53 protein-coding genes (2 of these 53 cut by a window edge) are annotated in these 57,671 nt (G+C 43.6%); 21 read left to right on the forward strand and 32 right to left on the reverse strand.

Going from position 1 to position 57,671, the window contains the following annotated elements; all coding sequences use genetic code 11:
- The 4 genes from B158_RS0103505 to gpmI all read right to left on the reverse strand — a co-directional run.
- On the reverse strand, positions 1-1,505 hold the 5' portion of the coding sequence (locus B158_RS0103505) for a hypothetical protein (RefSeq protein ID WP_018623967.1). It extends 97 nt beyond the left edge of the window; only the first 1,505 of its 1,602 coding nucleotides appear in the window; its start codon is at positions 1,503-1,505; its stop codon lies beyond the left edge, outside the window.
- 197 nt (positions 1,506-1,702) lie between these two features.
- Positions 1,703-2,950 (reverse strand): S41 family peptidase, encoded by a 1,248-nt coding sequence (locus tag B158_RS0103510; protein WP_018623968.1) that lies wholly within the window; start codon positions 2,948-2,950, stop codon positions 1,703-1,705.
- A 28-nt stretch (positions 2,951-2,978) separates the two neighbouring features.
- Entirely contained in the window at positions 2,979-4,154 is a 1,176-nt protein-coding gene (locus tag B158_RS0103515; RefSeq protein WP_018623969.1) for a murein hydrolase activator EnvC family protein, read from the reverse strand.
- Positions 4,141-5,676 (reverse strand): 2,3-bisphosphoglycerate-independent phosphoglycerate mutase, encoded by a 1,536-nt coding sequence (gene gpmI, locus B158_RS0103520; protein WP_026309217.1) that lies wholly within the window; start codon positions 5,674-5,676, stop codon positions 4,141-4,143. The genes B158_RS0103515 and gpmI overlap by 14 nt, the downstream gene beginning before the upstream one ends.
- Before the next feature lie 172 nt (positions 5,677-5,848).
- Between gpmI and B158_RS0103525 the strand changes: the two genes are divergently transcribed.
- The 6 genes from B158_RS0103525 to gpsA all read left to right on the forward strand — a co-directional run bounded on the left by B158_RS0103525 (position 5,849) and on the right by gpsA (position 9,676).
- Positions 5,849-6,772, forward strand: coding sequence for an SPFH domain-containing protein (locus tag B158_RS0103525; protein ID WP_018623971.1), 924 nt, complete (start codon positions 5,849-5,851; stop codon positions 6,770-6,772).
- A gap of 2 nt (positions 6,773-6,774) precedes the next feature.
- Positions 6,775-7,254 carry an NfeD family protein gene (locus B158_RS0103530; RefSeq protein ID WP_018623972.1) on the forward strand — a complete coding sequence of 160 codons (480 nt, stop codon included), beginning with the start codon at positions 6,775-6,777 and terminating at the stop codon, positions 7,252-7,254.
- A gap of 159 nt (positions 7,255-7,413) precedes the next feature.
- Complete coding sequence (locus tag B158_RS0103535) at positions 7,414-7,839, forward strand: rhodanese-like domain-containing protein (protein ID WP_018623973.1); 426 nt, start codon at positions 7,414-7,416, stop codon at positions 7,837-7,839.
- A 32-nt stretch (positions 7,840-7,871) separates the two neighbouring features.
- Complete coding sequence (grxC, locus tag B158_RS0103540; RefSeq protein ID WP_018623974.1) at positions 7,872-8,132, forward strand: glutaredoxin 3; 261 nt, start codon at positions 7,872-7,874, stop codon at positions 8,130-8,132.
- A 27-nt stretch (positions 8,133-8,159) separates the two neighbouring features.
- Complete coding sequence (gene secB / locus B158_RS0103545) at positions 8,160-8,666, forward strand: protein-export chaperone SecB (RefSeq protein ID WP_018623975.1); 507 nt, start codon at positions 8,160-8,162, stop codon at positions 8,664-8,666.
- Positions 8,666-9,676: an NAD(P)H-dependent glycerol-3-phosphate dehydrogenase gene (gene gpsA, locus B158_RS0103550; RefSeq protein WP_018623976.1), complete on the forward strand. Its 1,011-nt coding sequence runs from the start codon at positions 8,666-8,668 to the stop codon at positions 9,674-9,676. The genes secB and gpsA overlap by 1 nt, the downstream gene beginning before the upstream one ends.
- A gap of 17 nt (positions 9,677-9,693) precedes the next feature.
- Here the strand turns inward: gpsA and trmL are convergent, their stop codons facing one another.
- From trmL to glnA, 5 genes are all read right to left on the reverse strand, one after another.
- Entirely contained in the window at positions 9,694-10,155 is a 462-nt protein-coding gene (gene trmL, locus B158_RS0103555; RefSeq protein WP_018623977.1) for a tRNA (uridine(34)/cytosine(34)/5-carboxymethylaminomethyluridine(34)-2'-O)-methyltransferase TrmL, read from the reverse strand.
- Positions 10,156-10,764, reverse strand: coding sequence for a response regulator (locus B158_RS0103560; RefSeq protein ID WP_018623978.1), 609 nt, complete (start codon positions 10,762-10,764; stop codon positions 10,156-10,158).
- Positions 10,761-11,822 (reverse strand): nitrogen regulation protein NR(II), encoded by a 1,062-nt coding sequence (gene glnL / locus B158_RS0103565; protein WP_018623979.1) that lies wholly within the window; start codon positions 11,820-11,822, stop codon positions 10,761-10,763. The genes B158_RS0103560 and glnL overlap by 4 nt, the downstream gene beginning before the upstream one ends.
- A 92-nt stretch (positions 11,823-11,914) precedes the next feature.
- Positions 11,915-12,466 (reverse strand): DUF4124 domain-containing protein, encoded by a 552-nt coding sequence (locus B158_RS0103570; RefSeq protein ID WP_018623980.1) that lies wholly within the window; start codon positions 12,464-12,466, stop codon positions 11,915-11,917.
- A 122-nt stretch (positions 12,467-12,588) separates the two neighbouring features.
- Positions 12,589-13,998, reverse strand: a complete 1,410-nt coding sequence (gene glnA / locus B158_RS0103575; RefSeq protein WP_018623981.1) for a glutamate--ammonia ligase — start codon at positions 13,996-13,998, stop codon at positions 12,589-12,591.
- Between the two features lie 435 nt (positions 13,999-14,433).
- On the opposite strand from glnA, the gene B158_RS0103585 reads away from it, so the two are divergent.
- From B158_RS0103585 to B158_RS0103595, 3 genes are all read left to right on the forward strand, one after another.
- Entirely contained in the window at positions 14,434-17,115 is a 2,682-nt protein-coding gene (locus B158_RS0103585) for a TonB-dependent receptor (RefSeq protein ID WP_018623983.1), read from the forward strand.
- A 66-nt stretch (positions 17,116-17,181) separates the two neighbouring features.
- Positions 17,182-18,174, forward strand: coding sequence for a class I SAM-dependent methyltransferase (locus B158_RS13210; protein ID WP_169334648.1), 993 nt, complete (start codon positions 17,182-17,184; stop codon positions 18,172-18,174).
- 10 nt (positions 18,175-18,184) lie between these two features.
- On the forward strand, positions 18,185-18,862 hold the full coding sequence (locus B158_RS0103595) for a putative 2OG-Fe(II) oxygenase (protein ID WP_018623985.1): 678 nt from the start codon (positions 18,185-18,187) through the stop codon (positions 18,860-18,862).
- Here B158_RS0103595 and B158_RS0103600 read toward each other — a convergent pair.
- Together B158_RS0103600 and B158_RS0103605 are read right to left on the reverse strand one after the other, a co-directional pair.
- A complete protein-coding gene (locus B158_RS0103600; RefSeq protein WP_018623986.1) occupies positions 18,859-19,092 on the reverse strand; it encodes a sulfurtransferase TusA family protein in 234 nt (77 codons plus the stop codon). The genes B158_RS0103595 and B158_RS0103600 overlap by 4 nt on opposite strands.
- Positions 19,089-20,177 (reverse strand): tRNA (5-methylaminomethyl-2-thiouridylate)-methyltransferase, encoded by a 1,089-nt coding sequence (locus B158_RS0103605; protein WP_018623987.1) that lies wholly within the window; start codon positions 20,175-20,177, stop codon positions 19,089-19,091. The genes B158_RS0103600 and B158_RS0103605 overlap by 4 nt, the downstream gene beginning before the upstream one ends.
- A 284-nt stretch (positions 20,178-20,461) precedes the next feature.
- Here B158_RS0103605 and B158_RS0103610 point away from each other — a divergent pair, with 284 nt between their 5' ends.
- The 5 genes from B158_RS0103610 to dtd all read left to right on the forward strand — a co-directional run bounded on the left by B158_RS0103610 (position 20,462) and on the right by dtd (position 27,697).
- A complete protein-coding gene (locus B158_RS0103610) occupies positions 20,462-22,531 on the forward strand; it encodes a sensor domain-containing diguanylate cyclase (RefSeq protein ID WP_018623988.1) in 2,070 nt (689 codons plus the stop codon).
- A gap of 23 nt (positions 22,532-22,554) precedes the next feature.
- Positions 22,555-24,693 carry a sensor domain-containing diguanylate cyclase gene (locus B158_RS0103615; RefSeq protein WP_018623989.1) on the forward strand — a complete coding sequence of 713 codons (2,139 nt, stop codon included), beginning with the start codon at positions 22,555-22,557 and terminating at the stop codon, positions 24,691-24,693.
- A 172-nt stretch (positions 24,694-24,865) separates the two neighbouring features.
- Positions 24,866-26,689 (forward strand): translational GTPase TypA, encoded by a 1,824-nt coding sequence (gene typA / locus B158_RS0103620; RefSeq protein ID WP_026309220.1) that lies wholly within the window; start codon positions 24,866-24,868, stop codon positions 26,687-26,689.
- 195 nt (positions 26,690-26,884) lie between these two features.
- Entirely contained in the window at positions 26,885-27,253 is a 369-nt protein-coding gene (locus B158_RS0103625; protein WP_018623991.1) for a hypothetical protein, read from the forward strand.
- Positions 27,254-27,259: 6 nt separating this feature from the next.
- Positions 27,260-27,697 carry a D-aminoacyl-tRNA deacylase gene (gene dtd, locus B158_RS0103630; RefSeq protein ID WP_018623992.1) on the forward strand — a complete coding sequence of 146 codons (438 nt, stop codon included), beginning with the start codon at positions 27,260-27,262 and terminating at the stop codon, positions 27,695-27,697.
- Here dtd and B158_RS0103635 read toward each other — a convergent pair.
- The 3 genes from B158_RS0103635 to B158_RS0103645 are packed head-to-tail and all read right to left on the reverse strand — an operon-like array spanning position 27,694 to position 30,977.
- Positions 27,694-28,254 (reverse strand): SRPBCC family protein, encoded by a 561-nt coding sequence (locus B158_RS0103635; protein ID WP_018623993.1) that lies wholly within the window; start codon positions 28,252-28,254, stop codon positions 27,694-27,696. The two genes, dtd and B158_RS0103635, sit on opposite strands and share 4 nt — an antisense overlap.
- Before the next feature lie 15 nt (positions 28,255-28,269).
- Positions 28,270-30,147 (reverse strand): MFS transporter, encoded by a 1,878-nt coding sequence (locus B158_RS0103640; protein WP_018623994.1) that lies wholly within the window; start codon positions 30,145-30,147, stop codon positions 28,270-28,272.
- 26 nt (positions 30,148-30,173) lie between these two features.
- The gene (locus tag B158_RS0103645; RefSeq protein ID WP_018623995.1) at positions 30,174-30,977 is read right to left on the reverse strand and encodes a TatD family hydrolase; all 804 of its coding nucleotides are present in this window, start codon (positions 30,975-30,977) and stop codon (positions 30,174-30,176) included.
- Positions 30,978-31,065: 88 nt separating this feature from the next.
- Here B158_RS0103645 and B158_RS0103650 point away from each other — a divergent pair, with 88 nt between their 5' ends.
- Complete coding sequence (locus B158_RS0103650) at positions 31,066-32,112, forward strand: AI-2E family transporter (RefSeq protein WP_018623996.1); 1,047 nt, start codon at positions 31,066-31,068, stop codon at positions 32,110-32,112.
- An 80-nt stretch (positions 32,113-32,192) separates the two neighbouring features.
- Here B158_RS0103650 and B158_RS0103655 read toward each other — a convergent pair whose 3' ends face one another.
- Genes B158_RS0103655 through B158_RS13215 form a run of 4 tightly spaced genes read right to left on the reverse strand, consistent with a single transcriptional unit; the run spans position 32,193 to position 38,520 of the window.
- A complete protein-coding gene (locus B158_RS0103655) occupies positions 32,193-33,596 on the reverse strand; it encodes an efflux transporter outer membrane subunit (RefSeq protein ID WP_228127057.1) in 1,404 nt (467 codons plus the stop codon).
- The gene (locus tag B158_RS0103660) at positions 33,586-36,744 is read right to left on the reverse strand and encodes a multidrug efflux RND transporter permease subunit (protein ID WP_018623998.1); all 3,159 of its coding nucleotides are present in this window, start codon (positions 36,742-36,744) and stop codon (positions 33,586-33,588) included. The genes B158_RS0103655 and B158_RS0103660 overlap by 11 nt, the downstream gene beginning before the upstream one ends.
- 3 nt (positions 36,745-36,747) lie before the next feature.
- Positions 36,748-37,908, reverse strand: coding sequence for an efflux RND transporter periplasmic adaptor subunit (locus tag B158_RS0103665; RefSeq protein WP_033413969.1), 1,161 nt, complete (start codon positions 37,906-37,908; stop codon positions 36,748-36,750).
- A 39-nt stretch (positions 37,909-37,947) separates the two neighbouring features.
- Positions 37,948-38,520: a TetR/AcrR family transcriptional regulator gene (locus B158_RS13215; protein ID WP_018624000.1), complete on the reverse strand. Its 573-nt coding sequence runs from the start codon at positions 38,518-38,520 to the stop codon at positions 37,948-37,950.
- Positions 38,521-38,761: 241 nt separating this feature from the next.
- On the opposite strand from B158_RS13215, the gene B158_RS0103675 reads away from it, so the two are divergent.
- Positions 38,762-40,132, forward strand: coding sequence for a M24 family metallopeptidase (locus B158_RS0103675; RefSeq protein ID WP_018624001.1), 1,371 nt, complete (start codon positions 38,762-38,764; stop codon positions 40,130-40,132).
- A 46-nt stretch (positions 40,133-40,178) separates the two neighbouring features.
- Here the strand turns inward: B158_RS0103675 and B158_RS0103680 are convergent, their stop codons facing one another.
- The 14 genes from B158_RS0103680 to priA all read right to left on the reverse strand — a co-directional run bounded on the left by B158_RS0103680 (position 40,179) and on the right by priA (position 53,486).
- Positions 40,179-40,640, reverse strand: a complete 462-nt coding sequence (locus B158_RS0103680; protein ID WP_018624002.1) for a DUF4442 domain-containing protein — start codon at positions 40,638-40,640, stop codon at positions 40,179-40,181.
- 10 nt (positions 40,641-40,650) lie between these two features.
- Positions 40,651-41,427 carry a twin-arginine translocase subunit TatC gene (tatC, locus tag B158_RS0103685; protein ID WP_018624003.1) on the reverse strand — a complete coding sequence of 259 codons (777 nt, stop codon included), beginning with the start codon at positions 41,425-41,427 and terminating at the stop codon, positions 40,651-40,653.
- Positions 41,427-41,801 (reverse strand): Sec-independent protein translocase protein TatB, encoded by a 375-nt coding sequence (tatB, locus tag B158_RS0103690; RefSeq protein WP_018624004.1) that lies wholly within the window; start codon positions 41,799-41,801, stop codon positions 41,427-41,429. Before tatB ends, tatC begins: the two co-directional genes overlap by 1 nt.
- Before the next feature lie 20 nt (positions 41,802-41,821).
- The gene (gene tatA / locus B158_RS0103695) at positions 41,822-42,064 is read right to left on the reverse strand and encodes a twin-arginine translocase TatA/TatE family subunit (protein WP_018624005.1); all 243 of its coding nucleotides are present in this window, start codon (positions 42,062-42,064) and stop codon (positions 41,822-41,824) included.
- 23 nt (positions 42,065-42,087) lie between these two features.
- The gene (locus B158_RS0103700) at positions 42,088-42,426 is read right to left on the reverse strand and encodes a histidine triad nucleotide-binding protein (RefSeq protein ID WP_018624006.1); all 339 of its coding nucleotides are present in this window, start codon (positions 42,424-42,426) and stop codon (positions 42,088-42,090) included.
- A 35-nt stretch (positions 42,427-42,461) separates the two neighbouring features.
- Complete coding sequence (ubiB, locus tag B158_RS0103705) at positions 42,462-44,108, reverse strand: ubiquinone biosynthesis regulatory protein kinase UbiB (RefSeq protein WP_018624007.1); 1,647 nt, start codon at positions 44,106-44,108, stop codon at positions 42,462-42,464.
- Positions 44,109-44,138: 30 nt separating this feature from the next.
- Positions 44,139-44,777 carry a ubiquinone biosynthesis accessory factor UbiJ gene (locus B158_RS0103710; RefSeq protein WP_018624008.1) on the reverse strand — a complete coding sequence of 213 codons (639 nt, stop codon included), beginning with the start codon at positions 44,775-44,777 and terminating at the stop codon, positions 44,139-44,141.
- A gap of 24 nt (positions 44,778-44,801) precedes the next feature.
- The gene (gene ubiE / locus B158_RS0103715; protein WP_018624009.1) at positions 44,802-45,569 is read right to left on the reverse strand and encodes a bifunctional demethylmenaquinone methyltransferase/2-methoxy-6-polyprenyl-1,4-benzoquinol methylase UbiE; all 768 of its coding nucleotides are present in this window, start codon (positions 45,567-45,569) and stop codon (positions 44,802-44,804) included.
- An 18-nt stretch (positions 45,570-45,587) separates the two neighbouring features.
- On the reverse strand, positions 45,588-45,992 hold the full coding sequence (locus B158_RS0103720; RefSeq protein ID WP_018624010.1) for a gamma-butyrobetaine hydroxylase-like domain-containing protein: 405 nt from the start codon (positions 45,990-45,992) through the stop codon (positions 45,588-45,590).
- A gap of 171 nt (positions 45,993-46,163) precedes the next feature.
- A complete protein-coding gene (locus tag B158_RS0103725; RefSeq protein WP_018624011.1) occupies positions 46,164-48,014 on the reverse strand; it encodes a S8 family serine peptidase in 1,851 nt (616 codons plus the stop codon).
- A gap of 434 nt (positions 48,015-48,448) precedes the next feature.
- The gene (gene hslU / locus B158_RS0103730) at positions 48,449-49,783 is read right to left on the reverse strand and encodes an ATP-dependent protease ATPase subunit HslU (RefSeq protein WP_018624012.1); all 1,335 of its coding nucleotides are present in this window, start codon (positions 49,781-49,783) and stop codon (positions 48,449-48,451) included.
- Between the two features lie 71 nt (positions 49,784-49,854).
- Positions 49,855-50,394 carry an ATP-dependent protease subunit HslV gene (hslV, locus tag B158_RS0103735; RefSeq protein ID WP_018624013.1) on the reverse strand — a complete coding sequence of 180 codons (540 nt, stop codon included), beginning with the start codon at positions 50,392-50,394 and terminating at the stop codon, positions 49,855-49,857.
- A 170-nt stretch (positions 50,395-50,564) separates the two neighbouring features.
- Positions 50,565-51,125 (reverse strand): SPOR domain-containing protein, encoded by a 561-nt coding sequence (locus B158_RS0103740; protein ID WP_018624014.1) that lies wholly within the window; start codon positions 51,123-51,125, stop codon positions 50,565-50,567.
- Between the two features lie 168 nt (positions 51,126-51,293).
- Positions 51,294-53,486, reverse strand: coding sequence for a primosomal protein N' (gene priA / locus B158_RS0103745; RefSeq protein WP_026309221.1), 2,193 nt, complete (start codon positions 53,484-53,486; stop codon positions 51,294-51,296).
- A 207-nt stretch (positions 53,487-53,693) separates the two neighbouring features.
- Between priA and B158_RS0103750 the strand changes: the two genes are divergently transcribed.
- The 5 genes from B158_RS0103750 to B158_RS0103770 all read left to right on the forward strand — a co-directional run.
- On the forward strand, positions 53,694-54,005 hold the full coding sequence (locus B158_RS0103750; RefSeq protein ID WP_018624016.1) for a hypothetical protein: 312 nt from the start codon (positions 53,694-53,696) through the stop codon (positions 54,003-54,005).
- Between the two features lie 318 nt (positions 54,006-54,323).
- Complete coding sequence (locus B158_RS0103755) at positions 54,324-54,854, forward strand: hypothetical protein (protein WP_018624017.1); 531 nt, start codon at positions 54,324-54,326, stop codon at positions 54,852-54,854.
- Between the two features lie 24 nt (positions 54,855-54,878).
- Positions 54,879-55,517 carry a hypothetical protein gene (locus tag B158_RS0103760; protein ID WP_018624018.1) on the forward strand — a complete coding sequence of 213 codons (639 nt, stop codon included), beginning with the start codon at positions 54,879-54,881 and terminating at the stop codon, positions 55,515-55,517.
- 24 nt (positions 55,518-55,541) lie between these two features.
- Positions 55,542-56,393: a fimbrial biogenesis chaperone gene (locus B158_RS0103765; protein WP_018624019.1), complete on the forward strand. Its 852-nt coding sequence runs from the start codon at positions 55,542-55,544 to the stop codon at positions 56,391-56,393.
- 8 nt (positions 56,394-56,401) lie between these two features.
- A protein-coding gene (locus B158_RS0103770; RefSeq protein ID WP_228127058.1) for a carboxypeptidase-like regulatory domain-containing protein crosses the window boundary here: on the forward strand, positions 56,402-57,671 show its 5' end (the start). Its footprint extends 1,409 nt past the window's final position; 1,270 of the gene's 2,679 nt are visible here — the first part of the coding sequence; it begins with the start codon at positions 56,402-56,404; the stop codon falls past the right edge of the window.

Raw genomic sequence — 57,671 nt, forward strand, 5'->3', positions numbered from 1 at the left:
AAGTTTGTCGTAATTTCTACTTCACCTGTCCCAAAGTCCTGATTGAGCGCAACCAAACTACCACGAGAATAAATGTAGGCATCGACATCGTTAGTATTTGCAACAGCTGGAGTGAGTCGCAATGTGTAACTGCCGCTACTTGCAACATTGAGCCTTAAGAATCGATGGTTACCGAGTTTATTTCGGTCATCACCATTAGTCGTATTTGTACAAGCTTGTACAGGAGCATTGTCAGGATTGATAGTGACATAGACGGGCAGGTTTGCATTATTGCCACCACTATTGGTTTCATTACTGCCCCAAATATCGGTGTTGGTAACTATCTGTTGGCCACTAACCAGACTATTAACTTGGGCCTCTTGAGCTGGGTTATTATCTTTTAAATAGGTTATGAAACTGAAAATACTGGTGAATGCTTCAGTATTTTTTTGTTCGTTAGTTAATACTTCATAAATCGGACCAAGTCCTAAAGTTGTCGTGTCGTCATTTAGTCCATCATAAATATCATAGAGGATTGCCTGAACGGAGCCTTCACTAAACCAACCCTTGTTGGATACGTTATTGTTTTCAACATTAATAGAAAAGCCTTGTGCCTGCTGAGAGCCATAGGAATCTCGATAGTAAGGGTCATCAGTGATTATGCCGGACCAGGCGTTCCCAAACCCTTCGCTAAATGCCACTCGCATATCCAAACGATCGCCTCCGGAATGAGAACCACCGATGCTATCTGAACGAGCCAGTTTATCTTCAAAATAGTGTCCCCATTCGTGAATGATAACGTGACCATCATATTCGTCAGTATCACTATTGGCTGCACCTAATAAGAAAATTTCACCGTTGCTGTAAAAAGACGTACCAATCTGACCTTGGCTACGATCTCCCGACTGCGCAACATTGTTTACGCTCCAATTTATTTTAAGCTCTGGTAGATTGATGGAGCTATCGACGACCTCAAGTTTCATGATCGTCTCATAAACTCGATCTAAAATATGAAATGGTGCTGCTGCACGTGTCGATGTATAGCTGCTGCCCCCCCATCCTGAGGCTGCATTGAGGTTACGGGTTTGATTGCTACTGCCCGTTGAAAAGACAGAGGAATCAAGTACGTAGATAGCTCCATTATTAGTGTTATCGACAATTGTTGTATCCCAGCCTGGGGAGCCAGTTTGTAACAATTCAGCTCGGACGCGAATTTTTACCTCAGTATTAGAGTTGAGTTCAAAACTATACTGGCCATTACTATCAGTTTTAGATGTAGCAATTACAGAGTTACCCTGCAATACCTGGATAGTAGCTCCACGTATTGGGTCTTGGCTGATTAGGTTGTAGTTTAATCCATTAGTACTGGTGTTATGAGGAACATTATCATAGGTTGCCGTTCCTGAAATTGTTACTTTTTCTGGAACAGGTCCAGAGGAGGGCGGTGTAGAGTCATCGCCACCGCTGCCGCATGACACTAGGAATGCCAAACCAGCGATGGTAAAAATGCCACGGATAAGCTTCATTGATCTTCTCCAAACTAGGTATAGCGATAATAGTAAATAATCTAATCTTTACCTAATATGAACAAATCAGCGTTTTAAGTAAATGGTTATTCTGTATCTCAGTGTTGCCTGTGGGCAGTTGAAATTGATACAAAACAGTGGAATATAGATAAATTATCCAGACAAAACAAATGGTTAGAACTTGAGTCTCATTCTTGCTATGGAGTATCTGACGACTTGGTAGCTAATAGGTGATTTAATGCAGCCATTACCTGATTATCTTTTTGATAATCATTTAGAACTTCTCCTGCGCGGGTTGCTAAGCGGCCATTTTCAGACGCATCAAGGGTTTCAAATTCAACAAGGGTGTCTGGAGTGATGCCTGCTCCCTGTATCGATTTGCCAGATGGAGTGTAGTAAAGGGCAGTGGTTAGCTTAACTGCATTGCCACCATGGATAGGAAGGATAGTCTGGACCATGGCCTTTCCGTAGGACTGGGTGCCGAAAATGAAACCACGGTGATGATCCTGTAAGGCTCCGGCAACAATTTCTGAGGCAGAGGCTGAACTTCCATTGACAAGGACGACCATTGGCTTGCCACCCAGGATATCTCCAGAAGTCGCTGTATAAGAGTCGTTACCTTCAGGTAGGCGCCCTTTTGTGGAAACGATGATGCCTTCATTTAAGAAAAGATCGCTAACTTCAATTGCACCATCCAGCAGGCCACCGGGGTTATTACGCAAATCAAGGATAAAACCTGCCAGTGGCGTTTTATTTTGTTTTTCCATCGCGCTTATGGCTTTGCTCAGGTCGTTGGCCGTCCGTATCTGGAATTCGTTAATATGAGCATAGCCAATTCCTTTTTCCAGTAATTCATATCTGACACTGGTGGTGTGGATGATTTGACGAGTAATGGTAATGGTTTCAGTTTTATTGTTAACTGCTTTAATGACCGTGAGAGTTACTTTGCTACCAGGCGGTCCACGCATTAAATCTGAGCCCTCAACATCTGAAAGTCCTTTTGCAGAGACATCACCAATAGCAGTGATCAAATCATTGACTTGCAGGCCGGCTGCTTTGGCTGGAGAGTCTGCCACCACGGCCATGACTTTTATTCCATCCTCCAGATGAAGTGCTTCAATGCCAATGCCAGCGTAATCTCCAGTAGCTGTTTCTTCTAGCTGGGCAAATTCATCAGCATTGAGGTAGCTGGAATAAGGATCAAGGTTATACAGCATCCCCCTGATTGCACCATCAAGAATTTCTTTATCAGTTAGCTCGTGAACGTAGGACTTTTTTATTTCAGCGTAGACGTCAGCTAATGCCGCCAGCTCATCAAGTGGTAGGGTCTCGATTGACGATTCAGGTTGAGGCTTTTGAAGCTCAGGGTTTTCATGAGGGTGTTCTGCCAGAGCGGCCTTTGGCAGCATCAGCATTATTATGCAACCTAAAACAATGCGCTTCATACAGTTCCCTCAATTCCTGTGGTGTAATTTATTTGATCCAGTTCACTGGATTTTGTGGTTTGCCTTTATAGCGAATTTCAAAATATAGTCCTGGCTCAGTGGTACCGCCACTTCTACCTACCGTAGCAACCGGCTCACCCGCTTCAACCCAATCCCCCGTTGATTTAAGCAGACTTTCGTTTTGCCCGTAGAGCGACAGATAACCCTGACCATGATCGATAATAACCATTAGTCCAAACCCGCGCAACCAATCGGCAAAGACCACCTGCCCATTATGTATAGCCTGCACGTTTTTTCCGGATTCCGCATTAATTACGATACCATTCCATTTTACTTTATTGGCAAACTTGTTACTGCCAAACCGGTGCTGAATGGTACCTTTAACTGGCCAGTTTAATTTGTTTTTATATTGAGCCAGGCCTTTGAGTGATTGCTTTGGAGCAAACTCTTCGAGGGTCTTTTGTAACGACGAAATAATTGCCTGCAATTCCTGTTCGTCTTTTCTTAATTGAGCCAACCGGGAGTTCTGATTCTGATATTCTTTCTTGAGATCTTGCAGAGCTTGAGTCTGTTGTGACTTTAACGATAACTGCTGGTCTACCTGTTGCTTTTGCTGTGCCTCAAGTTCGGTTAACTGCAAGGTTGTTGCATTGATTTTCTCTTCGACTTGTTGCAGCTCTTCAAGGGTTTTCTGTAAAGCGTCGATATCTCGTATACGTGCTTGATTAAGATAGCGGTAGTATTGCAGCATGCGGGAAATTTTTGCCGGGTCTTCCTGGTTGAGCAGTAACTTAATGTATTCTTCTTGCCCTGCAATATAAGCACTTCGCAGTTGGGATGATAATTGTTTTCTCTGCTTTTCCTTTAGAATGTTTTTTTCAGTTTTCTGCTTTTGAAGCTGGTTAAGTTCTTTTTTGTTATTGCTAATTTTTAACTGAGTTTCGCGCAGCTCTTTACTGACAGCAGATAACTTAACATCTATCGCCTGAATGGCTTTTTCGGTATCGGTTTGTTGGCTACGATTTTCCGCCAGCTGCTTCTGGAGCTGGTTAATGACCTGCTTCAATTCTTGGAGTTCCTGCTCTGCCTGTTGCTGATCTTGAGCAGAATGAGCGAAAGGGGAAAGCAAAAGAGCAAGCACCAACAGGGTAAACTGTGGTACTTGCTTGAGTGAAGATAAAAACAATAAATCAGTTAACTTCAAAGATTGGACGCCCCGTCATTTCTTCAGGTATCGGTAAACTCATTAAGCTTAACATGGTAGGAGCGAGATCTGACAAAACTCCGTCATTGATTTTGATGCTGGCTTTGCGACCAATATAAAGAAGTGGTACAGGCTCACTGGTGTGGGCGGTGTGCGCCTGGCCGGTAGAGGCATCAGCCATCTTTTCAGCGTTGCCATGGTCAGCAGTTATCAAGGCTTCACCACCGACTTTTTCAAGAGCTCTTACGATGCGGCCAATACACACATCAAGTGCTTCAATCGCTTTTACAGTGGCCTCAAAATTTCCAGTATGGCCCACCATATCCGGGTTAGCAAAGTTACAGATGATGACATCATAGGTTTGATTTTCTATAACATCCACAAGATGGTCGGTAACCATTGCTGCGTTCATTTCAGGTTGCAGATCGTATGTTGCGACCTGAGGAGATGGTATTAACTTACGGTCTTCGCCAGTAAAGGGGTGTTCGCGGCCACCATTAAAGAAAAAAGTAACGTGAGCATACTTTTCTGTTTCCGCGATGCGCAATTGTTTCTTGCCAAGTTTCATCAAATGTTCACCGAGCACATTGGTCATGCCGATTGGTGGATAGGCGACGCTGGCAGGAATGTCTGATGCGTATTCAGTGAGCATGACGAAGTCTGAAAGTTGTGGGCGAGCCTGGCGTGTGAAGCCATCAAAGTCATCGCTCACAAATGTCTTGCTTAACTGGCGTGCACGATCGGCACGGTAGTTCATAAAAATTACCGAGTCGCCATCACCTATAATGGCTGGTTCACCAATGGTGGTGGCTTTGACGAACTCATCATTTTCATCGCGCGCATAGGCAGCCTGCAAAGCGGAAACCGCATCATCTGCTTGATAAGCGGCTTTGCCTTCGGTCAGCATTTGATAGGCTTCTTCAATACGTTCCCAGCGGTTGTCGCGATCCATTGCGTAATAACGACCAATAATACTGGCAATGCGTCCAATGCCTTGTTGCTCGCAAACCTGCTGCATCAGCTTGAGGCTGGCTTCTGCACTTCTCGGCGGCATATCGCGTCCATCAAGGAAGGCATGAATATAAACTTTCTTAGCACCACGCTGATGACAAAGCTTAAGAGCGGCATGAAAATGCTCTTCGTGGCTATGCACGCCACCCGGTGAGAGCAATCCCATCAAGTGAACCGCCTTGTTTTGGGCTACAGCTTTATCTATGGCTGTAACTAACGCCTGATTTTCAAAGAAGTCACCGTCAACTATGGCCTTACTGATGCGGGTGTAATCCTGATAGACCACACGACCAGCTCCCAGGTTTAAATGGCCAACTTCTGAGTTACCCATTTGACCGTCTGGCAGGCCGACGTCAGTACCAGAACCGGAAATAAGCGTGTGGCTGTATTGCTGCCAGTATTTATCCCAGTTAGGGGTATGCGCAGCCATGATGGCATTATCGGTCGGATCTTCACTGTAACCCCAACCATCAAGGATGATTAAGGCCATTGGTTTAGGCGTGTTACTCATGGATTCTTGAATCAGCTTGCTAAAAGTTGGCGCTATTGTACCTTTTGCCTTGATTCTAAGCCAGCCAGAGGCTTGAAGATAAATTTAATTACATAAAAACAATTGATTTAATTGTGAAAAACTACCTATAGTTATTGACTGAATTATTCCAATAAACAAAGAGGATGAATTAATGGATGCAGGCCTAATAATTATAATCGTGTTAGTTGTTTTTGTAGTTTTTCTACTATTTTCAGGGATTAAAACCGTTAACCAGGGTTTTGAATATACAGTTGAGCGCTTTGGTAAGTTCCGTAAAGTACTGACCCCTGGACTCCATATTATTATACCCGTATTTGACCAGGTTGCGGCCAAGGTAAATATGAAAGAGCAGGTGCTGGATATCCCTGCACAGCAGGTTATTTCACAGGATAACGCTACGGTTACTATCGATGCAGTATGTTTTTTCCAGGTGATCGATCCGATTAAAGCGACCTATGAAGTGAACCAGTTGCATAGAGCGATGCAAAATCTGGTTCAGACCAATATCCGTACCGTATTGGGCAGTATGGATCTGGACTGGATGCTGTCTAAGCGAGATGAAATCAATGCGCGCATTTTGACCATTGTTGATGAAGCGACTAACCCTTGGGGGGTTAAGGTTACTCGTATAGAGATCAAGGACATCCTACCGCCACGCGACTTGGTTGATGCGATGGCGCAGCAGATGAAGGCTGAGCGTTTAAAGCGTGCCAAGATTCTTGAGGCAGAAGGTACAAAACAGTCTGAAATTCTAACGGCGGAAGGTATGAAGCAATCATCTATCTTAAAAGCAGAAGGTGAAAAAGAAGCCGCATTCCGTGAAGCGGAAGCGCGCGAGCGTCAGGCTGAAGCTGAGGCTAATGCGACGCAGATGGTATCGAAAGCGATAGCCGAAGGTAACGTGCAGGCGATTAATTACTTTGTGGCACAGAAATATGTCGATGCCTTAGCGCAAATTGCGACGGCAGATAACCAGAAGTTGTTGATGTTGCCACTCGAAGCATCGTCGGTAATTGGATCGGTTGCCGGTATTGCTGAAATTGCCAAAGAGTCATTTGGTCAGAGTAAGGGGTAATTATGGAGTTTTTTCTACAAATTGAATATTGGCACTGGCTAGTATTTGGACTGGTGCTTCTTATTCTGGAAATGTTTGCACCAGGAGCCATTTTGCTGTGGTTTGGTGTTGGCGCTTTGGTGGTTGGCGTATTACAGCTGATATTCCCGGGTCTGATGCCACCAGAAATGCAATGGTTGGTATTTTCTATATTGTCAGTAGCAAGCCTTGTTATATGGAAGTCCTATGCGAAGAAGCACAAACTAGACCAGGATGATGATAGTGGCTCACTCAATCAGCGCAGTAAGTCTTTGGTTGGGCGCGAATTCAACCTGAGTAATGCTATTGAAAATGGGGTCGGTAAGGTTAGAGTTGGGGACACCTATTGGCGCGTGGAAGGTCCAGAACTGCCCGAAGGCCACAAGGTAAAGGTGGTTGGTTTTGAGGGAGCTACCCTCAAAGTCGAGCCGGTTACCTCTGATGCTGCCAATACTCAGGCTTAGTCCTTAGTATTGTGATTATTATAAGGAGGCTACGGCCTCCTTATGGGCTTTTAAGGCGTGGATATTTTGTTCCTGAAAGTCAACACACTCTAGGCCTTGGCGCTGTTTTGTGTATAATGCGCTGTCTCTATTTTGTGAAATCCAAAGGCTTATCAGCAGATGCAACAACTACTTGAGTTTTACGGCAATCATCCTATTTTAGGTACTGCCTGGCTGGCATTTACCCTATTGATAATAATCAGTTTGATCAAGACCGCAACCAGCGGCTCTAAGTCATTGACTCCATTAGTGATGACCCAGATGGTCAATAAGCAAAATGCAGTGGTGGTTGACCTACGCGCGATAGCGGATTACAACAAAGGGCATATTCCAGGCTCAATCAATATTCCTTTCGGTAAGCTGAAGGATCGAATCAAGGACCTTGAAAAACATAAAGAGGTCCCCATCATAATGGTCTGTAACGCAGGTGTGCAGGCGGGTAATGCCGCGATGCAACTCAGAAAGCACGGTTTCACCGATGTCCATAAACTGAAAGGTGGAATCCAGTCCTGGACTACAGAAAACTTGCCTTTAGCGAAAGGCTAAGCTAAAACATCCGACAATATTTGAGAACTATAATGTCACAAGTAACCATTTACACTACGCGCTACTGCCCATTCTGCGTCAGAGCGAAAGCGTTATTAGATGAACTTCAGGTTGATTATAAAGAGATTCCTGTCGACGGTGACCAAGAGTTAAGAGCTCACATGGAATCATTAACCGGTGGCTATACAGTTCCTCAAATTATTATCAATGAACGAGCAATAGGTGGTTGTGATGACCTGTATGCATTACACCGCAAGGGTGAGTTATTGCCACTATTGCAAGACAATAATTAGTAAGAGTAAAAGTTAAGAGAGAAGATTATGGCAGAGCAAGATCAGAAAGTAGAAACTAATGAGCAACAGGTAGAGTCTCCTGAGGGTGTTCAAATAGGTGTTCAAACTATTTACGCTAAGGATGTTTCATTTGAAGCTCCTAATTCACCTGAAATTTTCTTAGAACAGTTTAAACCTAGCGTTGATGTTAACTTAAATAACAGAGCAAAAGAGTTAGGAAATGACAGTTATGAAACTGAGCTACAGGTTACTGTTACAGCCAAGATGGATGATAAAACCATTTATATTGCTGAAGTTAAATATGGTGGAGTATTTGCAATAAAAGGCGTAGACGATGCAACAAAAAATCGTTTGTTGAGAACCTTCTGTTGTGATCAATTACTTCCTTATGTTCGTGAGGCTATCTCAGAAATCATTGCTCGTGGCGGTTTCCCTCGTTTTGTATTACAGCCTATAAACTTTAACACTTTGTTCGATCAAGCTATGCAAAAAGCACAACAGCAGCAGGCTGAACAAGGCGAAGCGAACGCTTAATGTCTGCACCACTTTCCTTTGCGGTTCTAGGGGCTGGTTCTTATGGAACCGCATTGGCAGTTTTACTGGCCCGTAATGGTCATCGTGTTCAATTATGGGCTCGTAATGCTGAGCATGTTGCTGAAATGCAGCAGGCCAGAAACAATTCTAAATATCTTCCAGATGTAGCTTTCCCCGAGAACCTATCTGTTACTGATAATGTTGAATCCGCACTTGCGGATCATCCGATAATTCTAGTGGCAGTTCCAAGCCATGCATTTCGCGATACGCTACATCTTGTAAAACCCTATGTTGATAAAAGTAGTCGGTTAGTCTGGGCCAGTAAAGGGCTGGATCCCGAGAGTGGTGATTTGCTTGGCAATGTGCTTAAAAGCATTTTGGGCAGTGATATGCCTCATGCCATCTTATCCGGACCGACTTTTGCCAAAGAGATGGCTATCGGTATGCCAACCGCCATTACTTTAGCAGCCAATAATGATGAGTTTGCCGAGCAGCTAGCCTTAGCACTGCATAATGAACGTTTCCGAGTTTATACCAGCGATGATATTGTTGGTGTGCAGGTCGGTGGCGCTGTAAAAAACGTTGTGGCCATAGGTGCTGGGATTGCTGATGGCTTAGGCTATGGTGCCAATGCTCGAACCGCTTTGATTACCCGTGGACTGGTTGAAATGACTCGCTTAGGCGTTGCCGCAGGCGGTAAGCAGGAAACCTTCAATGGCATGGCCGGAATGGGTGATCTGGTATTGACCTGCACCGATAACCAGTCACGCAACCGCCGATTTGGTTTGGCTTTAGGTAAAGGCGCCAGTCGTGAGGAAGCGGAACATGCCATTGGACAGGTCGTCGAAGGTGTCCGTAATGCCAAAGAAGTTAAAATGCTCGCGGAGCGACTCAATGTTGAAATGCCCATTAGCGATGCCATCTATCGCATCATTTATGAAGGTGTTGATGCCCGTCAGGCAGCCCACGAACTGTTAACGCGCGATCTTAAATCAGAAGGCTTGAAGTAATCGTTAATCCATAAGGATTACAGAAAGCCTTCAAACTGCTCCTGTCGCAATACTTCGTAAGTTACTATAGCTACCGTATTAGAAAGGTTCAGACTGCGGCTGTCAGGGCGCATAGGGATTCTTAGCAGGTGTTCTCCCATATCCTCAAGGATATGATCGGGTAGTCCTCTGGTTTCTGGACCAAACATTAAGTAATCACCATCCTGAAACTCAACTTGATGAAAATAGTTTTTTGCTTTGGTGCTAAGCCCAAATAGCCGTTCCGGTTGTTCATTGTCTAGAAATGCCTGGTAGTTGTCATGAATTTTGACCTGTGCCCATTCATGGTAATCTAACCCTGCTCGACGCATTCGCTTGTCATCTATTTCAAACCCAAGTGGTTTGATTAAGTGAAGCTGAAAACCGGTATTGGCGCATAAGCGGATAATATTGCCGGTATTTGGTGGAATTTCAGGTTCAAATAAAACGATATGGTACATTTACTCGTCGTCCTGCTGTTGCCAGTTTTGTAGTTTACGGGTCAGTGTGTTGCGCCCCCAGCCAAGGAGCTTTGCGGCTTTTTGTTTGTGTCCCTGAGTTAGCCGCAAGGCATTGTCTACGATAAAGCGCTCAAAATCATCCTGAATTTGTTGCAGTATATCTGTCTGCCCCTGATGGTAGTGCTGTTCTATGGCCTTGTGGATCTGCTGCTGCCAGGCAGGCAGATGCGTATTGGGGAGTTGGCTATCGAGAGCCTTGCGACAGATGTCGATGACCTGATTAATGTTGAATGGTTTAGGTAAATAATCGAAAGCACCCAGTTCGTGGGTTTGGCTTCCAATATCCGTATCAGCATAGGCAGTGATCATAATTACCGGCAGATTTGGGTTTGATTGATTAAGTTTTTCGAGTAACTCAAGACCACTCATTCCCGCCATTTGAATGTCAGTGATTACAATATTGGGACTGTGAGTTCTGACTAGCTCCAAACCTTCAGCGCCGTTATCGCAGGAGATGACTTTAAACTCTGCGTTGTTTAGCGCGCGTGCTAGCACCCAGCGAATTGAACTATCATCATCTACCACCAGAATAGTTGGCTGCTCGGTCATTGCTGTTCAACCTCGCTATCATGATTGACTACGGGCAGGTAAATAGAAAAAGTTGTACCTGTAGCGTCGCTAATAAATTCTATAATGCCGCTTTGCTGCTGAATCAGACTTTGAGCAATTCCCAGTCCCAATCCACTACTCTGTTTCCCACTGATGAGGGGCACAAAGACATTGGGTTGTAGTGCAGGGTCAATTCCTGGACCATCATCTATGACATCAATTCGAAGGGTAAGCGGGTATTGTTTTATGCCAATACTGTGACGAGGTAACGCGCGGGTTTTTATAACAATGTTCGCCTGTTTTTGAACCGCACACGCTTCAATAGCATTCTGGACTACATTCAACAGTGCCTGATAAACAGACTCTGGCGCGATCGTAAGTTCTGGCAGACTGGGATCATAATCTTTTTTTAGTTGAATATTTTCCGGTAGATTAATGCTGCAGAAGTCGTAAACCTGTTCAGTGACTTCATGAATATTAGTTAGTACTTTGCTGGCTTTTTTGCCACCCAGTAACATTCGATCTACCAGTTTGGAAAGCCGCTCAATTTCGTGCTGAATAATATCGGTAAATTCTTTCTGTTCTTCTGGAAGCTCAAGCGCCAGAAGTTGAGCAGCACCGGCGATACCGCTGAGAGGATTTTTGACTTCATGGGCTAGTTGGGCCAACAATTTATTATTGATTTGGTTTTGTTGCAGTATCCCAAGCTCATGTTGATAGCGCTTTATGCTCTGTCTGTCCTGCCACTCGACCATCAGGTAAGGCTTATCAAGATGGATCCAGTGACCGGTAAAGTTGGCAATAATGTTGCGGCCATTGAGCAACTCCAGCCTTAAATCATCCTGAGCAAAACTGCCATTGTCCTTAAGTGTTTTTAATAGTTCGCGGAGAGGGAGGCTATCGCTGGCGATAAAAAAACTATAGCGTTGCCCGAGCAGAACCTTGGAGGTGGTCCGTAATGCGCTTTCTGCGGTTTGGTTCAAATAGGCAAAGCGACCATGAGTATCAAACAGCATGACTGCGGTAGAGAGCTGGTCGAGCAGTGCTTTGGTATTCATAGATGGCTGGGCTGGAAAAAAACGGATTATAACAGCTTAAAATGAATAACGCACCAAAACGGTGCGTTACTGAGCTTAGTTGAAGTCGAGTACTATCGGTTCAGGACTGAAGCCCGTAAGACATGAAAGGTCACTGCCTTGCTGGTCTGGACAATTTCCTGTGTTTCGTCATTGATAACCATAGCTACCAGCTCGTGAGTACCGCGTGCCACATTGACTAAATTAAAGTAGGGAATTTTCTGATCCTGGCCTACCTGAACGCCATCCATATGTAATCGAATACTGTGGTTGGGTTGAATCTGCGGTGTAATACCTATCACGATATTGACCGAACCATCGTTTGCCCTGACGCCTTGATCATTGGTCGGGCTGTCAATTGAAAATACTTCATACATTGGCCCTTGCTCTTCATCATCGTTTTGACTCTGCTGTTGCTTGCTGGGGCTGATGCGAGGTGTAGAAACAACATTCTGATTGGTTTTAACAGTAATCGCTTCGGCACCTTCTATGGGCTTATCGGTATAGGTTACTTTGCCATCTTTATCCACCTTTTTGTACAACACGGTGGCATCAGCACCAGTGAACCATAGTGCCGTGACAAAAAGGAGTGACAGTTTAAAAAGATATGAAACTTTAACTTGCATTAAAATCACCCTGTAATGAACTTACCTGATTAGACAAAGTATTAGGCAGCTTGTGCCATCTGTCAAAAATAAAAAAAGCCCAGCATGTGCCGGGCTTTTTTTCGCATCAGAAATTAATCTGATTACAAGCTGTAGTACATGTCGAACTCAACTGGGTGAGTTGTCATGTTTAGACGCTCAATATCAGCACGCTTGAGTTCAATGTAAGCATCAAGCATGTCATCAGAGAAAACACCGCCACGAGTTAGGAATTCACGGTCAGCATTTAGTGCATCTAAAGCCTGCTCTAAAGACTTGGCAACAGTTGGAATTGCTTTTGCTTCTTCCGCTGGCAAATCATACAAATCTTTATCCATTGCATCGCCAGGATGGATTTTGTTTTGGATTCCGTCAAGACCAGCCATCATCAATGCAGCAAATGCCAAGTATGGATTCGCCATTGGGTCTGGGAAACGCACTTCGATACGACGAGCTTTTGCGCTACTGACATGCGGAATACGAATTGAAGCAGAACGGTTTTTAGCGGAGTATGCAAGCATTACTGGAGCTTCAAAACCAGGCACTAGACGTTTATATGAATTTGTTGACGGGTTAGTCAAAGCATTCAATGCGCGTGCATGTTTGATGATGCCGCCGATGTAATACAAGGCTTCTGCAGAAAGACCTGCATATTTATCACCAGCGAAAAGATTTTTACCATCTTTTGCAAGAGACATGTGAACATGCATACCAGTACCATTATCGCCAACGATTGGTTTTGGCATGAATGTCGCGGTTTTGCCATAAGCATGAGCGACGTTATGAATAACATATTTTAAGATTTGAACTTCATCCGCTTTCTTCATAAGCGTGTTAAATTCAGTGGCAATCTCATTCTGACCACCGGTTGCAACTTCGTGGTGGTGAGCTTCAATACGCAAACCCATCTGCTCCATAACAAGACACATTTGTGAGCGAATATCTTGTGATGAATCAACAGGAGGAACTGGGAAGTAACCGCCTTTTACGCGAGGACGGTGAGCATAGTTACCGCCTTCGTATGATTTGTCAGAATTCCATGCTGCTTCAGGGTCATCGATCTTTACGAATGAACCGCTCATGTCGGTTTTAAAACGCACGTCTTCAAACATGAAAAACTCTGGTTCAGGACCAAAGAATGCTGTATCTGCTACGCCTGTAGACTTTAAATATTCTTCAGCACGACGAGCTACCGAACGAGGGTCTCTATCATAACCAGTCATCGTTGATGGCTCTAAAATATCGCAACGCAAGTTAAGAGTTGCATCTTCGAAGAAAGGATCCATAACAGCAGACTCTGCATCTGGCATAAGGACCATGTCTGATTCATTAATGCCTTTCCAACCAGCGATTGAAGAACCGTCAAACATCTTACCCTCTGTTAACATTTCTTCGTCAACAAGGCGCGCAGGAATGGTAACGTGTTGCTCTTTACCTTTAGTATCGGTAAAGCGAAGGTCAACAAATTTAACATCCATTTCTTCAATCATTTTAAGAACGTTTTCAACTGACATTAGTATTGCTCCAGTGAGTCAAAAGGAATTTGATGGTGGCTATTATAATCAGGTCATAAAATTAAGACTATTTAAAACAGGGGGAACCCTACATAACAATGCACCAAAATGGTGCGTGCGGACTTTCTGGAGGAAGCATTTTCTATTATCAAAGATAGACTCGAGAAAATTTATATTCTGCTGGTTAAAAAAAGTACAAAGCAAAATATTTTTTATGAGGCTATATCAAGCTACAGACTAAACTACGTATAGGAAAAATCACCTATAACCAATAGTCACTTAAATGCAAAACTTGTTGACCGACCATAGAAAATTATGATAACTATAACATTCTCCAAGGCTGTGTTTGGCCGTGGTACTTTATTGTGGCGCGATAAAATACAGTTTTGGGCAAAAAGAAAGAAAATTTACCAACTTATCTATAGGTAGGATTTTATGACTAACAAGACAATGATAGCTAAAGCAGTAAAGTACGCTTTATATAGCGGCTTTGCAGCTTCAATGGCTGTTGCAGCTCCAGCTAGTTTCGCTGCTGAAGAAGAAGCAGAAGAAGCTGAAACGGTTGTTGTAACAGGTTCACGTTTAAAAAGAACTGACGTTGAAGGTGCTTTGCCAGTAACAGTTATCTCTCGTGAAGATTTAGACATGAGTGGTGACGTATCTGTTGCAGACTTCTTACGTAACACAACTTTCAACTCTTTCGGTTCATTCCGTCCACAATCTGGTAGCTCAGCGCAATCTTTTGCTGAATTGAGCTTACGTGGTTTAGGTGGCGGTCGTTCTTTGATTTTGATCGATGGTCGTCGTGGCCCAGTTGCTCCTCAAGTAGGTTCAGCTCAAGATTTGAACAGCATCCCATTGGCAGCAGTAGAGAGAATTGAAATTCTTTCAGATGGTGCTTCTGCGATTTATGGTACAGACGCAATCGGTGGTGTTGTAAACATCATCACTCGTAAAGATTTCGATGGCGTAGAATTCCGTATTGGTGCATCTGAGCCAAGCCGTGAAGGTGGTTCTACTGATGAAGGTTCAATCATCTTTGGTGCTTCAGGTGACAGAGGCTCTGCATACCTAGGTGCTTCTTGGAATAGCCGCGAAATCGTATTCCAACGTGACCGTGAGTGGTCTTCAGGCGGTATTTCATCTTATGGTAACAACTACCAGTCACTTGCAACTACAACTGCATTCACTGGCTTAAGCGGTGTTCAAAACTGGACTCCAAATGGCGAAGGTTGTGACTCTGTAGGCATGTTTACTATCCCAGGCCAAAATCTTTGTTTCTATGACTTCACGGCATTGGCTGCAGATGAAGCTGAATTAGAAAATCATTCAATTTTCGGTCGCGCACAGTACCAAATTAACGATGACTGGAGTACTTTCTTCAACGCGACTAACTCACGTGTTAAGTCATTTGGTCGTTACGCTCCAACTCCTCTAATCGTGTTTGTACCAGCTTCATCACCAAACAACTATGTTGGTGAAGACGTTCTTTTACGTCACCGTAGTTTAGGTACAGGTACTCGTGATACTAATACTGATCAAAATATGTATGCAGTTGAGTGGGGCTTTGAAGGCTTCGTAACTGATGCAGTTGAGATGGAATTCGGTATCCGTCGTAATGACTACAAATATGACGAGTTTGGTCGTAACTATGTAGTAACTCCTTTGATGAACCAAGCGATTGCTGATGGTTCATATGATATCTTAGACCCAGCTGGTAACCCAGACAGCGTTCTTAACGGTTTGAAAGCTACTATTAACCGTGAGTCAAGCTCTATCATTGATGAAGTTTATGTAAACAGTCAATTTGACTTGTTTGACATGGACGGTGGCGCTGCTCGTATGCTAGTGGGTGGCGAGTATCGTAAAGAGAAATACGAAGATCAGTATGACTCATTGTCTGAAGGTGGTGTGATCGGTGGTTCTGCTGGTAACTCTGCTGGTGGTGGTCGTGACGTAACAGCTGTTTATTTCGAAACTTTGTTGCCTGTTCTAGACAACTTGGAAGTTAACGTAGCTGGCCGTTATGATGACTACAGTGACTTCGGTGATAACTTTGCACCTAAAGTATCTGTACGTTTCCAACCAACAGACGATGTAACAATGCGTGCATCTTGGGGTGAAGGTTTCCGTGCTCCATCATTGGATATCTTAACTGCTCAGCCTGCTTTCTCTGCTGACGGTACAACTGACCCAGAGACATGTTTGTTCTTGAGTGGTTCTATCAGCTGTCAAACTCAAACTGACGCATACGTTCTTGCAAACCCTAACTTGGGTGCAGAAAATTCAGATCAGTTTGGTTTCGGTGTTGTATGGCAGGCAACTGATGACTTGTCAATGTCTGTTGATTACTACAACATTCAGCTTGAAGACCAAATCTCTGCAATTGGTACAGGTGAAATCGTTGCTTGTTTGAGAGGCTTGGCTCCATGTCCTAATGGTGTATCTGAGCTTCCAGCGACAGCTACTCCAGGTGATGCTTCTCTTGGTTTAGGTGCTGCTTTCCAAACAGTACCATACGATGTTGACGGCAACGGAACAATCGAGCCAGGTGAAGAGATTAACCCAATTTTATTCGTACAGCGTGGTTTCATTAACCGTGGCGAAATCGAAACTTCAGGTCTTGATTTCAACGTGAAGCATCGTTACGACATGGGTGGCGCAGGCGTACTTAGCACTAACCTACAAGTTGGTTATGTTGAGAAGTATGAGTTAAATGGTGAAGACTTCGTAGGTTTGCCAGGTGTTCCAGATATGCGTGCTAACTTAAGCAACGTTTGGTCTATTGGTGACTTCGGTGTGGTTTGGAATATCAACCATATTGCTGAAACTAAATCTACCAACGGCACATTCTGTGAAGACTTCTCAGATCCATCATGTATACCAGATGTAAGTTATGATACAACTGTAAGACTTCAAAATCCTAGTTGGACTACACACGATCTACAAGTTAACTACAATACTCCTTGGGATGGTATGATTTCTCTAGGTGCTAATAACATCACTGACGAGGATCCAGTATTAGATCCTTATGAAGGTGGTGGTCGTGGTTATGACTTTGGCTTGTATGATGGCTATGGTCGTATCGTATACTTACGTTATACGCAAAGATTCTAAGATAGACTCTTATCTTAGGTATAAAAAAGGGCGTGTATGCGCCCTTTTTTTATAGTAGAGGTAAACGTGAAAAATAATAAAGAAACAGATAAACAAACACATTGGACGTCCTATTGGGAAAAAGGAATACTAAATTCATGCGGCTATGATACTGAGTTTGGCAATTACCAAGGTTCTATTCTCCAATTCTGGAATGGAAAAATTCAAAGTTTAGACAGCTTATCATTATTAGACTTATGTACAGGAAATGGAGGTTTAATTTCTCTATTGCTGGATAATAAGGATATAACAGATGCTGAAAAAATTGTTGGGGTAGATATAGCGGGAATAAATCCAAAGTGGATTGAATCATTTCCGAGTACTATCAGAGAAAAGGTTGAGTTTATACCTAATATTAATATTGCTAATTTACCAATTAAAGATAACACCTTTGATATAATTACAAGTCAGTTTGGACTTGAATACAGCGATCTATCCGAAAGTTTAAAAGAGGCCTCAAGAGTATTGAAGCCGGGAGGTAAAATCTACTCGGTAGTACATAACTCTGACTCTATAATAGTTAAAAATAGCCATGAAGAAATTACTCACATTAACTGGTTATTAAGCAACAAGGGCATAAGAGATAGTAGCGGTAAACTTCTGAAGTTTATGGCAATGCTAAAAAATCCACATAATGTGAAAAAAGTTAGCAATAATGAAACAGCAAATATAATAAGAGCTGAGTTTAATAGCCAAGTTGAAGAAGCAAAAGTTATAGCGTCAAAAAGTAAATGTCCAGACATAATATTTGAATGCTTAGATTGTATTATGCTTAGCTTTAACACTGCAAAAAGTAGTGGTATCAAAGAGGGAAAAGAGATACTTGAAAATTTATGGGAGGAGCTAAGGCATAATAGGAAGAGGTTAGAAAACTTACTGTTAGCAGCAAAAACAGAAAGTGAGCTAAATGAGCTTATTAAAATTTGTAATGATTCTAAACTAGAGAAAGAAGAGTTGATTACCTTACAAGAAAAAGGGCAAGTCCTTGCCTGGGGGTTAACACTAAAAAAACATAAGTGAGAATAGAAAAATGATTGATAAATTAAATATACAGCCAGTTTTCTCAGTACCAATTATTGAAGCTACATACTCAAATCATGAGCAACTTAATCCAAAATTGAGGCAAATATTTCTAAAGGCTGAAAAAGAAAAAGAAAAATTCGGTAATAAAGAAGAGTATGTACAGAAAAATGAAAACGTATTTGAAAGTAGGTTTGATTTATTTTCTTGGAATAATCCTGAAATTTCAAGTTTAAGAGATTTTTGCTGGGCAAGTCTCTACCAGGCTATTGGTAAACTAAATAACTATGATTTGAAGACGCTAGAAAAGCTTCATATGGCTAGCTCAAGCTGGTTTCATGTTACAAAAAAAGGTGGTTTTTTTGGTGTTCATAACCATGCTAATTCTGCTTGGTCCGGTGTTTATTGTGTTGATGAAGGGGATCAGGATGATGAGTCGATTGGGTCAGGATTATTAAGCTTTTTATCTCCCAACATGGCTACTACCTCATACGTTGATATGTCTTGCTCAAATCTATCCAGTCAGTACTCTAGGGGAAATTTGCAATTTAAACTTAAACCGGGACAGTTAATTATGTTTCCATCTTGGCTATTGCATGAAGTAAAGCCGTACTTTGGAACGCGAGAAAGAATAACAGTAGCATTCAACGCATGGTTTAAATATTCAGGTGAAATAAAAAACCGCTAAATAGCGGTTTTTTTTATGGTGAAAATAATTTGATTATCAATCTCTTCCGTGGATAAGACTTCCTGCTGGTTAATACGACACCAAGTGGGAATGTCACTTAATGTACCAGGGTCAGTACATATAACCTCAAGTGTGTCACCTTCGTTTAACTCTTTGAGTGCATTCTGGGTGCGAATTACGGGCATCGGGCACAGAAGGTTCGAGCAGTCTAAAGTGTGTTTGTTACTCATACATGCCATTCCTCTTTCACTTCATGCGCAGGCATTGGTGGAACGTCCATCACATAAGAGGTGCCATTATAGTTTTCGATTTGTACGGTAACTGCATCTGCGCTTTTACCACCTGAGTAACGGGCAACAATTTGTGCTGCAAGCTTTATGTCGTCTTTATCGAATGCCCCATCCAGTAAAGTTAAAGGACCGCCATGGCTGACTGTATGGATACTGGTGAACTGTTTCTTGTAACCTTTTAGGAAGTTGTTTTCACCTTCTTCGCGGCTCACAATCAATTTGAAGTTAGGTTTAGGCCGTATGTGGCGTCCAACTTTCAATAGCATAATGTCATCAAGTTCATAGCGCCTTTCACCACGAGCCTCCCATAAGTCAGCAAGTTTGGCTGAGTAATTTGCATCAGTTAAGAAACAGCAGCCACCGGCAGGTTGGGCAAAGTCATCAAAGCCAAACTTTTTAGCCAGCTCAAACTGAGGTTTACGGCTTCGGCCTGAGAAATCGTAAAGTTGATCACGGTCTACCCATCCCTCGCGCTCAGGCAAGGTTGGCATCAAGTTTTTGGCGCACAGTGGGCGTAACAGCCTATCTTCAGCACCTGACTCACGGGCAATAATAGGCATGGTTTCTTTTCGTTGTGACTTTGGACGCTGGCCAATTACTTCTCCAGTAATGATAAAGTCAAAGCCGTTTTCTTCGGCCCAAGCCCAAGCCTGTGCCTGATTCACCATAAAGATTTTGCAGTCCAGGCAAGGGTTCAGGTTAGCGCCATAGCCATGCTTGGGGTTTAGTACGATATCCTTATATTCTTCAGAAATATCAATGATATGGAGTTTAATTCCTAGCTGCTCTGCAACCCACAGAGCATTGTTACGCTTTTGCTTATCTTTATCTTTCTTGCGAATGGCATGAGTATGACCCTCAACGCAAAAACCAGTATAAAAATTGATGCCTTCCACATGGACTCCCTGTTCCTGGATCACTTTAGCTGCTAATAAAGAGTCTAGGCCGCCAGAAATCAAAGCAACGGCCTTGCGCTGTTTTTGTGGGGCATTGTTCGAAGTTTGAATAGAATTTGCTTGAGTCATAATCTGAAAATCAATAAGTTACACAATATGGGGTGGTCAAAAAATGGACAGCGATTATATATTAGCAAGCCGCTATAGGCAAAGGTTGGGAAGTGAAAAGTAAACAATAGATACAATCACTGCAGTTAAACAAGAGACAAAAAGGCTAGTAATTCAAAAAAAGTTTGGTAAATCAGATAATTAAGTTACTATGGGGGTGCTAGCAACAGGAGGTAATTCTGGACACTAGGACAAGAAAACAACAAATTCTGAAAGAGCTTGGCTATGCTTCTGCGTATGGCCTGATGGCTTTATTATTCAATAGCTTCCTGATAGCCCACCTTTACGGGAACCTAAGCCTGCATTTCGGGCAAATATTCATTATCTTCTGTCTGGTAACTCGTGGGCTATACCCAGCTGTATTCGCAGCACTTATTGGCTCCATTGGATTGTATGTTGAAACCCATAATCCCGCATTCTTCATCAATTCAATATTAGAAATTCTGGTACTTTATGCTTTGAGTAGAAGAGGTTGGGTGCTTCTAGTTGCAGATGTTGTCTATTGGCTCGTTATCGGCATCCCAATTACTTATGTGTTTGTCATTTACTTCTTCGGGATCAGCTCAAGTGACTTTATACAGGTCATCATGCTGAAGCAGTTATTAAATGGCGTTTTAGTTGTGTCAGCTGCTTCGCTATTGAGACCATTTTTGCCAACAAGATGGCATAGACTTGATATCCAGCAACAGCTACCTAAATTATCCTATCGGATATTTGAGTTATCGATGATAAGCATCCTGCTACCATCACTAATAATCACGTTAATACTATCAAATAATTCTGCCAAGATAGCAGAACAGCAGGCGAGTGAATTGTTAGGTGTTCAGGCTGATCATTACACTGAAATAACAAGAAACCATTTAACTCATCACCAAAGGATGGTTGATAATCTAGCCAATACCTTTAGCTGGCAACCATACAAGGATAAAGAGAAGCTAGAATTTTTGTTGGATGCGCAGAGCCAGTATCCGGACGTTTTTTCGATGCTTATAACAGATGAAAATGGGTACGTGATTCATGGTGCACCGCAGGAGTTTGAAGATACTTTGCAGGGACTTTCCAGGGCAGAAAAGATGGTTGACGACCGGTTATATTTTCAAGTCCCTTATTCGCGAAATACGCATTATATATCGGATGTATTTCAGGCCAGGGGGTATGGGAATGATCCCATTGTGGCAATCAGTTCACCCTATTTTGAAGGTGAGCAATTTTCGGGCATTGTACAGGCAACCTTAAACTTGGCGAATTTCGAAAAGTTTGGAGCTGGGACTAGCGGATTTAGTGTCTTCGTCATTGTAACTGACGCAAAAAATAAACTTGTGTATGCTTCCGAAATATTAAACCTGGAACCACTATCAGAGTTTTTACCAGAAAAAATAGAGCAAGTTTACACAGATGAGTTACCTCTACTTAAATTAAGTGAAGGTTTCTTCTTATTTAAGAATAGAGTTACTGAGGGTGGCTGGAAAATATATACACTCAGTTCACCAGACACGTTAATAGACGCCTATAAAAATGACTTTTATAATCTAATCGTCAGTTTGTTGATTATTGCCTCGATTGTTTTACTGGTGGTGCAAAAATTCTCAAAACAGATTACTCGACCGCTTGAAACAATTGTAAGGCATTTTTCGTCCAATGAGCCTATCCCAAGAAAAGCTCGGTCTATCTATAGTAGCGTAGAGATTGAATCAGTAAGAGAGCAGTTACAGCAAGCACAGCACTTTATGCTTGAGTATCAGAAGACTTTGCAGGAACAAGTCGAAGAAAAAACGAAAGAGCTAAGGGAAGCCAATGACAAACTGGCATTAGTTAGTGTGCAAGATGAGTTAACACAAATTTATAATCGACGTGGTTTCGATCAGAATGTGAAAAATGCGTTTGCCGTTTCTATTCGACATGCTACACCTATAACAATGGCAATTCTGGATATCGATCATTTCAAAAATGTAAATGATCAATGGGGCCATGCCGCAGGTGATCAATGCATAATCATGGTTGCCGAAGAAATGAAAAAACGGTTTAAAAGAGATTCAGATTTTGTTGCTCGCTATGGTGGTGAAGAGTTTGTAGTATTTATTGCAGGTGGCGATATTAATATTCATAGGCAGATGTTGGATGAACTTAGATTAAATATTGCCAACCATGAAATTTACTACGAAGAAAAAATAATATCCATTACTGTCAGCATTGGAGCATATAGCGTCAAAGACGATTTGAATATTACTTATGATAAACTGGTGTCAAATGCTGATAAGTTATTATATAAAAGTAAAACATCAGGAAGAAATCAGTTATCTGCAGGTCAGCAGTAGAAAAAGTAACTAAGGAATAATCATTGAAACAGGCAGTGTCAAAAACAATTAGTGAAAAAGCTCTTTTGTTAGGGGGAGTGTATGGGATACTTGGTTTAATAACCAACCTCTGGTTTATCATCCCATTATATGGAAATCTTAGTCTTCACCTTGGCGAAGTATTTGTTATTAGCTGCTTAATAACCCGAGGTTTATATCCTGCAATATTAGCATCCATAATAACAACCGCAGGTCTTGTATATGAGACTGGAAATTATGTATTTTTTATATCGGCCATTCTTGAAATTATCATTTTAAATACTCTTCTCAGAAAAGGTGTATTGTTATTACTAGCTGATGCCGTTTTCTGGGTGATGCTGGGAATACCTATTACATATTTAACCATTAAATATATTTATGACGTGACATCTGTTGACTTTATGCAGGTAATTTTACTAAAGCAGGCTGTTAATGGGGTCCTGATTGTATCAATCGTTGCACTCTTAAAGCCTTTTATACCCTTGAGATGGTTTTCGGCAGCTGTGGAACCTGAAGTTCCAAAGTTGTCAGATAGAGTGTTTGAGTTGTCATTGAATAGTATTTCATTACCAGCTTTGATTATATCTCTGTTCTTGTCAGATTCAGCGGCAGATAATACTGAAAAACAAATGGAAAATGTTCTGAAAACACGTACTGAGTATTACATAAGTTACCTGACAAATTATGTTGATTACCATTTAAAATCTCTAAGAAGTCTCGAGGCGGTTGTTCTTGAAGATGATTTTACAGACGATGAAAGGGACGTTTTGCTCAATAAGTGGAATAAGATATATAGCGGTTTTATAACAATGCTTATAGCAAACCAATCAGGATTGATCATAAGCGGTTCACCGGCAGAATTTTATAACAATATTAAATCCGCACCAGAAGAAAAAAGAAGAATTGTAGACAGGGATTACTTCAAAGTCCCTAAGGCGGAGTTAAGAGGATATGTTTCTGAAGTTTTTCGAGGCCGAGGGTTCGGTGATGATCCCATAGTTGCAATTAGTGTTCCAATCCTGGATGAAAATAAAAAGTTTTTGGGCATAGTAGAAGGTTCATTAAATATTCCAAAGTTTGAGAATATAGAAGAAAGTATGCCTGATTCTGATGGTCATATAATCATCAAGGACCAAAATAAAAATATTATTTATTCTTCTCCGGAACTTGATTTAAATGCGTTGGATCACTTTGAAATAGTCGATATAACGCCTACCTTCACCAATAGGATGCCAATTTTCGAGTTGAAAGGTGAGCAGTACCTATACCATGCCGATACAACAGATTATGGTTGGCGGGTTGTTGCTTTGGCTGAGCCTTCTATACTGATAGGCTCTTACGGTCATAACTTTTTACGCTTGACCATTATATTGCTTTTCATTGCTGTTCTGTCACTTGCTGTTACCCGACGCTTTTCAAAACAAATAACTAAGCCACTTGAGAACCTGGTTAGAAACTTTGCCGCTCACAGACCTATTCAGGATTCTGCTAGTAATATCCAAACCAGCCTTGAAATCGAGTCAGTCAGAGAGCAGCTTAAAGAGGCTCAGTATCTCACGCTTGAATATCAGGAAAGTTTGAAAAGAGAAGTTGAAATAAAAACAGCTGAGTTGATGAAGATGAATGATCAGCTTAAAAAAATGAGCATTGAAGATGACTTAACCAAAATATTTAACCGACGTGGTTTTGAGAAGTCTGTGTATGAAATTTTCAAGTTGAGTTGCCGTAACAAAACACCGATAACATTTGCCATTCTAGATGTCGATCACTTTAAAGCAGTGAATGATACCTGGGGACATACTGTCGGTGATGACTGCCTGGTTATGATAGCCAAGGAGTTAAAAGAACATTTCCAAAGGGAAACAGATTTTGTTGCCCGCTATGGCGGGGAAGAATTTGTTGTTTTCCTGTCTGGGGGAAACATCGATAAACATTGTAGAATGCTTGAGGAATTTAGAAAGAAAATTGCTGGGCAGAAAGTTCCCGCTAATGGCAATTTCGTCAAACTGACCATCAGTATTGGCGTCTACAGCCTGGAGAACGATTTTAATATTGGATATCATCATCTGGTTTCAAAAGCCGATGAACTGTTATATCAAAGCAAGAATAACGGTAGAAATCGTATTACCTGTGATAGTCAATAGAGGCTGATAGTCTTCTGAGCCTAATTGAGTTAATTGAGAAGCTTCCTATCTAACTGATATCTATAGATAAACTTTCTTACTCTTACCACACCAAAATTAAATTGACTATTTTCTGTGCGAATGGCGCTATCTAGTATAGAATATGCGCCATTTTTTCACCTTTGAGAAATTTATGATCGATAAGTTACGCAATATTGCGATTATTGCCCACGTTGACCACGGCAAAACAACCTTAGTTGACAAGCTGTTGGAGCAATCGGGCACCTTGGGCGAACGCGCTGGCCCACAAGAGCGTGTAATGGATTCAAACGATCTTGAGAAAGAGCGTGGCATTACTATTTTGGCAAAAAATACTGCTATCAAGTGGAATGATTACCGCATCAATATCGTAGATACCCCTGGGCACGCAGATTTCGGTGGTGAAGTTGAGCGTGTTATGTCGATGGTTGACTCTGTTCTACTGTTGGTCGATGCGGCTGAAGGCCCTATGCCTCAGACTCGTTTTGTGACACAAAAAGCTTTTGCGCAAGGCCTGAAACCAATTCTGGTTATCAACAAAATTGATAAGCCTGGTGCGCGTCCTGACTGGGTTATGGATCAGGTATTTGACTTGTTTGATAACTTAGGCGCTACCGACGAGCAGCTCGATTTTGAAGTGGTTTACGCTTCTGCTTTGAATGGCTGGGCTAGCCGCGATCCGGACACGGTTGGTGAGAATATGCAGCCATTGTTTGAAGCTATCGTCAACAATGTTGCGCCACCACCTGCAAATGCTGAAGGCGGATTCCAGATGCAGATCTCTCAGCTGGACTATAACTCTTATGTAGGTGTTATTGGAGTCGGTCGAGTAAAACGCGGTTCTGTTAAGCCAAATCAACAGGTCACAATTGTCAGCGCAGATGGAAGCAAGCGTAATGGTAAAGTTGGTCAGGTATTAGGTTATCTGGGTCTCGACCGCCATGAAGTTGACTCTGCTGATGCTGGTGACATTATTGCGATCACCGGATTGGGTGAATTAAAGATTTCAGACACCATCTGCGATCAAAATGCTGTAGAAGCTTTGCCACCATTGTCAGTTGATGAGCCAACAGTAACCATGACCTTCCAGGTCAACACGTCTCCTTTCGCTGGTAAAGAAGGTAAATACGTTACTTCGCGTAATATTCTTGAGCGTTTGCATCAGGAGCTTGTGCATAACGTAGCTTTGCGTGTTGAAGAGACTGATGACCCAGATAAGTTCAGAGTTTCTGGACGTGGTGAATTACACCTAGGTATCTTAATCGAGAATATGCGTCGCGAAGGATTTGAGATTGCAGTTTCGCGCCCGGAAGTAATTCTTAAAACTATTGATGGTAAGCTACAAGAGCCATTCGAGACAGTGACCATTGACGTTGAAGAGCAACATCAAGGCAGTGTCATGGAGCGCATGGGTACGCGTAAAGCGGAGTTAACCAATATGTCTCCTGATGGTAAAGGCCGTGTTCGTTTGGACTTCATGATGCCAAGCCGTGGCTTGATTGGTTTCCAGACTGAGTTTATGACGCTTACCTCCGGTTCTGGTCTGATGTACCACACTTTTGACCATTATGGTCTGCATAAAGGTGGCGACATTGGTCAAAGAGCCAGTGGTGTGTTAATTGCCAACATGACCGGTAAAGCACTGACTAACGCCTTGTTTAACCTGCAAGAGCGTGGTCGTCTGTTTGCCAAGCACGGTGATGAAGTGTATGAAGGGCAAATCGTTGGTATTCATAGCCGCTCAAATGACCTCACGGTTAACTGCCTGAAAGGCAAGCAGCTAACTAACGTTCGTGCATCTGGTACTGACGAAGCTCAGGTTCTAACACCGCCTGTTAAGTTGACTCTGGAGCAAGCTTTAGAATTTATCAATGATGATGAGCTGGTCGAAGTAACGCCAAACAGTATACGTTTACGTAAAAAACATCTTACTGAAACGGATCGTAAACGCGCAAGTCGTCCGCCTAAAGCATCTTAAGTCTATAAGAGCTTTAAAAAGCCGTTATCTGTTTAGCAGTTAGCGGCTTTTTTTTGCCTTAAATATATTAAATCAGGCGAATCGGTTAGCAATAAATTAATAAAATCGTTACACTTTTTTGTAATCGCTAAAATTAATTGCAACCAATTGCATAGATACCAATCATATAAGCAATAAATTACAAAAAGGCCTTTTATGAATCAGATTAAACTCGCAGCACTTTGCACTACAATCACTGCGCTTTCAGCATGCACGACTTCTCAGGGCGTGGATGCCGCAAAAGCCTTAAGCAGTTTGTTTGGTGGACCACCGGATCGTGCTCAGATGATTGACTCAACTGTTAAGGAAGCTTTGCAGTATGAGTTTGACAAGTGCATGAGTGGTAAGGAGTTTACTGCTGATTCGCAATCCAAATGTATTCAGCTTGCCTATGCAACGGTTAAAGAAGACATGAATCTTGAAGAACGTCCGGGGCAGGATGGAACTGTGATTATAGAGCGTGTCGATGATGACGAAATGATTTATGAAGATCAAAGCAATCAAGAAGAAGACAACGACGAGTAATAATTGATGATTGCATTGTTACAGCGTGTGTTGGAATCAAAAGTGATCGTAGAAGGCAAAACTATTGGTGAAATTGATCAAGGGCTAATGGTTTTGCTTGGTGTTGAAAAAAATGATGACGAAGCGGTTGCTGATAAATTATTACAACGGATATTAAAGTACCGAGTATTCAGCGACGAGCAGGATAAGATGAATCTGTCTTTACAGGATGTGAACGGTGGATTGTTGCTTGTGCCGCAGTTTACTCTTGCTGCTGATACACAAAGTGGTTTACGACCAAGCTTCTCTTCTGCAGCCCCTCCACAAGTGGGTAAAGAGCTGTTTGAATATGTGGTAGAGCAGGCTAGATCACATTATGATAACGTCGAGTCTGGTCAATTTGGAGCTGACATGAAAGTCCACCTGATTAATGATGGACCGGTTACATTTCAATTAAAAGTTTAAAGAACGATCTCGTCATCATCTTCAAGCTTGTCAGGCTGAGTTGATTCAATGAGCTTCTTGAGCTGTTCTAAATTGGATTGATTCACCTCTTCAATACTTCCTTGAATCAAAAACAAAATAGCATTCTGTACAATACCTTTCCCTGAATATTGCTGGTTCATTGTCACGATAGTTGATTTATTGTCACTGCCTTCAAAGATCACCTGAGTTGTTCCAGTTAGCCATTCATTGGAGTAGTCATAACCCACCTGCTGATTTGCAGTATAGGAGGTCAGGGTATGCTGCATTGTAATTGGAGTGCCTTCAGCAGATTGGTAATTCATTTGCCATTGGCTACCAACCTCATTTAATGAACCGCTGACGTTTTCAATGGAGTGGAATTCAGCTATCCAATGATTCAGTAACAGCGGATTATTATAAACCGCAAAAACCTGCTCGACAGGAGCGTCAATGGTTACACTCGAATTGCTTTCGAAGTTTCTTTTGAAAATGCCAATAGCAACCAGCACCATAAATAGAGTGCCGATAAAAATAAAACCATACTTTAAAACTTTCATAATGCACTTATCCTGTTACGGCTTATTGTCGCGAAGCTCAGTCACGACTTCCTGTAAATGCTCTTTCGTTACATCTTGGTGAGGAATTGGCTCGCCAACGATTAATGTTACCTTGGTTCGAATTCGTTTTAAACGGTCAATAATTTTATTGACTTTCTTACGACTGAACAGGCTTTGCCAGAGGCCTTGTAGCGCCATGGGGATAACGGGTACGGGAGTTGTTTCAATGATTCTCTCGATACCAGATTTGAAGGCATTCATTTCACCATCTGTTGTCAGTTTACCTTCCGGGAAGATACAAACCACTTCACCATTCTCAAGAGCTTCAGCAATTTGGTACATGGCCTTGTTGAGCAGTTCTTTGTCTTCATTGGCGCCAGCAATTGGGATCGCCTTTGCCGTTCTAAAGATAAAGCTGAGAACGGGGATTTTAAAAATTTTGTGGTACATGACGAAGCGTACCGGACGACGAATACTGCCTGCAATAATTAAAGCGTCGACATAGCTCACATGATTGCAGACCAGCACCTGTGCACCTTCGTCCGGAATATTATCTAATCCTTTCTTCCTAACCCGATAAACGGTATGGATCAGAATCCAGACCAGGAAGCGCATCAAAAACTCAGGAACCAAGGTGAAAATATAGATGGCTACCAGAGCATTCATAATGGCTACCAGCAGGAAGAACTGTGGAATGGTCATGCCATTACCAAGTAGCACCGCGCCAAGCACTGCGGCAACTACCATAAAAAGAGCATTAAGAATATTATTACCAGCAATTACGCGCGACAGGTGCGAGCGTTCACAGCGTTCCTGAATCAATGCGTATAAAGGCACAATATAAAATCCGCCAAAGATACCAACAAAAGCACAATTAATCAGAGTTCGAATAGCTCCATCTTGACTCAAGTATTCTGTTGGAGATAAAGCGCCTGTGAAACTGCTGTTCGGGTTTGCCAGAAAAATATCAATAGCAAACCAGGTCATACCGATAGCGCCAAATGGCACAAGTCCCAGTTCGACTTTTCTGCCTGATAAGAACTCACAAAGCACTGAGCCTAAACCGATCCCCACTGAGAATGTCGCAAGGATCATTGTTGCTACGAGATCATTTCCGTTTAAACTGACTTTAGTGAAGTTTGGTATCTGAGTAAGAAAAACTGCGCCATAAAACCAGAACCAGGAAACACCTAGAATGGATAGGAAAACGACTTTCTGCTGACGGGCGAATTTAAAGGTTTTCCAGGTCTGTGTAATGGGGTTCCAGTTAATTTTTAAATCGGATTGAGTCGAAGGTGTTTCGGGTATTCTGCGGCTGGCCAAGTAACCAGTTATTGAAATAGCCAATAACAGACCTGATAAGATTTGCACTCCGATATCACCACGTCCTATAAGAACGCCACCGATAACTGTACCAATAATAATGGACAGGAATGTGCCCATCTCAACCAAGCCGTTACCGCCGAGTAACTCGCTATCATCAAGGTGTTGCGGCAAAATACTGTATTTAATTGGACCAAATAAACTGGACTGGAAGCCCATTAAGAATAAAACCAATAGCAGGAACCAGATATTATTCAAATAGAATCCGATTACTGCGCAAATCATAATAGTGATTTCTAGTAGTTTAATTTTTCGTATTAATGCGGATTTTTCGAACTTTTCAGCGATCTGACCGGCAGTGGCTGAGAACAGAAAGAAGGGAAGAATAAACAGTCCGGCAGCAATATTATTCAGCATATCTGAATTTAAATTAAGCTCTGCAGAAGCCTGGTAAGCAATAAATATTAATAAAGCGCTTTTATACACATTATCATTTAGCGCCCCCAGCGCTTGAGTGACAAAGTAGGATGAAAAGAATCGCTTTTTAAATAATGAAAACTGGTTGGCCACTTATTATCCCTCTTCTTGATCCTGTTCTAGTTTGGCAGATTGAAAAAAGTTTGTGCATTTTTATGGGTTATTTCGGCAACATGCTCTAATGATTGCTGTCGACAGTCCGCTACCTTTTGTGCCACATGCGGCAGAAACATGGGTTCGTTGCGGCCATCTTTCGGTTTCGGTCGTAAATCTCTTGGTGTCAGCCAGGGCGCATCTGTTTCAATCATTAATCTATCATCAGGTATCAGGTGAACCATGTCTGCAAGCTCCTGTCCGCGCCTCTCGTCGCATATCCAGCCTGTGATGCCGATATATAAGCCTAGCTCTAAATAGTGCTCAAGAGCATCCTGAGAGCCTGTGAAGCAATGAATGACGGCAGGTGGGAGCTGCTGTTTATATTGAAGTAATAATTCCAACATGGTGTCGCTGGCGTCACGTTCATGTAGAAATAAAGGCTTTTGCAGTTCGCAGGCCAGTTCTAAGTGCTGATGCAAAACTCTGATCTGACTGTCTGGAGTAGAAAAATTACGGTTGAAATCAAGTCCGCACTCGCCAATGGCGACTACTCTGTCTTGCGAGTGAAGCGATTGAATCAGCTTAAAATCACTAGCTGTCAAACGCTCAGCGTCATGCGGATGGCAACCTGCGGTACTATAGCAATCATAGCGTTCAGCCATAGCTAATGCCTGTTCGCTCTCCCGGGCATTGGTACCAGTAATGATGATAGACTCTACCCCTGTGTCATGAGCTCGATCAAGGATCTGCTCCCGATCCTTGTCAAAACGATTACTGGTTAGATTAACCCCGATATCAATAAGCTGTATATTTGCGCTCTGCGCCATAAAACCTGATTGGCATTAGAAAAAGTCTTGTAAGATGTTATAAACTAAAACAGCTTTAAATCAAAGAGATAACAAAAAAGGGAATATCATGTCTGCAGAAACACCGAGAGTCACAAACGCGCTGGTTGCCATTGCCGCAACTTTTTTAATTATTGCGGGATTAAAGTCCGCCAGTAGCTTTGTGGTACCTGTGATCTTGTCATTATTTGTGGCCATAATTTTGGGGCCGCTTTACTTTTTCTTTGCAAACGCAAAATTACCGGTAATCAAAAAAGATATGCCCGATTGGCTGGCCATTATTTTAGTGGTGGTCATTATGAGCTTATTCTTTTTTATGATCGGAACACTGGTCGGTAATTCAGTAGAACAGTTTTCCAGTAATCTACCGCGCTATGAAATGATGTTACGGGCAAAGTTCGAAGGGCTTGTGCTCTGGCTAGGAGGGCACGGTATTGAAGTCCCACAAACACCATTAGCAGAGCGTTTCTCTCCCGGTGTCATGATGAATTTATCGGCATCAATCCTGAATGGGCTTGGTAGTGTATTAAGCAATACTTTCCTGATAATCCTGACTTCTATCTTCCTGCTGATGGAAGCCAGTATTTTTGGCGATAAAATGCGTCGTGCTTTCCCTGACGTTGAAAGTAAAGCCCATCTTGGTCTGGGTGAGGTGATTACCAAGATTAAGCAGTATGCATCCATTAAGTCTGTGGTGAGCCTATTAACTGGTGCCATCATCAGTTTGTGGTTGTGGTTAATAGGGGTGGAGTATCCGTTCTTGTGGGGGCTGATTGCTTTCATGTTTAACTTCATTCCTAACATTGGCTCGATCATTGCCGCTATTCCAGCAGTCCTGCTGGCCTGGTTGACTTCAGATAGTCTTACCACGCCACTGCTTGCAGCAGCAGGCTACCTGGCGGTTAACTTTGTGATTGGTAATATCGTAGAGCCAAAATTTATGGGTAAGGGCCTGGGACTTTCTACTCTGGTGGTCTTCCTTTCATTGTTATTCTGGGGCTGGGTACTGGGGCCGGTTGGCATGTTGCTTTCAGTGCCATTGACAATCATCGTCAAAATCTTCCTTGATGCTAACAAGGAAACTCAGTGGATTGGTATTATGCTGGGCGATAAGTAAATTTCACAGCAACTAAACCAATAAGAAAACGCCCGAGTGATTTCGGGCGTTTTCTTATTACAGGTTTAGCAATTATCTGTTTACTGATAGGCAGAATCGCCGCCACCCAACGCCTTATACAGAGTTACTGTATTAGCCAATCGAGCACGCTCACTTTCCAGCTTAGCCTGCTCAGCAGCAAATAGATCCTGCTGCGCACTCAGAACTTCAAGATAACTGGCAAGGCCTGCTTTGTACTTGGCTTCAGCCAGGTAGAGTCGACGCTTTTGTGCTTTAACCAGATCAAGATTGGCATTAAGCTCGTCTTCGTAACTCTTGCGATTGACCATCAATTGATACACTTCAGCGAAGGCCTGTTGAATGGTTTGCTCATAACTGGCGACCATCTGCTCTTTCTGGGCTTTGGCAACATCAAGCTGAGCGTTCAATGCATTACCGAAAATGGGTACAGAAATTGAAGGCATAAAGGTCCAGGTTTCTGAGTCGCCATCAAACAAGTTATCAAATTCGGTGCTGGCAAAGCCAAAGTCACCGGTTAACCGCAAGCTGGGGAAGTAAGCCGCGCGCGCAGCACCGATATTGCCGTTGGCGGCATACAGCTGGTGCTCGGCAGCTAATACATCAGGACGATTGAGTAGTACATTCGAACTAATGTTATCTGGCAATTCCAGACTCATCATCTCTGGCATCTGATGCTTGTCGCTTAATGATACCTGGCTGAGTGGCGTGCCAATCAAAAGCTCAAGATTGGTTTTCGAAACAGCATACAGACGTTCAAGTTGCGACTTTCGTGCTGAAACCTGAGCCAGCGCTGCCTGCGCCTGTGCCAAATCCAGGTCGCTGGCGATACCGTTATCTTTGCGCTTTTGTATCAGATCCAGACTTTCCTGACGACTATCAAATGTTTGCTGTGCAAGGTTTAGGTTTTCCTTTGCTGACAACCAGGAATAGTAGGCGTTGGCAGTTTCGGCGATGACTGAAATTTTCACGAAGCGCTGTGCCTGCTCGGTAGCATAGAACTGATTTAAAGCAGCGTCGCTCAAGGAACGAATACGGCCAAATAAATCCAGCTCATAAGAAACGAGTCCGACCGATGCATCGTAACGGTTGAACATGACGCTGCCACCGGTAAAGGTTGATAAATCTCTACCACGAGTTTGACTAACTTCTCCACGGAACCCCGGCACAAACTCTTCCCATTGAATCTGATAACGTCCTTTAACCTCCGCTACCCGCGCAGTTGCTATACGTAAATCACGGTTATGCTCCAATGCCTGGTTAATCAGTGCCTTGGCATTGTCGTCGGTAAAGAAGCTTTGCCACTCACGTAAAACGACCTGCTCGGCAGCCTGAGACTGCTGTTCAGAAATTGACAGGTTATCAGCTACAGGTAATTCAGGGCGCTCATTATCAGGTGCCATGGACAGGCAGCCCGATAATACGAATAGTGCCGCTAAAGGCGTTAAACTTCTTTTAATCATCATTAATCTCCATTCCTCTGGCCGCCATTTCATAATGCTTTAGTTTTCGTGGGAAAATCTTGCGTACCAATAAGTAGAATACTGGAACGAAGAAAATTGAGAAAACTGCTGCGGCAAACATACCGCTGACCACCCCTGTACCAATTGCCTGACGGCTGGCAGAGCCTGCACCGCTAGCCAATGCCATTGGCAGAACACCCATGATAAAAGCCAGCGAAGTCATTAAGATTGGACGTAAACGAATCTTGCAGGCTTCAATCACTGCTTCTAATGGCGACTTGCCATCGGATTGTGCTTCACGAGCAAACTCTACAATCAAGATAGCATTTTTTGCCGAGAGACCGATGATGGTGATCAAACCAACTTTAAAATAAATATCGTTCGGCATGCCACGTATATCCATCCCGATGATACAACCTAGTATGCCCAGTGGCACCATTAGTACAACGGCCATCGGTACGGACCAGCTTTCATAAAGTGCTGCCAGCACTAGAAACACCACCAGGAAGGAGAGAGCGAAAAGTAGAGCTGTCTGGTTGCCGGCTACTTTCTCCTCCAACGATTGCCCTGACCATTCGTAGGCGATGCCTGGTGGCAGTTCTGCGGCGAACTGTTCCATGAGATCCATAACTACACCGGAACTAACGCCCTCTGCACCCGAGCCGGTTAGTGGTAAGGATGGCAAGCCATTGTAGCGAGTCAGCTTGGCGGGTGCTTCACCCCAGGATGCGGTAGCAATTTCCGACAGGTTGACCAAATCACCTTGCTGGTTACGAATTTGCAGACTCATGATTTCTTCAGTGGTAGAGCGTGTTTGTGCATCTGCCTGCACCCAGACCTGACGCACTTTACCATTATCAATATAGTCATTGACGTAAGATGAGCCTAGCGCGATCTGTAACGTGCTATTTAGCGTCGGGATATCAATACCCATGGCTCGCGCCTTAACCCGATCCACTTCCAGTGTCAGCATCGGTGCTGCTGGTAACGTATCTGGGCGAACTTCGGCAAATTTACCTGTCTGTTGTGCTTTACCAATAATCTGGAATGCAGCTGCAAACAGAGCATCCTGACCGCCTGTGCCACGGTTCTGTAACTGGAAGTCAAAACCGCTACTGTTACCTAGCCCCGGAATTGGCGGCATGTTAAAAGCAAAGGTGTTGCCTTCTGAGAACTTCTGGAATTCAGCACTGGCCGCAGCTGCAAATTCATCTGCATTGCGCATGCCTTCCCGTTCACTCCACGGTTTGAAGTTAACGAAAGTAATGGCAGTATTCTGGCCGCTGCCAAAAAAACTGAAACCCGCAACGGTAATTACACGAACTACTTCAGGCTGCTCTAGATACCAGGCATCAGTTTTCTCGGTTAATTCCAGTGTCCGTTCGCGAGTGGCGCCCGGTGGTAATAGGGTTGTGGAAACGATAAAGCCTTGGTCTTCTGATGGTACAAAGGCAGTTGGCATGTATATAAAGCGTGCCACGACATAACCACATAGCAGTACAAACACTGACATGGTTATCAGCATCCCTTTTTTGCTAAACATTTTCTGCACTGAGTTCATGTAGAAGTTTTTAAAGGATTCAAAACCTCGATTGAACCAGCGGAAAAAGGCCATTTCCTTTTTCGCCTTATTACCTTCGGCATCACGCTTTTCAAGTTTCAATAAGCCCTGGGCAATGGCGGGGCTTAATGATAACGACAGAAATGCAGAGATGGCCACCGAGATAACAATGGTTAATGAGAACTGCTGATAGATGCGTCCCACTGAGCCAGAGAAAAAGGCCATAGGAATAAATACCGCAATAAGCACCGCAGTGGTACCAATAATGGCGCCAGAGATTTGCTTCATGGCTTTTTTGGTTGCTGGATAAGGTTTGAGGCCTTCTTCGTCCATGACTCGCTTGACGTTTTCGACCACGATAATGGCGTCATCGACCACAATACCAATTGCCAGAACCATCGCGAACATGGTCAGCATGTTAATCGAGAAACCAAACAGCTGTAGACCGATGCCTGCCCCGATCAATGAGATCGGTACCACGATTAAGGGAATTAATGTGGCGCGCCAGCTTTGCAGGAACAAGAACATGACCACGGTAACCAGTACCACAGCTTCAAGCAGCGTTTTGACTACTTCACTGATCGATTCATCAACGAATATCGAAGCATCGAAAGGGACAACCCAGGCCATGTCGTCTGGGAAGAACTGCTCCAGCTCCTCCATTTTTGCTTTAACGGCTTCCGCTGTATCCAGAGCGTTACCAGTATTACTTAATTTAATAGCAAAGGCTGCGGCATCCTGGCCACTTAAAAATGCCTGTGAACCATAACTGTTAGCTCCGCGTTCTATAGTCGCCACATCTTTGAGACGAACTACTGCGCCCTGGGAGGAAGAGCGTAGAATAATATCACCGAATTCTTCCACCGTTGATAATTGTGCTGGCACCAGAACTGTGGCATTAATCTGTTGATTGCCGGGTGAAGGGAGAGAGCCCAGCTCACCGGTTGCCAGCTGTGCATTTTGACTACTGACCGCAGCATTCACTTCCGCAGGCGTTATGCCGTAGGCGGCCATCTGTTTCGGATCGAGCCACACACGCATGGCGTAACGTGAGCCAAATTGCTGAGCACTGCCTACGCCATCAATACGGCGAATGTCACTTAAAATCGCGCGATCCAGATAGTCACCAAGGTCGGTGCTGTTGAAAGTACCATTCGGTGAATAGAGCGAAACAACCATCAGGAAGTCGCGACGTGCCTTGTCCACCGCAACACCCTGAGTGCGCACGGAGGAGGGTAAACGAGCCTCCACCCGCTTAAGCCGGTTCTGAACCTCAACTCCGGCGATGTCAATATCGGTGCCCGTATCAAACGTCAGGTTGATGGTGCCGGTACCGGTTCGGGAACTTTCAGAGCGAATGTATTTCAGACCTTCGATACCATTCATCTCTTCTTCGATGATGGTCGTGACCGTGTCCTCAATGACTTGCGCCGAAGCTCCCGGATAGGATGCGGTTACCGAAATTTGCGGTGGTGAAATGTCCGGGTATGACATAACGGGCAACTGCTGGATCGCCAGTGTACCGCCAAGCAAAATAAGTAACGCAATAACCCAGGCAAAAATGGGACGGTTAATAAAAAACTGAGCCATGAATTACTCCTGAGTCTGATTCTGGGCATTGCCAGAAGGCTGGTTCATTGCTGTGACAGGAGTTCCCGGTTGTAGAAATTGGGTGTTACTTACAATAACCTGGTCACCGCGTTGCAGTCCGCTTTTGACCACCCAGTTTGGGCCTACCATTGGTCCTAATTCAACTGGCTGAACTGCCAACTTACCATCTTTAATTAACTTTACGGTTGCACCATTGGCTGACATGGTCACTGCTTTCTGGGGAACCTGAAGCAGGCTGTCAGATTCACCCACCGGCAGCTTGACCCGGACAAACATACCTGGCAGCAATAAATGGTCTGGATTATCAACAATAGCTCTTAATTGAACCGAGCCAGTATCGGGTTCAACTGACCAGCTGGAAAATTCAAGATTGCCAGAACCAGGGTATTGAGTGCCGTCATTATAGAAAATCTGCACGGTGGATGAGCTGGCGTTAGAACTTTGACCGGATTCGAATAGTTTGCGCAACTGCATCATTTCTGAACTTGAGCGAGTGAAATCAACATAAACTTTATCCAACTGCTCAATGGTGGCCAGGTGAGTTGATTCTGCAGCTCGAACAAGCGCGCCTTCGGTGACCATAGCACGACCGATGCGACCTGATATTGGTGCCGTTACGGTTGCGTACTCAAGTTGGATTTGCGCATTTCTAAGGTTAGATTTGGCCAGTTCGACACGAGCCTTGGCCTGTTCATTCTGCGCTGCAAACGTATCAAACTCCTGCTGACTGACGGCTCCCAGTTCAAGCAGGGTGGTATAGCGTTCCAGCGTTTGCTGATTCAGCTTTTGCTGGGCTATGGCATCATTGAGATTAGCACGTTCTGCTTGTACATCGGCCTGTAACTGACGCTTGTCAATTTGAAACAGCACGTCACCCTGCTTCACCATGTCGCCTTCGGTGAAGACTCTTTTCTCAAGAATACCATCGACACGGGCACGAACTTCCGCTGTACGAATGGCATTAACTCGACCAGGTAAATCCTGTGTAAAGGTAGTGATACCTTCAGAAACAGTGCTGACTTCAACAGGTACGGGTTGCTCACCCTGTTCGGCAGCAAAGCTGCTTAATGTCAGGGTTGAAGCAAACAAACCCAATAGTGTGCTTTTTAAGAGTGTATGGGTCGTCATGAGATTCTTTTTCATAAAACTCTTCTTAATAAGGTTCTGGTTCATAAAGTAATCCTAAAGAGTATTGGTGGGACTTTTGATTGCATCCCAGGCAAATTCAATCATTTCCTCAATCAGTTGCTCATCCACGGTGTTGTGATTGACAAACTGCCAATGGATGAAATAACTGAAACCGCCGTAAATCTGAATGTTTACGTCGGGGATTCGTATATTTTTTAAAACTCCAGCTGCTTTGGCGTCCTGGTAGAGCTTAATAAAAGGCTCAAACACGATATGTAACTTTTCACGAGTCTGATCTTCTATTGCTGAAGAGAAGCCATACAGGTGACTGAAGCGAAAATACAGGCAATTATCCAGCATAAACCGGATACCGGCCCGTAGAAGAGCCTTGATGGCCTCTTCGTAACTGCTATCGGGCTTGTGATTCTCAAGTAAAAAATCAGCTTCCTTTTGTTTTACATACAAAAAGATTTCATTAATCAGCTGCTCTTTACTTTCAAAGTAGTTGTAGACACTGCCAGTCGCGACATTGGCTTCCTTGGCCAGAAGCGACATGGAGGTGCCCTGCAGGCCTCGTTCAACAAATAAACGAATCCCTGCCTCAAGAATTTGGGCTCTTTTGGACATAGAGGTATTTTTTGAAATGAATGTTCATTCATTTTACGTGATCAAAGCAACTGGAAACAAGGTCTGAACCAAAAAACAAATGTAAAAAATTATTAATTTGCGCTCTCAATACCTTTTCAAGGTAACTACTTGGTGTCTTAGACGCTGAATTACATAAATAAAAAGCTCCTGTGACAGAGCCACATTATGGTACGGTTATCCGATTCTGTATGAGTAGGTGAAATCACTTTAGGGGAAAAGCATGACAATGGTTTTACGATTGATAGTTGGATTTGGTGCCTGGGTACTACTGATATTGGCTATCAGCAACAGCGCTCAGGCGAAAAACTCTGAGCAGGGCGTGAATGACATTAAGGTGCCTCAGGTATTGGCGCATCGTGACAGAGCTGAGCCGATAAACCGGATCTTAAAGCACCGATTGGACGTTCTGTTACCGGAGTTGATGGCTGAGTCAGAGCTGGATATGTGGCTGGTCATCAATCGCGAATATGGCGAGGATGCACTTTTTTATACGCTGGTTCCCGAGCCGACCTTCGCAGCGCGACGAACAACTCTGCTGGTGTTTGTCAGAAATGAAGAGGGAGTCGAGCGCTTTAGTGTCAGCCGTTATCCGATAGCCGGATTTTATGAAAGCCGCTGGCAGGGTGGTACCGATCAGCAGCAATGGCAGCGACTGGTTGAGATCATTAAAGATTATGACCCACAGAAAATTGGCATTAATGTCAGTGAAGAATGGGCGGTTGCAGATGGTTTATCGCAGGGCCTTTATTCAACTTTAATGAGTCACCTGCCGGAAGAGCTGCAAAAAAGAGTGGTAAGCTCTGAAGAATTGGTTGTACGCTGGTTCGAAACACGAACCAAACCAGAAAAAGAGGTTTATCCGCAGATTGTGGCAATTGCCCGTGGCGTGATTGCGGAAGCTTTCTCCTCAAAGGTGATTACGCCGGGTGTGACAACCGATAAAGATATTGCCTGGTATATCCGTGAGCGATTTGAAGAGCTGGGTGTTAAACCCTGGTTTCAGCCTTATGTGACGGTACAGCGTAAGGGTGATACCAATGATCCTGAATCACCCTTTTTCGGCAGAAGTGATCGCGTCATAATGCCTGGTGATATTATCCATACTGATGTGGGCTTGTGTTATTTGAAGCTGTGTACCGACACACAGGAAATGGGCTATGTCGCTCGCTTTGGAGAATATGAGGTGCCCAAAGGTTTAAAAGAAGCATTGGCAAAGGGCAATCAATGGCAGGATATTCTTACTTCGCAATATAAAACGGGCCGCACCGGTAATGAGATTCTGAAAGCCACTCAGGTTGCCGCTAAAAAGCAAAAACTCAATTCCAGTACCTATACACATCCTCTTGGGTTTGTAGGACATGCGGTAGGGCCGACCATAGGCATGTGGGATAACCAGGGGCCAACACCAGTTAAAGGCGATCGAAAACTGTATCCCAACACTGCGTATGCCATTGAAGGTAATGTTAAAGTGAAGTTACCGGAGTGGGATAACCAGCTAATACAAATCATGCTTGAGCAGTCAGCCCTGTTTGATGGCGAGAGGGTCATCTATCTCGCTGGCAGACAGACTGAGTGGCATTTTATTCGTTAGTTACTGACCCTTAATTGAAAAAGCCGACTGAAGAAGAGTCGGCTTTTTATTTGGTAGATTCTTTTCTAGCAATATGGATAGTTTTCCAGACCTTGGCAATCAGCTGGCCATCTTCATCGTGAATATCGACTTCGAAAACAGGTTCAATAACATCCTGATCCTTTAATTGCAGGTTAATGTCCAGCAGGTCCTGTTCGCTGAGTTTGAATTCAGCATAGACATCTTTGCGACCAGGCTTGATGAATTTAATTTCTGCTTTTTTATCCCATACTACATAGTCGCGCCCAAGTTTATGCAACAGCAGTAGCATATAGAATGGGTCGGTCATCGAAAATAGCGCACCACCGTAGTGAGTATTGACATAATTACGGTTGAACCAATATTTGCGTAGCCTGATTTTAGCGTATTGCCAGTTTTCATCGAGTTCCAGAACCCTGATACCTGAGCCCCAGAATGGAGGCCAGAGATTCATCACTAATTTGAGTCTTTTGGCGGTTAACTGCTTCATAAGAACCTGTTTAGACGTTGGAATCGTCGGCAGTTTGCTGCTCGTCATTCTGTGCCGCCGACTCAGCAGCTTTAGGAGCATAAACTCTAGCAAAGATGAGGCCCAGCTCAAATAGAATCCACATTGGGATACCGAGCAGTACCTGTGAAATCACATCAGGTGGCGTCAGTAGCATGGCAAAGATAAATATAGCAACGACGATGTAAGGTCTTTTGTCACTGAGGGAGCGATGACTGATCATTCCTGACCAAATCAACAGCATGGTAGCAATTGGAATTTCAAACGCTAAGCCAAAGGCAAAGAATAGCTTGAGTGCAATGGAAAGAACGCTGTTGATATCGGGTAAATAGTTGATGCCTTCAGGTCCGATCCCTGAGAGAAATCCAAATATAATCGGGAATATCAGATAGTAGGCAAAAGCGATGCCGGCATAGAAGAGAATGATGCTGGATAACAGTAATGGGATGGCGAAGCGCTTTTCATGTTGATAAAGACCTGGTGAAATAAACATCCAGACTTGATGTAGAACATAAGGCATAGCAATAAAAAAAGCCGCTACAAATGCCAGTTTAAATGGCGCAAATAATGGCGAGGTGACATCGGTAGCTATTAAGCTGGAGCCTATGGGTAATTGCTCAATCAATGGCTTTGCCAGCCACAGATAAAGCTCATTGGCTACAAAAGCCAGCCCAACGAAAATACAGACAATCACCAGGACAATCCGTAACAGGCGATTACGAAGTTCCAGCAGGTGCGCTATCAGTGGTTGTTCCGAATCTTGGCTCATCAGGAAGACTTGTCTGGACTAGCAGTGGATGATTGAAGTTTGTCTTGCTCATTGGCTAAAGCCTGTTCGCTTTGCTTTAAGGCCTGTTCTGCTTTGGCAATGGTAGCCTGGGCTTCTTCTCGCAGCCGTTTGAGTTCTTCATCGGCTTCAGCCTGCTCCATGATCATTTTCTCATGTTCGGCAATCCGCTTCTTCATTTCTTCAAGCTCCAGCTCACGCGTGACCTGTTGATTAAATTGGCTAAAGCCACGCTTGGCTTTGCCGATCCAACGACCAACAGTATGCATGGCTTTGGGCAGTCGCTCGGGCCCCAGTACCACCAGGGCTATAACCACGATCAGCAATAGTTCGAAGAAACCAATATCAAAAGGCATAGTAACTTAAGAAAGGATGACTATTTTTTTGAGTCTGTTGCTTCAGAGCTTTGCTCTGACTTTTGTTTTTGGCTTTGTTCAGTGCTATCAAAGTCAGCATCTTTAGACTTGTCTTCGACCTGCTTATCGTCGTCTTTAACTGCTTTTTTGAAGTTCTTGAAGGCTGAGCCAATGTCGCCACCGGCATTGCGCAATTTTTTTGTGCCAAATAACAACAAAATAATAACTAAGAGTATGAGTAATTCCCAAATACCAGGTTTCATGCTTTTACCTCAAGCGTTAATGCTTATGCAAATGGCAGCCGACCACCGCCACCTACGATGTGAATATGAATATGATACACTTCCTGACCGCCATCATCACCTGTATTTATGATCGTTCTGAATCCATTGCTAAGCCCTGCCTCTTTGGCAAGTTGCGGAACTTTAGTCATCATATATCCCATGATGTCGGCATCCTGCTCTGTGACTTCCGCTAAACTTGCTATGTGCTGCTTAGGAATCATTAGCAGATGGGTCGGAGCTTTAGGAGCAATATCCTTAAAAACCAGAATTTTATCGTCTTCGTAAACTTTATCGCTTGGAATGTCTCCAGCAATAATTTTGCAAAAAATACAGTCGCTCATAACTTCTCCTTGAGTTGCAATTGAAAAGCGGCCAGTTATTTAGTTGGCCAGAGACTTTTAATCAGGAACCAGCCAGCACCTGCTCCTAAAATAGCAGCCGGCCACCAGTCTGTAGGTACCGCAAGATAGCTAATACCACTTAATATTGCCAGGGAGCCGCCAATAAATGCGTGCTTAAGTGCATATTGTTGCTGAAGCTTGTGTCTTTCAAGCTCTGTGAACTGGCTTTTAAGTTGCTCGAACTGATTAAGTGAATGACCAACCCTGTGCAGGTTATCAAACAACAGTCCTGGGAGCTTAGGTGCTTTGTTCAGCCAGTCTGGGAATTGACGTTTAATGTCTTCGAACATGGCTTTAGGGCCAATCTGCTCGCGTACCCACTGCTTTAGGTAAGGTTGTGCGGTCTGCCATAAATCAAGTTGTGGATAGAGCTGACGACCCAGGCCCTCAATGTAAAGCAGAGTTTTTTGCAGAAGAACCAACTGTGGTTGAACCTGCATATTAAAGCGGCGTGCAGTTTGAAATAGTTGAATCAAGAAATGACCAAATGAAATCTCCGCCAATGACTTGCCAAAAATAGGTTCGCATGCGGCACGGATAGCAGATTCAAACTCAGGGATGGAAACATCCGCATCAATCCAGCCCGATTCAACGTGTAGCTCAGCAATGCGTCTGTAATTACGATCAAAGAATGCCAGAAAATTGTCGGCCAGATAGCGCTTATCGTTTTCATCAAGAGTGCCCATAATACCGCAGTCAATGGCAATGTATTGGGGAGCACCGGGGTTGCTGACATTAACAAAAATGTTGCCGGGATGCATATCCGCATGGAAAAAACTGTCGCGGAATACCTGAGTGAAGAAAATCTCTACTCCACGATCAGCCAAAGCTTTCATATCAACCCCGCTGGTACGCAGAGCCTCAATGTTACCAATAGGTATGCCTGAGATTTTTTCCATGACCAGCATTTTTACTCGGGTGTAATCCCAGTAAATTTTAGGCACATAGAGTAAGTCTGAGTTTTCAAAATTGTGGCGTAAGTGTGAAGTATTAGCTGCTTCAATTCTTAAATCGATTTCTCGCGCCAAGGTGCTGTCATATTCCTTAACCACTTCGATAGCTCGCAAGCGACGTGCTTCGCTGGAATACTTTTCAGCCCAGCGTGCCATGGAATGCATCATCTGCATGTCACGCATGATCTTTTGACGAATTCCTGGACGTAGAATTTTTACCACCACTTCTTCGCCACTGTTTAATGTGGCTTCATGGACCTGAGCGATTGAAGCAGAAGCCAGCGGCGTATCATTGAAGTTGGAAAATACATCATCTATTGCTGTAGCCAGCTGCTTCTCAACAATTGAGCGAGCAATGTTAGAATCGAAGGGAGGAACCTGATCTTGCAGTTTTGCCAGTTCGTCTGCTATGTCAGGTGGGACAAGGTCGCGACGAGTAGAAAGCATTTGTCCGAGTTTGACGTAAATGGGGCCAAGTTCAGTTAAGGCAAGCCTTAAACGTTCACCTCGTGATTTATCTTTAGCTTTACGGCGTAAGCTCAAAGAGAAGAGTTTAGCCAGAGGTCTGAAGCGGGCCAGAGGAGTTGGAGCAAGAAATTCGTCCAAGCCATAGTGAACCAGTGTGCGATTTATTTTGAGCGCATGGTGTAATTGTCTAATGGCGTTCATGCTGTCTTCTCGTAATTAATTTCATGGCGATTAATTGGTATTGTTGTTCGCAGAAGCTTTTTGTTCTACTTTCTGTGTGAGTCGGTCAATTCTCTGCTTGAGTCTCTCGGCATCCGATTTGAGATCCGCAATAGCATCATAAAAGTTTTCAAGCTCGATTGAGGCTGGAGACAGTTTTGCTTCAAATCGAATATATTCACTGAAATTCTGCTTTCCAGTATTTACCGTTTTTTGCAACCAGTCGCCAACTTTTCTACCACTGGTAATCATATGATGAGCCAGAATATCTCCAGTATACTGCGATAAATGCTCTTCCCAATCAATGTCGAGTTGCTTGAAGAAGTTCTGGAAGCTTTGTGCAGTGCCAATTTCTCCAGCAAAATGAACTTCGCCTTTAAAAATTGAGTCGGAGCCTTTTTCGTTCATGGCTAAATTGAAAAAGCTGGCTGCTGAGCCTTTTAATTCCGCATTCGGGTTTTTATCTAACTCTGTCTTAACCAAAATCAGACTATCTTCGATAACAATATAAAAGTCGCTATTAAGATCGGTAAGAATGATTTTAATGATTTTTCCTTCCAGTGACTTAAGCCTGGACTGGGCATCAGGATCAAGCTTGATTGCTTGATTGACGAGCAGTTCGATGGGAGGGGTTAATAGCGATATCATCATTTGTCGTGTTATTAACAGAAGCCGTTAGAACTTTTTCCCAATATGCAGCGCGACGATGCCACCGGTTAAGTTGGTATATTCTACTTCATCAAACCCAGCCTCTGACATCATCTGTTTTAGAGTCTCCTGATCGGGATGCATACGAATTGACTCAGCCAGATACTTATAACTTTCAGAGTCATTGGCGACAACTTTACCCATCGCCGGTAGAAGAGAGAAAGAATAGACATCATAGACTTTAGATAGGGCTGGCAATACTGGTTTAGAAAACTCAAGCACTAACAGCTTGCCACCCGGCTTTAGAATTCGATACATGGATTCAAGCGCTTTTTCCTTCTCGGTAACGTTACGAAGACCAAAAGCTATCGTGATGCGATCAAAATAATTATCCGGGAAAGGTAGGCACTCGGCGTTAGCCTGAACATACTCCACATTACCGACGATACCGCTATCGACAAGTTTGTTGCGCCCGACTTTAAGCATCGATTCATTGATATCTGCTAAAACCACTTTACCGCTTGGACCAACGATTTTTGAAAACTTGGCAGTGAGATCACCGGTACCACCGGCTATATCAAGAATAGTCTGGCCGCTGCGTGCTGCAGCGCGTTCTATGGTGTAACGCTTCCAGACTCTGTGCACACCGAATGACATGAGATCATTCATAACATCATATTTGGCTGCTACCGAGTGAAATACCTCAGCAACTTTAGCCGCTTTCTGGCTTTTATCCACAGTTTGATAACCAAAATGGGTCGTATTATCTGAAGTGTTCTTATCGTGCTCTGTCATAGTATTGGGCTTTGTTAATTAATCGCTGTGCTTTGGATCGAAAGTGTTTACCGATGTATCTTTGCTACGCGTTAGTCCGGCGGCTTCCAGTCGCATTAAATACTGTTGCCAGTTGGTCTGATGGTCGCGTCCGAGCTCATAAAGTGTTTGCCAAGTATACAGTCCACTGTCATGTCCGTCATCAAATGTGAGCTTGATGGCGTACCGACCAACTGCCTCAATATTGGTAATTTGGACGTTCTTTTTGCCACCAATGATGGTCATTTCCTGATTACCGTGGCCTCTCACTTCTGCTGAAGGTGAAAATACTCGAAGATATTCATAGGGTAGGAAATAAGTATTACCTGGAAAGGCGACTTCGAGTTGTTGGCTTTTTTGATGCAGCTTGATGGCTGTGGGTATTGGTGAACCTTCTGGCGGCATATTGCTTACTGAACAAGGGCTAAGTTGCTCCGATTGTAACAGAAATGATGAGGTGGGTTATAAGGTTATATACAGATTTGTTGTTTTATCACTGAGAAATTGAGCAAACTCATCAGGCATAAAAAAAGCTGACCCGAAGGTCAGCTTTTTAAGTTATCGCCAAAGCGATAATTACTGCCAGTCAACCTGTAGAGTTACACCTGAGTAAGAAGAGTAACCACGGATGCTGATGTACCAACGATCTTGAGCTGGGTTAGAGAAAGAACAAGATTCATTGTTACCATACTTATATGGACGGCAATCGTAACTTGATGTAGTAGGCTGTGAACCACGACGTACATACAAGTCTGCGTCACCTGAGCCACCACTCATTTGAACATTCAAGCTGCTCATGCCAGCAGGAATATCAACATAGTAGTGAGTGAAGCTACCTGAAGCACCTGATAGGTTTTCAAGAGTTGCACTACCGCCTGCTGGAGGAGGGTTTGTACCACCGCCATCGTGAGTTGCTACTAAGTTAACGTTAGAATAGCTAGTGTAACCACGAACCATTACATAGTAAGTACCAGCTTGTGCTGAGAAGTCACAAGACTCGGTATTACCATTACGGTACGGACGACAGTCATAGCTAGAAGTAGTAGGCGCGCTACCGAATTTAACGTAGATATCAGCATCACCAGTACCACCTGACATATCGAAACTTACGTTTGAAGCACTTGATGGTACATCAAAAGTGAAGTCAGTTTCTGAGCCTTGAGCACCAGAGAAAGTTACCGATACGCCATTTTCTAGCTCATTGCCACCTGGAGGTGGTGGTGGAGGAGGAGTTGAACCATCAAACAAGCTGTACAACAACAAGTTTGGAGAACCAGATTTAGCATCGCTAACTTTGCCTGAAGTTGCAGCATTTTCGATAGCCGCTTCAACTTGAGCAGGAGTAGCGTTAGGGTTGTTTGCCAAGTAAAGAGCAGCAACACCAGCTACGTGTGGAGAGGCCATTGAAGTACCACTGATAGTGTTAGTACCACCATTTGACCATGCTGAAGTGATGCTAGAACCTGGAGCATAGATGTCTAGGCAAGAACCGTAGTTTGAGAAGCTTGAACGTGAATCGCTTGAAGTTGTAGAACCTACAGTAATTGCACTTGGCTCACGAGCTGGCGAGTAGTTACAAGCGTTGCTGTTATCGTTACCAGCAGCAACTGCAACAGTTACACCAGAAGCAACAAGGTTAGCAACCGCGTTATCTGTAGCAGATGAAGCACCGCCACCTAAGCTCATGTTAGCAACAGCAGGTTTAACGTGGTTGTTAGCAACCCAGTCAATACCAGCGATTACGCCAGAGTTAGTACCGCTACCGTTACAGCCTAGAACTTTCAAACCATAAAGCTTAACGCCTTTAGCTACACCGTAAGTAGAACCACCTACAGTACCTGCTACGTGCGTACCGTGACCATTACAGTCATTTGGATTGCTGTCGTTATCAACGAAGTCATAACCACCCATAAAGCGACCGCTGAACTCACTGTGTGAGCCTAGGATACCGGTATCGATGATGTATGCATTAACGTTACTAGCAGTTGTGTTGTAAGTGTAAGAACCACTTAAAGGAAGGTTACGCTGATCAATGCGGTCAAGGCCCCAAGTGGCATTGTTTTGAGTAGCATTGATGCTAACGATTTGGTCTTCCTCAACTAGAAGTACGTTAGGATCCTGAGCAAGCTTTTGTGCTGCTTTCTCAGACATATTGAATACGCCGCCTTTAACGGCTTTGGTAAAGGTGCGCTGAACTTGAGCCTGATATTTACGGCTTAAGTTATCGCTTACCATAGCAATAGCTTGTTCAGAAGCATTGCTAGAGAATAGTCCCATATTAGCTGTCACCGCATCATCCTTTAGAACAACAATGTATTGTCCTTTTACGGCTTTTTCAGGTTGAGCTGCTGCTTTGAACTCACCAGCATATGCGCCGGTTACGCCCGTCGCCAGCAAAACACCTGCGACTACTTGGTTTAGTTTCATGTTAAAACACCCCTTAGTGTTGTTTATTTTATGGTCCTCGAAGATCGAGGCTCTAGGACTCTACTAAAAATTATCACTTCGGAACAATAATATTTATGCATTTAGGCGGTTTTGATAAGTAAATTTTGACGGCTGTCTAATTTGTACAGAGCGTTACAAAACAAATACAAATCACGATGTTAGTGTTTACTATCATCAAAATCCTTTGTTTTAATGCGTTTGCGCTTTACAGCTAAGTTGTTTTTGAAGTGCCGGAGGATTTTAGAAGGTTTTTGTATTTATCTTAGATATCTTCTATTGTTCTTTTTTTTGCACTTAAAAATCTAATGGATAATAAAAGCCTTGAGAATCAATGTGTTGAGTAGTTTATTCGTTAAAAAAGCATAAAAAAGCCCGAAATTCTTCGGGCTTTGATTCATAGACTGAATTAATGGTTAAAGAATGAAACGGCTGAGATCTTCATCGTCCGCTAATTCCGATAATTGCTTAGTGACATAAGCTTCATCAATGATCAAGGGTTCCAAATTCTCACTGGCGTCAAAGGAAACCTCATCTAACAGACGCTCCATCACTGTATGCAAGCGGCGAGCACCAATGTTTTCTGTGGTTTCATTCACCTGGAATGCATATTCTGCGATTTTTGCGATACCGCTTTCGGCAAACTCTATCTTTTTGCCTTCAGTTTCAAGTAGCGCTTGATACTGTTTGGTCAAAGCTGCGTCCGGTTCGGTCAGGATGCGCTTAAAGTCATCAGGTGTTAAGGCTCGTAGTTCGACACGAATTGGTAGGCGGCCCTGAAGCTCCGGAATCAGATCAGAAGGTTTAGACAGGTGGAATGCACCTGAGGCAATAAACAGAATATGGTCAGTTTTTAACATGCCATACTTGGTATTAACGGTGCAGCCTTCCACTAATGGGAGCAGGTCTCTTTGAACACCTTCGCGTGATACACCGCCATCGTTATGTTCGCCCCGTTTGGCTACCTTATCGATTTCATCAAGAAAGACGATGCCGTGTTGTTCTACCGCTTCTACCGCCTTAATCTTCAGTTCTTCCTGATCAATCAATTTGGCAGCTTCTTCCTCGGTCAGCATTTTCAGAGCATCTTTAACTTTGAGTTTGCGTTTCTTACTTTTACTTGGCGCCATGTTCTGGAACATGGACTGCAACTGACTGGTCATATCTTCCATACCCGGAGGAGCCATAATATCGATACCAACGGCCATCTGGGCAACATCGATTTCAATATCTTTGTCATCCAGCTCGCCCTGGCGCAATTTCTTGCGGAAGATCTGACGAGCGGAAGAATCCTGAGATTCTGCTGGCTGATCCCAGTCACTATCGCTGGATTTGCGAGGAGGGGGTAATAGTGCATCAAGAACTTTTTCTTCAGCTGCATCCTGAGCACGGTTTTGAACTTTTGCCATTTCCTGCTCACGTAGCATTTTAAAAGCGGCATCGACCAAATCGCGAATAATGGATTCGACATCACGGCCGACATAGCCCACTTCAGTGAACTTGGTGGCTTCGACTTTAATAAAGGGAGCGTTGGCCAATTTCGCCAGGCGGCGGGCAATTTCAGTTTTACCCACACCGGTAGGGCCAATCATCAGGATGTTTTTGGGAGTGATTTCGTTGCGCAGATCTTCGCTGACCTGCATTCTACGCCAGCGATTACGCAGGGCGATGGCCACGGAGCGTTTAGCATCTTTCTGACCAATGATGTGTTTATCCAGTTCATGGACAATTTCACGAGGTGTCATAGACATAATGTTGTACTCTTTTGTAAATACTTTAATTCAGCTTCAGTCACTAGTAATTGTTAGTAGGCAGGTACTACTTAATAACTAAGCTCTTCAATGGTCTGGTTGTGATTGGTGTAAATGCAGACATCACCGGCGATTGTTAGACCTGTCTCGACAATTTCTCGAGCGCTTAAATCGGTTTTCTGTAACAGGGCCTTAGCTGCAGATTGTGCGAAGGGGCCACCAGAGCCAATGGCTATCAAGTCATCTTCAGGCTGTATCACATCGCCATTACCAGTAATAATCAGAGAGTTCTCTTTATCGGCCACTGCAAGTAGTGCTTCCAGGCGACGCAATGCCCGATCAGTTCGCCAGTCTTTCGCTAGTTCGACAGCGGCGCGCATCAGCTTTCCGCCATGGGCTTCCAGCTTCTTTTCAAAGCGCTCAAACAAGGTAAAGGCATCTGCGGTTCCGCCGGCAAAGCCAGCGATCACCTGGTCGTTATAGAGACGGCGGACTTTGCGGGCATTCCCTTTCATGATGGTGTTACCGAGCGACACCTGGCCATCACCGCCAATCACAACAGTACCATTGCGACGTACTGATAAAATAGTTGTTCCACGATATTGTTCCAAAATATTCTCCGGAGTCAGTCTTATTCTTGGCAATAGTGGCTAGATGGGGGCTGGGGCAGTAAATTCAAGGAGGAATACAGCAATTACAGTAGCAGTTCGAAAAAAGAAAAAGCCCGAATGATTCGGGCTTTTGAGGTAGAGGTGAGCTCAGATGTTTATGATGTACTGGTTTACCAAATCCGACAATCCTGATAATTATTGTCCTGCAATTTGTGGCGATCACTTTCTGCGGCACGCTTCGAATTGTATGGCCCCAGGCGTACTCGGTACCAACCATCTTTTTCTTCAACATTGGCCTGAAAGCCAATGAAAGCCATTTCCACCTTCATGGACTCTGCATCATCCTGCTTGCGGAATGCTCCACACTGCATAATGTAGGTTTTGTTACTGTCCGTGTTTGTAACTCGGGTTGCATCAACTTTGATTTCTTTATTAGTCAAAGTTTCATGATAGGTAAACTTAGGCTCCGAAGTCTCATTCTCCGCTGACTCTGATGTTTGAGTTGTTTTCGAGTCAACTTTTTCTGCCTGCTCCTTTACTGGAATGACTTCTTTAATCATTTCAGGCTTTTTGACCAGTACCCACAGGAATACTGCGAATAAGGTGATGAGAACGCCACCAATGAAAACCAGAACCGGGGATAATGGTTTGCGGGAAGGTGTGTTTTGACGGGGGCTGCGCTTATTGCTTTTGCGTGCTGTCTTACGTTTCTTGGCGTAATCCTTGGTCATTCTTATACTCTTAACAAACTGCGGCTAAAAAATTATCAATGGTGAAGCCAAATATCAGGCCCATTGGGCAATGTTGCTATTGTATGTGGTATTGGCTGCTTAGCCAACTGAGAAAGACGACAAAGTGTGAGATGGTGACGGAAGCGGCTCACAAAAGATTTGCATGAGCTAGAAGGGATCCTGCGGATCAATATCAATTGACCAGCGAACCTTACGAGCGCTGGGCAGTTGTTCAATATTGGAAATTACTGGCTTTAAGGCCCTTTGAATTAAGCCTCGTTGTTGCGCCTGACATAAAAGCTGTGCCCGCATCTTACCGGCGCGTTTAGCCATCGGAGCAGGGAAGGGGCCAAAGCAGTCAAGGCCCGTTATCTGATGTAATGACTGGCTGACATCTTTTAAAAACTGCATTGGATATTGCAAGGTCGTGGCTTCTGCACGAAACAATGCCATTGAGGCATAGGGAGGCAACATTCCTGCTTCGCGCTCCGCTAATATTTGCTGACTGAGAGATTGGTAATCCTGAGTAAAGAGGTTTAGCAACAATGGGTGCTCAGGGTGATGGGTTTGTATCACTACCTCACCAGGCTGATCGGCTCGCCCTGCCCGACCGGCGACCTGAGTTAATAGCTGTGCGGTTCTTTCGGTCGCTCTGAAGTCCGCACTGAAAAGGCAGCCATCTATGTCTACTACTGCCACCATGGTCAGGTTAGGGAAGTGATGTCCTTTGGCCAGCATTTGAGTACCGACGAGAATATCGACTTCGTTATTTTTTATAGCCGTCACATAGTCCTGCATTGCCTGTTTACGTCGTGTGCTGTCCCGGTCAATTCTGACTACTTTCTTATTGGGGAAGGCATTGATCAAGGCTTGCTCAAGTCGTTCGGTTCCCAGCCCAACAGGAAATAAATCCTCAGCTCCGCATTCTGGACATTGTTTCGGCATAAATACCTGTTTATCACAATGATGACAATGCAGGCGTTTCTGCTGTAAATGAAGAGTCATATGCTTGTCGCAGCGTTGGCAGTCCGCAATCCAGCCGCAGCCATGACACATCAGGCTTGGAGCAAAACCGCGTCGATTGAGGAACACCAGGCATTGATTGCCGTTATCAAGGTGACGCTGCATATTGTCTAATAATGGTTGCGACAATCCGTTATTAAGGTGGCGTTGGCGTATGTCGAGCACTTTGATATGAGGCGGCTTGGCATTGGCTGCCCTTTTGCGTAATGTCAGATGAACCAACTTACCCTGATTAACATTGTACATTGACTCCATTGACGGGGTGGCGCTGCCCAATACCACCGGAGTCTGCTCGTCTCTGGCTCGCAGAATAGCTAAATCACGCGCTGAATAACGAAAACCTTCCTGCTGTTTATAGGAAACATCATGCTCTTCATCGACTACGATAAGTCCAAGATTTGCGAAAGGCGTAAATAAAGAAGAGCGCGTTCCAATTACGATTGAAGTAAGTCCTTGCTTCGCTTTTAGCCAAATATTTAAGCGCTGTCTGTCAGTAAGACCCGAGTGAAGCATGGCAATATCGCAGTCAAAACGGCGTTTAAATCGCTGTACGGTTTGCGGTGTCAGACCAATTTCTGGAACCAGCACCAAAACCTGTTGTTGATTGGTTAAGACCTTTTCAATCAGTTGCAAGTACACTTCTGTCTTTCCGCTGCCAGTTACTCCATCCAGTAGGAATCCCTGAAACTGACCAATAGATTTTTGCATGGATTCAACGGCATGGCGTTGCTCCGGATTTAGGTCTAACGAGTTAGAAGTTTGGCCATGAGAAGTTGGAGTTGGTTTAATCACTTCTTTTTGTAACCAGCCTTTTTCGACCAATGGCTTAAGTTGACTGGGAGTTAGCTCAAGCTGCTCGAGATCGGAGGCTTGAATTGTCCCTTGATGGTCGATTGCCCACAGTAGAATCTTGTGCTGCTTAACTGCATTCTTATTTAAGTCAGGAAAGGCGGACTGTCCATCAGCTGTCAGCTTCCAACAGTATTCAGGCTCAAGTTGTGCTGGCTCACCTTTATTCAACAGGCTTGGTAGGCAGGTGGTAAAAACATCGCCGATCGGATGCATATAATAGTCAGCTGCCCACAATAACAGTTTGAATAAATGGTTCGGTAGTAAAGGCTCGCTATCAATGACTTCCAGTATGGCCTTGAGTTTGTTTTGCGGTGTTGAAGATATTTCAGTATGTGCAACCACAATACCAACCAACTGCTGACGTCCAAAGGACACCCTCACTCTCGAGCCAATGGGCGGAGTCGCATGCTGACCCACCAGGTAATCGAAACTACGGCGCAATGGCGTGGGAACAGCGACTTTTAATATAGGCTTAGACTGAGGCATGGATGCACAATTGATTAAAGTTGGGCTAAGCATAGAAAGACTGTGCTGTTAAGGCAACTTTAAAATTGAACTTGTTGGTTAACTGGTACGACTTGTGTTCAAGAAAAAGTCTGCTAATGTAGCAATGGTTACAAGATTTGCTAACAATAACGTTGTGTTAACACAACATATATGTAACAAAAACATCAATACAAATGGGGGTAATCTATGAAAATCGGTACTTTAGCCTTTTTAGCTGGCCTGGTCATCGCTGTTATTGGAGCATTCGTCAATGTTGAATGGTTTCCTTGGGTATTAGCTGCTTTAGGTTTGGTTGTGGGCTTTTTGAATATCTCAGGTGGTGAAACTCGTCGCTTCCTGATTGCTGCAATCGCATTCATGATGTCAGCATATTCATTAGACACGCTACCAATGGTTGGCGAAATGATCGGCAATATCATGCACAATATTGGCTATTTCGTCGGTTCAGCAGCCTTACTGGTAGCAATTAAAGCACTATTTGAGCTCAGCAAGGATTAATTCGAATTCCTGAGTTTTACTTAATTGTTCTTATAATAGTAATAATTGTACATAACTTTTAACGACCCAAATGGGTCGTTTTTTTATGCTTTAACCTGTCAAGTAATTAGTTCTAAGTAATTCAAATTTAAAGAAATGACAAGTCATATATGCATTGCTTTGTTTAAAATATAACCAGTTGATTTCTATTGATTGTATCAAAATGTATCAATTAATTGGTACAAAATGCATACAAAAAGTAATGCGGATCTGACTCGATCTTTTGTTTAATTTTGTGATACAGTTCGCACAACTCGAACTCGATAGAGGTTATCTCCCATGAATTATTTGAAAAGAACTGCTTTAGCTTTTGGTTTATTGCCAGCTTTTGCTGTTGCTCCTGTAGCCAATGCAGCATCATTAGACGTTGATGTAGACATCGCTCTACCAAACGTTGTTATTTTATATGGTTACACAGACATTGATTTGACCATGACTGCAGATCAGTTTGGTCCTCTACTAGATTCAAACTGTACAGCTGATGACTGTTCAGTAGCTGATACAGCTCCAAAGTCGGGTGTTATTAACAACGGTTCAGTAGATCTTGCATTCACAAACAATGCAGCCGGTACTAATCCAACAATCACATTAGACAACAGCTGGGGTGTTCGTAGCTTCGGTTATACTGCTTTGTCACCAACTATTACTGATAATGGTAGTGATGCACCAGTTGGCAACTTGGCTATTCAGCAAATTACTACCCCTTCTGCTTCACTACAAACTGGTTCTGTATCTTTTGATTTAGACTTGTCGCAAATCAGCACTAACAACGTGCGTGCTAGCTACACAATCACTGTAGTAGGCTCTTAATATCGAGTTTGCAGGTCTATTCAAATGTTTGCCTGTGCAAAAAAGCCGAGCATGAGTTGTTCGGCTTTTTTTGTCTTAAGCCTTGTATCGGCGATCGGTTTACTGTGCGCCGGTAAGGCTGGCGCTGCACAGCAGGAAACTGCGCGCTGCGAATCATCGCGACTATCGATTCAGCTTAGACGTGGTGACTTAGCCGGAACAGGTAACAATAGCGCTTCGCAATCCATTGGTATCAATACCACCAAAACTGGCCAGGTAACGATTGGTACCCCAATTGATTTAAATATCGCTGCTGATGTTGGTAGCAACTTTAATGGTATTGTCACAACTGACACCAGTGACTGGGTGTGGAGAGCAACAGCTACCAATGGTGGTGGCTTTAAAGGTTTTTTGACAGCCCAATTTGTTTTTAGTGGTCTGGCAATTGGCGACAATAAAATATGTAGTGGTCCAAACTCATGCCTGACGGTGACTAATGTTGAAAGCATTGTTACCAACCTTGAATATAAGCAGGGTAGTGGCAAGTTACTGTCAGCTGAGGGCCGAGTAAGACTGACCGTCGATGTCAGTCAGGCCAATGAGTCGGGTAATTATCGATCAAATCTATCGGTCAGTATTTATGATAATTGGAACGGTAACCAAGCGCTGATAGACTGTATTTAGTTTTCAGCATAAAAAGAGCCCGCTATGAACTCTCAATCTCACCCTTGTAACCTGTTAAAAATATTGGCTTTTGTGTTTTTTCTTCTTCTGTCGGAAAGCGCTGTTGCTGCTCAAAATTTAGAGCCAAAGTTAGCCATTTCACCATCACGCATCGAAATGTCGCCAGAGAAAAAAGCGACAGAAAGTATTACGGTACTGAACCTTGGCAGTAGCCCAATGCAAGTAGAAGTCTATATCCAAAACTGGGACTTTGACGCTAATAACAACTATCGTGCATTACCGCCTAATGAACAAAGCCTTGATCAATGGCTGATCATTAATCCTGTTCGACTAACCATTCCAGCCAAAAGCCAGCAGACCGTGCGTCTGGCTGTGCGCCCAAGAGTTAAACCTGAAGATGGTGAGCATCGAGCGATGGTTTTTTTCCGTCAGCTCAATGATCAGGGTAAGGGGCTGAATTATAAGTTTAATGTAGGTGTTCCGATTTATGCTTATTTTGGTGAAGTTAAACGTGAATCGGAGCTTCTTGGAATGGACTTTGATCCAATCAAGTTGCAATTTGTTTTCGATATTGCCAACAAAGGTAATGCCTATGTGCGCCCTGAAGGTGTCTTCATAGCCATGAAAGCAACTGATGCAGGTTCTGACGCCGACATACTAAAGAAACTCGACCTGGAAAAAATGACAGTTGATGGTCTGGGAGCTCTTGCCAGCGGCAAGCTTGCTGCAAAACCTGTTTTCGCTGGTACGCGTCGTCAGGTGCTTTCAGCTGTGCCAATTAAAGAAATATTAAATGAGTCCTATGTAGTTGCTATCAAAGCCAAAATAGGACAACAAACTTTTACAGAAGTCTATCGCATTAACATTGGGGAATAAGTTTCACATTGAAAACGATTTTATGGACAAAATTGCTTTTGTCAGGGCTACTATTGTGCTTGCCCCTGGCTGCTTATTCTCAAACATCTTCTTCAGCACAGACACAAATACAAAGTAATCCTTTTCCTGAAAAACAGCAGAAAGACTCGCTGGATTTACACCGTCCGGTTGATGTACAGACTGCTTATTTTGACGCTGCAAGTTCTGGCTATGGTGGTGGTCGTTCCTATGGCTTCCGCAAGATTCTGGTTGGTCTTGAGGTTAACAATAAAGAAGTTCTGGTTCTCGACATCGTTCAGACTGAAAGTGATTACCTGGTGCCTATCAAGGAAGTCTTTCCTGTCATTCAAGCAAGTTATACTCTTGAGCATGGTGTTTTAACCATACGAGTTCCTGGCAGTGAAGTTGAAATGTCTTCGCGGGTAACTTACCGAATTGATGGTGAGTTATGGGCGTCGCTTGGAACCCTCAACGAATACCTAAAAGTTAATGCCCGTTTTGATCCGGCAAAGTATGCAGTAACCTTTCTACCACCCTGGCAGGAAGAAACCAAAAAGACTGATGCTCCTGCTGAATCTCTAGAGGTTGAGTTTGGACCAGACCCTTTCAGTCTGCGTCAGATTCGTTTAACTCATGAAGTCCAGGGCGTGGAAAAAGATGACGAAGCATTAGAGTTTGATATCTTAACTGAGCGCAGTGAGTTGGTAGCAACAGGATCAGCTGCAGAAGGGTCATGGCTAATTGATGCCGAGAAAGTGAATGACGAAAGCTGGAAGCTTGACGATTATTTCTGGACTAAAAGAAGTGATCATCACCAGTGGCTGATTGGTAAACAGACAGTCAGTCCATCGGTTATTTCACCTGCGGTGACCATGACGGGGGGGCAATATTTCTATAGTAATCAGGCCATTCCATACAACGCTTATCAGGATATTTCCCAGTCCAGCTTTTTTCGCGAATTAGGTAATTCTGTACAGCGTATTCGAGGTACTGCAGAACCGGGTGCAATTGCCGAACTTTATGTTAATAATCAATTGGTTGGTGAAACATTTGTGCGGCTCGATGGGACCTATGATTTCGGAGAGTTTAGAACCGAATCAAGCCTGTTTAATGAAATTGAAGTGGTCATTCTTGACCCGGTGAATCGCTCTGAACTGGAAAGGCAGCTAAAAACCCGAGCAAGCTCAGATTATCTGCTAAATGAAGGACAAGTAGTTACCAGTGTGGCGCTCGGCAGAAAGGGAAACTGGCTTGACCCAGATTATGTCAATCAGGGCA

It is taken from the genome of Kangiella aquimarina DSM 16071 (assembly GCF_000374105.1).
GTDB lineage: Bacteria > Pseudomonadota > Gammaproteobacteria > Enterobacterales > Kangiellaceae > Kangiella > Kangiella aquimarina.

Excerpts from the sequence above, each read along its gene's own strand:
- B158_RS0103510 (WP_018623968.1), bottom strand. The coding sequence starts at position 2,950 with ATGAAGCGCATTGTTTTAGGTTGCATAATAATGCTGATGCTGCCAAAG.
- gpmI (WP_026309217.1), bottom strand. The coding sequence starts at position 5,676 with ATGAGTAACACGCCTAAACCAATGGCCTTAATCATCCTTGATGGTTGG.
- B158_RS0103525 (WP_018623971.1), top strand. The coding sequence starts at position 5,849 with ATGGATGCAGGCCTAATAATTATAATCGTGTTAGTTGTTTTTGTAGTT.
- B158_RS0103530 (WP_018623972.1), top strand. The coding sequence starts at position 6,775 with ATGGAGTTTTTTCTACAAATTGAATATTGGCACTGGCTAGTATTTGGA.
- B158_RS0103535 (WP_018623973.1), top strand. The coding sequence starts at position 7,414 with ATGCAACAACTACTTGAGTTTTACGGCAATCATCCTATTTTAGGTACT.
- grxC (WP_018623974.1), top strand. The coding sequence starts at position 7,872 with ATGTCACAAGTAACCATTTACACTACGCGCTACTGCCCATTCTGCGTC.
- secB (WP_018623975.1), top strand. The coding sequence starts at position 8,160 with ATGGCAGAGCAAGATCAGAAAGTAGAAACTAATGAGCAACAGGTAGAG.
- gpsA (WP_018623976.1), top strand. The coding sequence starts at position 8,666 with ATGTCTGCACCACTTTCCTTTGCGGTTCTAGGGGCTGGTTCTTATGGA.
- trmL (WP_018623977.1), bottom strand. The coding sequence starts at position 10,155 with ATGTACCATATCGTTTTATTTGAACCTGAAATTCCACCAAATACCGGC.
- B158_RS0103560 (WP_018623978.1), bottom strand. The coding sequence starts at position 10,764 with ATGACCGAGCAGCCAACTATTCTGGTGGTAGATGATGATAGTTCAATT.
- glnL (WP_018623979.1), bottom strand. The coding sequence starts at position 11,822 with ATGAATACCAAAGCACTGCTCGACCAGCTCTCTACCGCAGTCATGCTG.
- B158_RS0103570 (WP_018623980.1), bottom strand. The coding sequence starts at position 12,466 with ATGCAAGTTAAAGTTTCATATCTTTTTAAACTGTCACTCCTTTTTGTC.
- glnA (WP_018623981.1), bottom strand. The coding sequence starts at position 13,998 with ATGTCAGTTGAAAACGTTCTTAAAATGATTGAAGAAATGGATGTTAAA.
- B158_RS0103585 (WP_018623983.1), top strand. The coding sequence starts at position 14,434 with ATGACTAACAAGACAATGATAGCTAAAGCAGTAAAGTACGCTTTATAT.
- B158_RS0103595 (WP_018623985.1), top strand. The coding sequence starts at position 18,185 with ATGATTGATAAATTAAATATACAGCCAGTTTTCTCAGTACCAATTATT.
- B158_RS0103600 (WP_018623986.1), bottom strand. The coding sequence starts at position 19,092 with ATGAGTAACAAACACACTTTAGACTGCTCGAACCTTCTGTGCCCGATG.
- B158_RS0103605 (WP_018623987.1), bottom strand. The coding sequence starts at position 20,177 with ATGACTCAAGCAAATTCTATTCAAACTTCGAACAATGCCCCACAAAAA.
- B158_RS0103610 (WP_018623988.1), top strand. The coding sequence starts at position 20,462 with ATGGCTTTATTATTCAATAGCTTCCTGATAGCCCACCTTTACGGGAAC.
- typA (WP_026309220.1), top strand. The coding sequence starts at position 24,866 with ATGATCGATAAGTTACGCAATATTGCGATTATTGCCCACGTTGACCAC.
- B158_RS0103625 (WP_018623991.1), top strand. The coding sequence starts at position 26,885 with ATGAATCAGATTAAACTCGCAGCACTTTGCACTACAATCACTGCGCTT.
- dtd (WP_018623992.1), top strand. The coding sequence starts at position 27,260 with ATGATTGCATTGTTACAGCGTGTGTTGGAATCAAAAGTGATCGTAGAA.
- B158_RS0103635 (WP_018623993.1), bottom strand. The coding sequence starts at position 28,254 with ATGAAAGTTTTAAAGTATGGTTTTATTTTTATCGGCACTCTATTTATG.
- B158_RS0103645 (WP_018623995.1), bottom strand. The coding sequence starts at position 30,977 with ATGGCGCAGAGCGCAAATATACAGCTTATTGATATCGGGGTTAATCTA.
- B158_RS0103650 (WP_018623996.1), top strand. The coding sequence starts at position 31,066 with ATGTCTGCAGAAACACCGAGAGTCACAAACGCGCTGGTTGCCATTGCC.
- B158_RS0103655 (WP_228127057.1), bottom strand. The coding sequence starts at position 33,596 with ATGATGATTAAAAGAAGTTTAACGCCTTTAGCGGCACTATTCGTATTA.
- B158_RS0103660 (WP_018623998.1), bottom strand. The coding sequence starts at position 36,744 with ATGGCTCAGTTTTTTATTAACCGTCCCATTTTTGCCTGGGTTATTGCG.
- B158_RS0103665 (WP_033413969.1), bottom strand. The coding sequence starts at position 37,908 with ATGAAAAAGAATCTCATGACGACCCATACACTCTTAAAAAGCACACTA.
- B158_RS13215 (WP_018624000.1), bottom strand. The coding sequence starts at position 38,520 with ATGTCCAAAAGAGCCCAAATTCTTGAGGCAGGGATTCGTTTATTTGTT.
- B158_RS0103675 (WP_018624001.1), top strand. The coding sequence starts at position 38,762 with ATGACAATGGTTTTACGATTGATAGTTGGATTTGGTGCCTGGGTACTA.
- B158_RS0103680 (WP_018624002.1), bottom strand. The coding sequence starts at position 40,640 with ATGAAGCAGTTAACCGCCAAAAGACTCAAATTAGTGATGAATCTCTGG.
- tatC (WP_018624003.1), bottom strand. The coding sequence starts at position 41,427 with ATGAGCCAAGATTCGGAACAACCACTGATAGCGCACCTGCTGGAACTT.
- tatB (WP_018624004.1), bottom strand. The coding sequence starts at position 41,801 with ATGCCTTTTGATATTGGTTTCTTCGAACTATTGCTGATCGTGGTTATA.
- tatA (WP_018624005.1), bottom strand. The coding sequence starts at position 42,064 with ATGAAACCTGGTATTTGGGAATTACTCATACTCTTAGTTATTATTTTG.
- B158_RS0103700 (WP_018624006.1), bottom strand. The coding sequence starts at position 42,426 with ATGAGCGACTGTATTTTTTGCAAAATTATTGCTGGAGACATTCCAAGC.
- ubiB (WP_018624007.1), bottom strand. The coding sequence starts at position 44,108 with ATGAACGCCATTAGACAATTACACCATGCGCTCAAAATAAATCGCACA.
- B158_RS0103710 (WP_018624008.1), bottom strand. The coding sequence starts at position 44,777 with ATGATGATATCGCTATTAACCCCTCCCATCGAACTGCTCGTCAATCAA.
- ubiE (WP_018624009.1), bottom strand. The coding sequence starts at position 45,569 with ATGACAGAGCACGATAAGAACACTTCAGATAATACGACCCATTTTGGT.
- B158_RS0103720 (WP_018624010.1), bottom strand. The coding sequence starts at position 45,992 with ATGCCGCCAGAAGGTTCACCAATACCCACAGCCATCAAGCTGCATCAA.
- B158_RS0103725 (WP_018624011.1), bottom strand. The coding sequence starts at position 48,014 with ATGAAACTAAACCAAGTAGTCGCAGGTGTTTTGCTGGCGACGGGCGTA.
- hslU (WP_018624012.1), bottom strand. The coding sequence starts at position 49,783 with ATGTCTATGACACCTCGTGAAATTGTCCATGAACTGGATAAACACATC.
- B158_RS0103740 (WP_018624014.1), bottom strand. The coding sequence starts at position 51,125 with ATGACCAAGGATTACGCCAAGAAACGTAAGACAGCACGCAAAAGCAAT.
- priA (WP_026309221.1), bottom strand. The coding sequence starts at position 53,486 with ATGCCTCAGTCTAAGCCTATATTAAAAGTCGCTGTTCCCACGCCATTG.
- B158_RS0103750 (WP_018624016.1), top strand. The coding sequence starts at position 53,694 with ATGAAAATCGGTACTTTAGCCTTTTTAGCTGGCCTGGTCATCGCTGTT.
- B158_RS0103755 (WP_018624017.1), top strand. The coding sequence starts at position 54,324 with ATGAATTATTTGAAAAGAACTGCTTTAGCTTTTGGTTTATTGCCAGCT.
- B158_RS0103760 (WP_018624018.1), top strand. The coding sequence starts at position 54,879 with ATGTTTGCCTGTGCAAAAAAGCCGAGCATGAGTTGTTCGGCTTTTTTT.
- B158_RS0103765 (WP_018624019.1), top strand. The coding sequence starts at position 55,542 with ATGAACTCTCAATCTCACCCTTGTAACCTGTTAAAAATATTGGCTTTT.